Genomic DNA, 57,671 nt, shown 5'->3' with positions numbered 1-57,671 from the left:
TGGAAGTGGTTTTGACTCAGTTGTCCCGGATCGCGCCGGGAATTGTGATCGTACAGCATATGCCGGAGAAGTTTACCGGCGCCTTTGCCGCCCGACTTAACAGTATTTGCGAAATTGAAGTCAAAGAAGCCGTCAGCGGCGACCGGGTAATACCGGGGCGGGCCTTGATTGCACCGGGCGGTAAACATATGTCGATATTGCGTAGTGGTGCCCAATACGTGGTCGAAGTCCAGGACGGGCCGTTGGTCAATCGGCATCGGCCGTCGGTGGATGTGTTGTTTCGTTCGGTAGCGAAATGGGCCGGTAAAAATGCGTTTGGAATCATTATGACCGGTATGGGGGACGACGGCGCGCGGGGTTTGAAAGAAATGCACTCGGCCGGAGCCCGCACAGCAGGCCAGGATGAAAAAACCTGCGTGGTCTACGGCATGCCCAGAGAAGCGGTGAAGTTGGGCGCTGTGCAGCAAGAAGTGCCGTTGCAAGCGATTGCCGGCCTGATCGAGCAATACGGCAAGTAAATCCGTTCAAAAAATACAAATTTCGTTTCCGTCTCGGTCATAATTGCCGTTTTATTGCCGGGATCGTAAGCATGCGTTATTTACACACTATGGTGAGGGTGCGAGACCTTGCCGAATCGCTGGATTTTTATTGCAATAAGCTGGGTTTGACGGAAATTCGGCGGCTGGATAACGAGTCAGGCCGGTTTACTTTAGTGTATTTGGCTGCGCCGTTAGATCGGGAGAGCGGCGGCGCCAACGGTGCTCCACTGTTGGAATTGACCTATAACTGGGATGCTGAGGATTACACCGGTGGCCGCAATTTCGGCCATCTGGCATTCGAAGTCGACGACATCTACGCAAGCTGCCAAAAGCTGGCGGATCAAGGTGTCACCATCAACCGCCCACCGCGGGATGGCTTTATGGCCTTCATTCGTTCGCCGGACCAGATTTCCATCGAGTTGCTGCAAAAAGGCGCCGCGTTGCCCCCGCAAGAGCCCTGGGTCTCTATGGCGAATACCGGGGTTTGGTAGGGCATACACCTTTGCTACCCTTAGGTCTGTACATTCATTTTCCGTGGTGCATCCGCAAATGCCCTTATTGCGACTTCAATTCCCACGCCGTCAAGCAACCAATCCCTGAACAGCTTTACGTCGATGCCTTGCTGGCCGACTTACAAGCGGATTTGAATTTGCTGGCAACGCCGCGCGAAATCGCAAGTATTTTTATGGGCGGAGGTACACCCAGCTTGTTTTCGCCGGACGCGCTCAACCGCTTGTTCGCCGGGATAAGACAGCTGGCAGGGCTGACCGCCGATTGCGAGATCACGCTCGAAGCCAATCCGGGAACCTTCGAGAGCGCCAAATTTGCCGAATTCCGCGCTTTGGGCATCAACCGCTTATCTGTGGGCATCCAAACTTTTTCTGACCGTCACTTGCAAGTTCTGGGAAGGGTGCACTCCTCCGCGGAAGCCATGGCGGCATCGGAGATTGCGATTCAGGCAGGGTTCGACAATTTCAATCTGGATCTGATGTTCGGTTTGCCGGAACAAAGTTCCGACCAGATGCTGGCTGATGTGCAAACCGCGATCAATCTGGCGCCGACGCATATTTCATTTTATCAGTTGACGTTGGAGCCCAATACCTACTTCCACAAATTTCCGCCGCAATTGCCGGACGGCGACGAGATATTCGCCGCGCAGAAGCGTTGCCAGAGCTTATTAGCAGATCACGGTTTTCAACAGTACGAAGTTTCGGCTTACGCCCAGGTTGGACGGCAATCCCGCCACAATAAAAACTATTGGCAATTCGGCGATTACTTGGGGATTGGCGCCGGCGCCCACGGCAAAATCAGTCGCCGTTTGCCGGACGATATCGTACGTACCGTCAAACCAAGGAGTCCGGAGCAGTATTTGCGCCGCGATTGGACGGCAATCGCGGAGCCGATAGCGGTCGGCCAATTGCCACTGGAGTTCTTGATGAATCAATTGCGCTTGAAAGCCGGTTTCGATTTGGTGCACTTTCGCGCAGCCACCGGATTAACGGTAGTCAGCTTACAGCCTGGATTGTCGCTATGTCTGCAGCAAGGCCTTTTGAGTCGACAAGAAAACCAATACGCCTGTACCGAGCGAGGTTGGGATCTGTTGGATTTGGTCCTAGAAAAATTTATCGATTAGAGGGGCGCGGTTATAATTGGTAGCCCGGATCTTTTGTTACTAGTATCCCGTTCGGGCTGAGCAGTTCTAAGCCCAAGGCCGTTCTAACTTGACATGCTCAGCCCGAACGGAATTCAAGGCCCGGGCAACAATGCCACTAACTCGTAATATTCCTACCATGCTCGATTACCAGAAACAGTTTATTCAGTACGCTTTGGCGTGCGGTGTACTGAAATTCGGCGAATTTCAATTAAAGTCGGGGCGGATCAGTCCTTATTTTTTTAATACCGGTTTATTCAATACCGGCGCCCAACTCGATAAGTTGGGCCAATTTTACGCGCAAACCTTGATTAACGCCGGGGTCGAAGTCGATGTGCTGTACGGCCCGGCGTATAAGGGCATCCCATTGGTCAGCACGACGTCGATCGCTTATTCCCGGTTAAAAGCGGACATTCCGTTTGCCTTTAACCGCAAAGAAGCCAAAGACCATGGCGAGGGCGGCACCCTGGTCGGTGCACCACTGCAAGGCAAGGTCTGGATTCTGGACGACGTGATTACCGCCGGGACTTCGGTGCGGGAATCGGTAGATATTATTCGTGCGGCCGGCGCCACCGTGGCCGGCGTGGTTATCGCGTTGGACCGCCAGGAAAAAGGCCAGAACGAGTTGTCGGCAGTGCAGGAAGTCTCGGCTCAATTCGATATTCCGGTGCTGGCAATTATCGGTTTGGCGGACATCATCGAGTTTATTAATCAAGAGCCGGCATTTGCCGGGAAATTGCCGGTGATTCGCGCTTACCGCCAACAATACGGAATTTGAGCCGCGACGCGAGTTACCGGCGAAATGCTTGTGGATTATTGGTCTACACTTAGCCGTTATTATTAGCCCTTACATCGAGTACAGTCAGCACAAAGGCGAGCAATGAGAACTCTGGAATTTAAAGAACAGTTGCACGAATACACGCATTGGCGTGAACAACTGATTCAAGGCATCGAGATGTATCGCGACTGGCGCAATCGGTATCGGTTTAACGACCCGCAAAGCACCGATACGTTGCTGAATATTTTGCAGGGCTTGCATAACGACCGTGTGACGCTGGCGTTTGTCGCCGAGTTTTCCCGCGGTAAAACCGAATTGATCAACTCGCTGTTCTTCGCCGAAACCGGCGTACGCCTGCTGCCGTCCTCGCCGGGACGCACGACGATGTCGCCCACCGAATTGTTTTGGGATGAGAAAGGCGGCAGTTACATCCGGTTGTTGAATATTGAAAGCCGTTTGGAAGACATTTCGCTGATGGACTATAAGCGTAACCCGGATCGGTGGACCCAAATCGATTTGAATTGCGACTCGCCAACCCAGATGCAAGAAGCCTTCCGTGAGTTGATTGCGACCAAAAAAGTGTCCAAGGATATGGCCGATAAGCTCGGGCTCTGGAACGAACGCGAAGCCGCCGAACAGGGCATCATCAACCCGGAAGCCGTGGAAGTCCCGTGCTGGCGTCACGCGATGATCAGCTTTCCGCATCCGCTGCTGAAGGAGGGATTGTGTATTCTGGATACCCCGGGCCTTAACGCATTGGGTACCGAGCCGGAGTTGACCCTGAGCATGTTGCCCAGCGCCCAGGCTATCGTTTTCGTGTTGGCGGCCGATACCGGCGTGACCAAAAGCGATTTGGAAATGTGGAAGAGCCACGTTTGCAGTTCCCGCGGTAACCGTCGCCAGGGCTTAGCGGTGGTGATGAATAAAATCGATTCGATGTGGGACGACTTGGCCGGAGAAACCGGTTACGAAGCCGCGATCCAGAAGCAGATCGAAACCTCGGCGACGATTCTAAACCTGGAAAAAGACGTAATTTTCCCGGTGTCCGCCAAGCAGGCATTGCTGGCAAAAGTCAAAGGCGACGAAGCCTTGTTGGAAAAAAGCCGGCTGCGGCAATTGGAGAACTACCTTTCCGAAGACATTTTGAATCAGCGTCGCGATATCCTGAAAGGTGTTGTGGACAAAGAGATCGGTTTCTTGATCAGCGAATCGGTGAAGCTGATGGATGCCAAGATCAATCACGCCCAGAAGCAGTTGGAAGAATTCAAGCAGGTCGATTTCGAAAATCAGGAGTTGACCGGCAAGTTGATGGCGGAAACCCGCGATCGGCAAAACACTTATATGGCGAATATCGAGAACTTTCAGGCCAGTCGCAAAGTGTTTGCCGTGCAGGCGAAAATGCTGATCGATTCGTTCGCAAAAGAGAAAATCGACGATATCATTCGCCGTACCAAAGAGGATATGAGCAAAAGCCTGACTACCTACGGCATGAAACAGAACATGCGCAAGTTGTTCGACGAGTTGCGCGACTTATTGCAGGATTCGGTGGATTTAACCGAGGAGACCCGGCGCCTGATCAAGGCAATTCACAAGAAATTCCAGGACGAATACGGTTTCAAGGAAATCGAGCCGCAGCTGTTTTCGATCAAACAGCATCAATTTGAATTGGAGCAGATTTTCGAGGAAGGCGAGGCGTTTCGCAATAGCGCCCGAACGACGATGACTGAGCAGAGCGTCGTGGTAAACAAGCTTTACAGCACGCTGATCGCCAAAGCCCGCAACATATTGCAGCAGGCGCAACGCGACGCCGTAACCTGGAGCAACAGCGTATTGTCGCCGTTGATGCACCAGATCAAAGACCACAAAAAGCAGATCGAAAGTCGGTTGATCATGCTGCGCAAAATTAACGAATCCAAAGGCGGTTTGGCGGAAAGTATCGCCCAATTGGAAGCCGAGTTGGGGCCGTTACAAACCCAGTACCAGGAATTGCTGGACATCATGAAATCGGTGCATTTGGCACCGCCCTCCGACTAGCTGTTTCGGCAGCGACTCGGCTATTGCGTCAGTTCAGTAAATCGTAAAAACGTTGCCAGTCGAACAATGGGCCGGGGTCGGCCTTGCGTAGCGGGGCAATGTCGCTGTGGCCGGCAATTCTTTGCGCTGATAAGCCAGGGTAGGTTGCCAGTAAGGTTTTGACTGCTTTGGCTAATTGTATGTACTGCGCGTCGGTGTAAGGTTGGGTTACCGAGCCTTCCAGCTCGATACCGATAGAGAAATCGTTACACCGTTCGCGGCCTTGATAATTCGAAACTCCGGCATGCCAGGCGCGGCGGTTGAAGGGCACATATTGCCGGATGCTGCCGTCGCGACGGATCAGCAAGTGAGCGGACACCTGCAGTTGGTAAATTGCCTGGAAATAAGGATCGCTGTCGGGGTCCAGCTGGTTGCAGAACAATTGATCGATATAGGGGCCGCCGAATTGTTCCGGCGGCAAGCTGATGCAATGAATGACCAGTAGCGAGATGTCTTGCGCATCAGGCCTGTCGTCGCAGTTCGGCGATGGGACTTGGTGGGCTTGGTCCAGGTAATGGTCTTGAATTTTCATCGATCTCGCTCAGGCAATCGCGGCATTGTACAGCGCCAGGCCGAACCTCGGTCACGGCTTTGTTTATAATGTCCGTTTTGTTTCAGACAATTCGATACGGCATGCAACCTGATCCCGCAGAAATTGACCGCTTTTTAGCCGAAGATATCGGTGATGGCGATTTGACCGCCAATATCATTCCCGAAGCGATACAAGCCAGCGCGACAGTTGTCACTCGCGAGAACATGGTGTTATGCGGTAGCGCTTGGTTCGATGCCGTGTTCGAACGGCTTAGCCCGCAGTTGATGATCGAATGGGTGGTTAGCGACGGCGATTGGGTGGCCGCCGATACGGTACTGTGCCGCCTGAGCGGTCCGGCGAGAGCTCTGTTGACTGGAGAACGTACTGCGCTGAATTTACTGCAAACCCTGTCCGCCACAGCCAGCGTCGCCCGCGAATATGCCAATGCGGTGGCCGGCACCGGCTGTAAAGTGTTGGATACGCGCAAAACCTTGCCCGGCTTGCGGCTGGCGCAAAAATACGCGGTCCAGTGTGGTGGCTGTTTCAATCACCGGATCGGCTTGTTCGATGCCATTTTGATCAAGGAGAACCACATTTTGGCCGCCGGGTCCATAGCGGAAGCGGTGCGTGAAGCCAGGAGTCAGGCAAGCGTGCCGGTAGAGGTTGAGGTGGAAAATCTGGACGAGCTTGAGCAGGCTTTGGCGGCAAGGCCCGATAGGGTCATGCTGGACAACTTTAGCGTGGCGGAACTGGTGGCGGCGGTCAGTCGCAATCAAGGCCAAGTCGAATTGGAAGCTTCCGGCAATATCACGCTGCAAAATATCCGTAGTGTCGCTGAGACCGGAGTCGATTTTATTTCGATCGGCGCACTGACCAAAAATATCAAAGCGGTGGATTTATCGATGCGCATCGACATGCGCATCGGCTGATCCGATCTCGCAAGTTTGGTCAGTTGACCGCGTTCAGCATCTCGTTTTCGTAGAGCCGCAATTTTTTCCAGTTGGCGAATTTGCTGTCGTCGAATTGCGCATCGTGGTCGATGGCGTGTTCGTAGCAGCTACGGAACAGGCGAGCGGTTCTGAAGGCATGCAATTCGTCGTCTGCAGTGACCGTTTCGACATTGCCTACCTGGAAGGTTTTGTTGCGGGATTTGCTGTCTTTGACCCAGAACACCGTGTAACAAAGATAGCTTTTGTCCTTCCGATGGTCGAATTTGATTGTTCTGGAAACGCCGGTCACGCCGGTGGTTGTTTTATTTTTCGGCGGTTTCAAGAAACGGGTCTTACTGCCTTTCAGCACCACCAGCATCTGGTCGCGCCAAGTGATGGCGGCCTTCAGTGACTTGGTTTTGCTGCCCCACAATTTGTGAGAAAAATAACGGCTGCTCTCTTTGCCGCGGCGGACGATGCGGACTTGAAAGCCGAATGCGTCGGGTTCAGTGATGTGTTTTACTTTTGCCATACGTTGTAAACCAGGTGTTTGACAACAGCCCGCATAATGGTGAATAACAATGTACGCAGACCGTCTGTTATTTATGTAAGCCGTGGATTACACGTTAGCGCGAAATTTACTGTCTTGCAAGCGGAATTTGATGGGATTATTGGCCGATTACCAACTATTTTAGTGTAGAATAGGGTTCAGCCTTCTCGCAGAGGCGGAAAAAAGGTCTTAACCTTCTGTTTTATAAATAAATATGGAGAAATTCGATGAGCGTTTTAGTAGGTAAGCAAGCCCCTGATTTTACAGTTCCTGCGGTGTTGGGCGATGGCCAAATTGTTGATTCTTTCAGCTTTTCTGAAGCAACTCGTGGCAAGTATGCGGTACTTTTCTTCTATCCGCTGGACTTCACTTTCGTTTGCCCTAGCGAATTGATCGCTTTGGATCACCGTATCGACGAATTCAAAAGCCGCGGCGTCGAAGTCATCGGCGTTTCCATCGATTCGCATTTCACCCACAACGCCTGGCGTAACACTCCGGTCAACCAAGGCGGTATCGGCCCGGTCCGTTATACCCTGGCGGCCGACCTGAAACATACGATCGCACAAGACTACGATGTCGAATCCGCCATCGGCGTGGCTTATCGCGGTAGCTTCCTGATCGACAAGGCCGGCGTAGTACGTCACCAAGTGGTTAACGATCTGCCGCTGGGCCGTAATTTCGACGAGATGCTGCGCATGGTCGACGCGCTGCAATTCCACGAAGAGCACGGCGAAGTCTGCCCGGCCGGTTGGAACAAAGGCGACGCCGGTATGAATGCCAACCCAGCGGGTGTGGCTGAATATCTGAGCAAAAATGCTGACAAATTGTAAGCGTTAGCCGGCATCGAAAAGCAGGGCGTATCGTTTCGGTGATACGCCTTTTTTTTGCCCTGAAGAATTTGCAGAGGCGGTGAGCCAACTGCACTAGCCAGCCGAATTATTGCTTGCCTGTCTGACCAATGCTAAGGTGCCGCGAATGGCATGTGATTCGACTCGACCTTAAACGGCGGATGGCGCAAATTACCGGAATACTACTGGCGGCGGGAGCGAGCCGACGCTTCGGCGGCGATAAACTCAGTTATACCCTTCCCAACGGCTCAGCCGTTGCCGAGCAAGCGTGTCGTAATTTAGGTCAAGCCGTGGATCGGGTGTTAGCCGTGGTGCGTCCAGGGGCCGATGTTGTCGCCGAGGCGCTGAAAGCAGCTGGAGCTCGGGTTGTGGTCTGCGCAGAAGCCGATAGCGGCATGGGCGCCAGTTTGGCTTGCGGGGTTGCGGCCAGCGCCGATGCCGATGCCTGGCTGGTCGCTTTAGCGGACATGCCGTGGATTGCGCCGCAAACCGTTGCTTCGGTAGTGGACGCGTTGCGAAACGGCGCGGCAATCGCTGCTCCCTGCCGACAAGGCCGGCGCGGCCATCCGGTCGGATTTGCCCGGCATTTGGCCGCCGATTTGCTCGCTTTGCATGGCGATAACGGGGCGAAGAGCATAATCGAGCGCTACCGGGCGCAATTGCAATTGGTCGAAGTCGCCGATCCCGGTATTCTGCGCGATATCGATACGCCGACCGATCTTATCCAACTATAAAAAACCGCGTGATTCCCGACATACTCGACTTGCAACTTTCGTTGCGCAAACAACGCCAGCCTTACGTTTTGGCCACCGTTACCGAAATTCTGGGTTCGTCATCGGCAAAGCCGGCGGCGAAGGCGTTGTTGGATCACGACGGCAAGGTCTTGGCCGGTTGGGTTGGCGGCGGCTGCGCGCAGTCCATGGTGGCTCGCGCCGCGTTGGAGTGTCTGAAAACGGGAGAGCCGTGCGTGATCGATATTGATTTGAACGATGAAATATTCGGCGCCGGCATGCCTTGCGGCGGCGCGATGCGGGTGTACGTGGAGCCGGTGCTGCCCAAGCCGCAGCTTTGGTTACTGGGCCACGGCCGCATCGTCGAGGCGGTGTGCGAATTTGCCCATCGGCTTGGCTTCGACGTGATCGTCGACGACCCGCAAGCTTGCGCCGACCGCTTCCCGGCTGCGACCAGGCTGATCGATGATGATGTCCGCTACCGCCAACTTCAGCCCGGTTCTGGCGATTTCGTTGTGATCGCAACCCACCATAAAGGCGATTACGATGCGCTGAGCCAGGCTTTGCATTCCCAAGCCTGTTACATCGCGCTGGTTTCCAGCCGGAAAAGGGCGAAATTGGTGCTGGATCGACTGGCTGGCGAGGGCTTCTCTCAGACTACATTAGCCGCAGTCAGAGCGCCGGCCGGCCTGGATTTGGCGGCGAAATCGCCGGAAGAGATCGCCTTGTCCATCGTCAGCGAAATGGTCGCGCTTCGTCGCGGCGGTAGCGGCTTGCCGCTGAGTCGGGCCATAGCACCGGCCTGATCCGCCGACCTTTACCGGTCGCAAGCCGGCGTGTAACATCCTCGGCCAATTCCGGTGTAGCCACGTTCTTACCGCGTCCAACGAACCCAGGGGAGTGCCAGATGACCATACTCAACATCAACGGCAAAAGCCGAAAAACCCATTTGCCGCCCGACACGCCGCTATTGTGGCTGTTACGCGACGAATTGGGCTTGACCGGCACCAAGTTCGGTTGCGGTATCGCCATGTGCGGAGCTTGTACTGTACATATGGACGGCCAGCCGATCCGCGCTTGCGTGACGCCGATTTCGGCCGCAGAGGGCAAAGCCATCGTTACCATAGAGGCCATAGCTCAGGACGCCGTCGGTAAGAAGGTGCAGGATGCCTGGCTGGATTTATGCGTGCCGCAATGCGGTTATTGCCAATCGGGCCAGATCATGGCCGCGACTGCGTTGCTGAAGCAAAAGCCGCAGCCCGACGATGCCGACATCGACAAAGCCATGAGCGGCAATATCTGCCGTTGCGGTACCTACCCTAGAATCAGGGCCGCGATCAAACAGGTCGCTGCTAAAGCGGAGGTGCAGCCATGAACCGTTTGGCTCAGGATCTTGAGACTTCCGGCGTCAGCCCGGCCGACATCGATGGCTTTGAAATTGCCAACATCAGCCGCCGCGAGTTTTTGAAGGATTTAGCCTTGACCGGCTTGGTGTTGGCGGCCGGGGTGCCGCAGCTTTTGCAAGCCGACGAAACCGCCGCACCGGCGCAAGCCGAAAAGTTCGGCGCCGAGGCGATGCCGCATGGCTGGGTCGATAATCCTTTGGTATTCGTCGCGATTGCCGCCGACGGCGCCGTGACCATCGTCTGCCACCGCTCGGAAATGGGTCAGGGGGTGCGCACCAGTCTGCCGATGGTGGTCGCCGACGAAATGGAAGCCGATTGGGAGCGGGTCAAGGTGGTGCAAGCGCCCGGCGACGAGGTGCGCTTCGGCAACCAGGATACCGACGGCTCGCGCAGCACCCGCCACTTTTTTCAGCCGATGCGCCGGGTTGGCGCCGCCGCTCGGCAGATGCTGGAAACCGCAGCGGCCCGACATTGGCGGGTGGCGATCAGCGAAGTGCGGGCCGAGCGCCACGCCGTTTTGCATATACCGACCGGCCGCACCCTGGATTACGGCGCATTGGCCAAAGCTGCCGCGAAATTGCCGGTACCGGCGCGCGATAGCCTGCGCTTGAAAACTGCCGACCAGTTTCGTTACATCGGCAAGGGCAAGCAAGGTTTGTACGACGGTCGGGACATCGTGTCCGGCGCGGCGCAATACGGTATCGATATTCATTTGAAAGATATGCTGTATGCCGTTGCCGCGCGGCCGCCGGTGCTGGGCGGTAAAGTGGTGAGCTACGACGCCAGCGCGGCCATGAAAGTCCCCGGTGTGGTTAAAGTCGTGGAATTGCCGAGCAGTCCGTTGCCGGCCGATTTCAATCCGCTGGGCGGCGTTGCGGTGATTGCGCGCAATACCTGGGCGGCGATCCAGGGCCGTAAGGCCTTGAAGATCGAATGGGACCACGGGCCGCACGCCGGCTACGATTCCGCCGCTTACAAGGCCGAATTGGAGGCAGCGGTGCGGGCGCCGGGCAAAGTGGTGCGGAACGAGGGCGACGTCGATATAGCGTTGCAAAATGCGGCCAAACGCCTGGAAGCCGAATATTACGCGCCGCATCTGGCGCAGGCGCCGATGGAGCCGCCGGCCGCGACGGTGCGTATCGCCAACGGCGCCTGCGAAGTCTGGACCTGCACCCAAGCGCCGCAACTGACTCGCGAGCGCGTCGCCAAATGGTTGAAGTTGCCGGTGGCGAAAGTCACGGTGCACGTCACGCTGCTCGGCGGCGGATTCGGCCGCAAGTCCAAACCGGACTACGTGATCGAAGCGGCTTTGTTGTCCAAGGCAATGCGCGGCAAGCCGGTGAAGATGACTTGGACTCGCGAAGACGATCTGCGCCATTCCTATTTCCATACCGTGTCGCTGGAGCGGCTGGAGGCCGGCCTGGATGCCGCCGGCAAGCCGGTGGCTTGGCTGCACCGCACCGCGGCGCCGTCGATCTCGTCGACCTTCGGTCCCGACAGCAAACAGCAGATGCCGGTGGAACTGGGCATGGGCGTTATCAATAACCCGTTCGCGATTCCGAACTTGCGGATCGAAAATCCGCCGGCCGCCGCGCATACCCGGATCGGCTGGTTTCGTTCGGTGTCGAATATTCCGCGCGCGTTCGCGATTCAATCCTTCGTCGCCGAACTGGCCGCCGCGGCCGGACGCGACCACCGCGATTTTCTGCTGGAACTGCTCGGTCCGGATCGCCGGATCGATCCGCGCGACCTGAAAGACATGTGGAACCAGGGCGAATCACCGGTTTTGTATCCGCTGGATACCGGGCGTTTGCGGCGGGTGATCGAAACCGCAAGCCGCGAGTCCGGCTGGGGCCGGCCGGCTCAAGCCGGCCGCGGTTTGGGGCTGGCGGCGCATTACAGCTTCGTTACCTACGTGGCGGTGGTGGTTGACGTTGCCGTCGATGTCGGCGGCAAACTCAGCATTCCGCGGGTCGATATCGCCGTGGATTGCGGGCCGCAAGTCAATCCGGAACGGATTCGCTCGCAATTGGAGGGGGCCTGCATCATGGGCGTCAGCTTGGCGACGCTGGGCGAGATCAGCTTCAAGGACGGTGCGGTAGTGCAGGATAATTTTCATACCTACCAATTGACCCGGATCGACGATGCCCCGCGCGAAATTCGGGTGCATTTGCTGCCGTCGGCGGAATACGACGCGCCGCTCGGTGGCGTCGGCGAACCCGGCGTGCCGCCGATCGCGCCGGCCTTGTGCAATGCGATTTTCGCCGCCACCGGCCAGCGCATCCGCGAGTTACCGATTCGCGACCAATTGTTGAAGGATTGAAGCGCTAGCGGTTGCGGTCCAGTTTACGGTAGCCGATCGCTTCGCTGAGGTGGGGGATTTCGATTGTCTTTGCGTCGGCCATGTCGGCGATAGTGCGGGCCAGTTTCAGGATGCGATGGTAGGCGCGATGCGACAAGCCGAATTTCTCCATGGCCTGCTCCAGCAATTGGTGGCCGGCGTCCGTCAGTTTGCATACGACTTTGACTTCGGCAGCGGTCAGTGCCGCGTTGGGTTTACCGCTGCGGGCATCAGCGATTTGCCGGGCCGCGACTACCCGGCGGCGGATGGTTTCGCTGCGTTCCTCGCCTTCCGCCGCGCCTTTGCGCAACATTTCCAGCGAGACTCGCGGCACTTCCAGGTGCATGTCGATCCGGTCCAGCAACGGCCCGGAGACTCGCGCCCGGTAGCGGGCGACTTGCTCCGAGGTGCAGCGGCAGCGGCCGGAAGCGTCCCCCAGATAGCCGCACGGGCACGGGTTCATCGCCGCAATCAGTTGGAATCGGGCCGGAAAATCGGCTTGGCGATTGGCGCGGGATATCGTGATATGGCCGGTTTCCAGCGGTTCGCGCAACACTTCCAGCACTTTGCGGTCGAATTCGGGCAGTTCGTCCAAAAACAGCGCGCCGTTATGCGATAGCGAAATTTCGCCGGGTTTGGGGTTGCTGCCGCCGCCGACCAGGGCTGCGGCCGACGCGGTATGATGCGGTGCCCGAAACGGCGGTTGCCGCCAGCGGCCGATGTCCAGACCATGGTCGCTGATCGAGGCGAGCGCGGCGGTTTCCTGGGCTTGTTGTTCGGTCAGTTCCGGCAGAATGGTCGGCAGCCGCGCTGCCAGCATCGATTTGCCGGTGCCTGGCGGGCCGAGCATCAGCAGATTATGTTGACCGCTGGCCGCGATTTCCAACGCCCGTTTGACGTGGTACTGGCCGTGAACGTCGGCGAAGTCGACTACAAAGGCCGCGGCGGTGCTGATTGTGCTCGGGGCGGGCGGTTCGATTGGTTTGTGTCCGCTCAAATGCGCGCAAACTTCCAGCAAATGTGCGGCCGGCAATAAGCCGGCGTCTTTGATTAAACTCGCCTCGGCAACGCAGCCAACTGGCAGAATCAGTTGCCTGTGCGCGTCGCGGCAATGAATCGCCACTGGCAAGGCGCCGGGTATCGGCCGTAGCTCGCCACCCAGCGACAATTCGCCGATGCACTCGTATTCGGCCAACGAATTCTTCGGGATCTGGCCGGACGCGGCCAAAATCCCCAAGGCGATAGCCAAATCGAAGCGGCCGCCCTCTTTGGGCAGGTCGGCCGGCGCCAGATTGACGGTGATGCGTTGGATCGGAAATTCGAAATGCGAGTTGACGATCGCGCCGCGTACCCGATCCTTGCTTTCCTTCACCGCGGTTTCCGGCAAGCCGACGATGTTCAGCGCCGGCAAACCGTTGCTGACGTGGACCTCCACCGTTACCAACGGCGCGTCGATGCCGGACCGGCCCCGGCTGTAAACCACGGCCAGCGACATCGCTTATTCTGGCGACAGGCGCTGTTCCAGTTCGGCGATGCGTTGTTCCAGCTCTTCCAGGCGGGCGCGGGTTTTCGCCAACACGGCCTTTTGTACTTCGAATTCTTCGCGGCTGACCAGATCCAGTTTTGCCAAGCCGCTTTGCAGCAAGGCGTGGACGTTTTTTTCGACATCGTCCTTCAGGTTGGTCAGGCCGGGCGGAATTGCGCCGGCGATGCGCTCGGCTAAATTATCAATGGCTTTGGGATCGAACATGGTCATCACTCGTGGTCAATAAAGGGGTTGGGTGTCGGTAAATGGTCTCGGCAAATCTTGTCGGTATCATCCCGGTCTAGCGGTTGTTCGGTCAAGCCGCACTGGTAATGGTGCTGTTCCACTCGGAAATAATGGCAGGAACGGCATAAACCGAAACTTTTGGATTGGTTGACTTTTTGCAATAAGCCTAGCGCATTTTGCAAGGCCTCGCCCACACTGTCCACTTCCTGGCGGCTGATACGCGATTCGGCTTGCTTGAAGATGTCCAGCGGCTTCAATTCGTCGACCAAGCGTTTGCCGCTGGCAGTCAGGCTTAAATGGAAGATACGGCCGTCCAGCGTGTCGACCGACTTTTCCAAATACTGTTTGCGTTCCAGAATTTGGATGCTCTGCGACACGGTGCCCTTGGTCAGGCCCAGATATTCGGCAACCGCCGTATGCGTATTGCTGTAGCGGTTGCAGCGTGCCAAATATTCCAGAACCTGGCCGTGGACCGGTTGTAAGCCGATGGTTGCGTATTTTCGGCGTTCTTCCGAACGCAGTATGGCGCTGATCCGTTCGATCAGCTTGAAGGTTTCTAATTCATGCATCGGCCCGATTCTAACACAGGCCGGCCGGGCAGCCTTGAACTGCGGCCGGTCTGTGTCGGATAAACAGGCTTACATTAGTCGAGTTTGTCCATTTGGTCGCTCCAGTTGAGGTTATCGCGGACAAAATAACGGTATTCCGCCTGTTTTTGCAGATTCAACACGTAAAGCGAACGGCCGATGCCGCGCCGGCGGTAACCACCGTTTTCCTTGTCGACGATTTGGTCGCGCCAGGCGCCGAAATTGACGTAGGTGAAGTTCTTGCGGGTCGGGCTGTCGATGTCGGCCTCGGCTTGCAGCGGGATATGGGTATGCCCCTCGCCGTGGATTTGGAAGCCCTGTTGCAATAGTGCTTCTTGAAAGGTCGGAAAGGCCAGCAAGTTTTTCAAACTGGCGCCGTCCTCGCTGTACACCGAGCTAGGCCGGATTCGTTCCAGCCAGTCCAGCACTTTCAGGACGCCACGCACGAACTGCAATTGAATGCGGTACATCAGGAAGGATTCGGTGAATTTCAACCAGTATCTGGCCAGCGTCAAACCCAGGCGTTGCGAGCTCGGAGCGCTGGCCAGGGTATAGTCCCAATTCAGCCAGTCCTTCAAGGCGCGGAACAGCTGGTTTTCGATGATGTCGCGAATCCTGGCGTCGGTCGACGAACGGCTGGTTTCGTGCAGTATCCGGCTTACTGCGGCCGAACTGGGTCGGTACAGGTCCAACTCGTCCAAAATCCGGATGATGCGGGCCAGATCGGGCGGGGCTGCCGCGGGCGTTTTGAATGCTTTCTCCAGCTCATCCTTGCTGCGCCAGATAAAGGTGGATAATACGCCGGCCGCCACGGTATCGCCGAAACAGGCTTCGGTGAACGGCCGGTAATTCAGCTTTTGCCAGGTTTTTGCTGCCCATCCGTCCTGGGTGTTCCAACCCGGCAGGCTGTCGGTGGCGGCGATGGCTAGACAATTGGCCCGGTCGCGCCACTGGCCGTGAGTGACGAACAGTCGCAAATCGGTGTCACCCCAGTAAAACGGCAGCCACGGCACGCTGTCGGCTGCGGTAAAGCGCTCGGGGTCGCCGAAGTACATGTTGCCGATCCAGGCCCGGTATGCCGGTGTGAGTTCGCCAAGCGGCTGCCCCAGACAGTCTTCGTAAAACCGCTTCAGAATATCGGGATCGGCGAATATTTCCTTGTCGTGGTTGCCGAGCAATACCAGCACTTCCACCGTCGTAGGCGTGGTATCGGCACTGGTATTGAGCTTGCGTTTGGTTTTTTGGGCCTCGAGCAATTGCTTGGGAAGAGCTTTCAGGTGGTAGAAAAAACCGCCTGAATGCTCGCCTTTTGCCGGTGGCCGGTCGTGCAGAAGCAGAATCCCGTCCATGATCTTATGCAGGCATTCCTTGAATTCCGGCTTGCTGCGTTGCCACGGGTAAACTCCGGCTTTGGCCCAAACCGAGGTGCGGATCATATCCACGACATCGCCGTCCAATATCAGCGTCAATTGGTCGATGTGCTGGTTTTCGCAGGTGTCGGCCAGGTCGGAGAAAAAATCGGCCCAGACTGTTTCTTCGGCGCTTTGGGTGCCGACCGTGCCGTCGGTGAAATGGACGTCGCTAATTACGACGCAGAGCCGGTTCGAGGCCGTGCCGGAACCGGACGTTGCCGGTTGCAGCGTATCCAGCGTCAGCTGCAGATCTTCTTGGGTGATTGCCATGGTCGTATGCCTCAATTCCGGTGTTTGTTCAAAAATTCCACGAAGCGCGGAAACACGTCTTGCGCGGCGTTCTTACCCATGATGACGTCGGCATGGCCGTAGTCCGGGATCACGGCCAGCTCGTGGCGGCCCGGTACGATTTTTTCCAGGCGCTGGTGGCAGACGATGTTGGAGTCGCGGAACAGAGCGTTGTCCTGGCCGGCGACCAGCAGGCACGGGGTCTGGATGTCGGCGGCGTCGGCCAGATAGTTGTCCGGCAGGCTGCGGTAGCGCGGTTCGTTGGGCAGATACTTGACGGCGGTGTTGCCGGCGTTGACCATCTTCAACACGTGGCGGTAGTAATTGACTGAGCTGCCGCCGAACAGGTCGCCGCAGCGGCGGTGGGTGACGTCGTGCAGATTCTCGTGTTTGTACAGTACCGGAAAACCCCAGCCCCACATGAAACTCAGCATGTGGCATTCCGGCGAATCGCATTCGTGGTGGAAGGCCGAGATCGCCATCGCCAGCAATTTGCCGGCGCCGAAGCCGGGGTCGCGCCGCCAATGCGGATTCAGATAATCCACGCCCAAAATGTAATCGGCGGCCAACGGCCCCAAGTACAGTTTGATCTTGGCCGGTAGCGGCACGCACGGCGTCAGCGATACGCCGTTGGCGATCAGGCTGCGAATGCCGGTGACGGCTTTGCCGAACAGGCTCATACTGAACGCCAACGCACCGAAGCAATGGCTGATCACATGGATCCGCGCATCCGGACCGACGGCTTGGCGCACGGTCGAGATCGCCGCCGGCATGTCGTACAAGGCCAGATCGTCGACGTTGTAGCGGTGGCGTTGCAGGTTGTACGAGTAGCGGTTGCTGATTCGGCCGTCCAGGGTCCAGACGTCGGTAAAGCCCTGATCCAGCAGATAGCTGGTCAGGTTGTAATGTTCCGGCATGATGAACATGTCGCTGGCGGCAGTCAGGCCCGGAACCAGAACCACCACGTCTTTGCTCGGCGCCCGCTTGAAGCGCAACAGGCTCAAGCCCAGTCGGTCGGCGGTGGTGAACGGGTGGGTCGAGACTTCGGCATCCTTGACGCCTTCCAGCGTATACAACGGAATTTCGCGGACGAAGGCGCCCATTTTCGGCGTCAGCGCCGGTTTATAGACTTCCCACAAGGCGCCGAGGAAAAAGCCGCCGAAGCGTTCCACGGCGTGCAGCCGGTCGGCTAAGGTATCGCCGCTGGCGCGGATCGTGGTCAATTGTTTGGCGAAGTCCATGATCTCGATGTGCAGGATACCGGTGGCGTAGACCTTGGCTTTGGCTTTCTGGTCGGCTTCGACGTGGCCTTTGAACAGGTTGGTGAACAAGGTCGTGGTGTCGGCCCACAGATCCGGCCCGACATTGTCCTGGATTTGTTTGGCGCCGCTCAGCGTCAGCTTTTGGCCGTTGCTGTCGGTGAAAAACAGCCGGTACAGCATTTGTTTGCGGTTGGCGTCGGCACTGTCGACGAACAGGTTGAACACGCCCTGGTCGACAGTGCGACGGCCGCCGACCAGATCGCCTTCCACCCAGCCGATAGCGGCGGCCTGGTGGCGATCGTTATCCAAAAACGTATCCAGATCATCGCTCTGGATGGTCAGATGAAACATGAAGTAATGGCCGTCGGTCTTGCCTTGGTCGTAACCGTCTTGAAATGCAGTTTGGCCGGGGCTGAGGTAGCCTTTCATTTCTTCGGTGAATTCGAACGAAGTTTTTGCGGTGGAGTCAGTCATGTCTGTGTCCTCTGGCGATGGGGCTACACGCCCAGGCTGGCGTCGGGTGAGATGCCGGTGATGCCTTCGGCAATCCACTCGGCAGTAGCGGAAATGGTGGCGATCGGATTGGCGCCGACTGCGCTTGGCAGGATGGAGCCGTCGGCTACGTATAGGCCTTGGTAACCGAAGGCCTGGCCCCGGCTGAGCGGGGCGGCGGAGACTACGCCTTTCTCCGCCGAGTCGGCCAGGATACAGCCGCCCAACGGATGCACCGTTACGTTGTGTTTGACCGGCAACTCCCAAGTCGGCAATGGCAAAAACAGCTTGCCTTTGATAAAGGCGTTAAAGCGTTTGCCGGTGTCGAGAATGGCCTGATACAGGCCCATGCTGGTGTCTTGCGGCCAGTCCAGGTCGATGCGGCCTTCTTGGTTCAGGGTCAGGGTGCCGTCGCCGTTATCCAATCCCATGCAGAGCAGCACGCCGCTTTTCGAAGACAAGTCGTCTTTCAGGATTTCGTGCAGCGAAAAGCCCAGTGAGCCGTTCCAGATACCGTTGACCAGATATTTTTTCAGCCAGGCAATGAATGCCTTCGCCGCACGGACCAGTTTACGCAACAGACTGGTCGGGAAGGCGCCTTCGATATACCAAGCCAATGTGGCCGGGTAAGAGGCGTCTTCCATTATGAAGGCCCGGTTGCGCTGGAAACGGTCGAACAGGTGGTAGTCGGTGTATTGGGTTATCACCGGGCCATAGTTCGGATCGGCGTCCTTTTTGCCTTCGATTGCGAACGACAGAAAATCGCCGTTGCCGGAAAACCAGCGGCCCAGTTGCGCGCTTAATTTCGGCAACGTGCCGAATACGTCGCGGCAGCGCAGCAATAGCTCGTTGGTGCCGAAGGTGCCGGCCGATACGACCACGCGCCGCGCGGTAACGCTTTGCAATGTGTCTGCTTCCAGATCGCGGAACTCAACCCGATAGCCGTGTTCGCCGCCCGCTTGCGGGTCGTCGCGGCCGTCGGCACCGAGCGGGACGATTTTCTCGGCTTGGCGGTCGGTCTGGATCTGGCCGCCGTGGTGGTGTTCGCCGGCGTAGAGGTAGTTCAGGTCCAGTGTGTTCTTGGAATGGGTGTTGCAGCCGATATCGCACTCGCCGCAGTAGGTGCAGGAGGTTTGAGTGGCGCCGTAGCGGTTTTTCTCCTGGAGGCCGATGGCCAGTGGTTGCTCCCGGCCGTTGTAGCTGTAATCGTTGCCGAAAAATACGCAAATGTCGGCCAGCTTACTGGTGCGGTTGTCGTGGGCGGCGAATTCCTGAAACAGTTCGGTGCGGACGATTTGGCGGCGCGGATCGGATTGCCAGGACGGTACCGGCCGCGCGCCAAGCACTTGCTTGGCCACCTGATAGTAGGGCTTTAGCGTGTCTTGGTTTATCGCCGCGGGCCAGCCTTGTTCGAAGACTTGGGCCGGTGGCTCCAAAAACACGTTGGCATAAATCAGCGAGCCGCCGCCCAGGCCGGCCGAAATCACCGCATCCATTTTTTTGTAGTTGCGGATGTCGAACAGCCCCCGCAACTTCTTATCCTGAATGTGCTTGGGCCGCTTCACCGCGTTGCCGTCGATGCTCCAGAAGCTGTCGGCAATTTGTTTCGGCGAGCGGGCGAAAGACGCCATCGGGTAGCGCCGTCCGCGTTCTAACAGCAAGACCTTGCTGCCCCATTTCTGCGCCAAGCGGCAAAAACTGATGGAGCCGCCGAAGCCGCTGCCTATGATGATGGCTTCGTAATCTAAATCCGGACCGGCCATTGATACCTCCTCGAGAAAGATTTTTTTATTATTATCGGGATTAGCCGAGTCCGCTTGTTAACTAGTTAACTTGCAAAAAGCCCAATATTACAAAGCCTTGCACAATGGTCAGCCGACGCGGCCGAGCCAGTATAGACCAATTGACAATTGACTTCGACGATTAACTGTGGACTTGTCAGGCGCCGATTCGGAGAGACGGCGTTATACTGCAAGCTCGATTAGTAATGCGTCAGGAGCAGGGTATGCAGAAAATAAAGGTGAATAATCCGGTAGTGGAAATCGACGGCGACGAGATGACCAGGATTATCTGGCGTTTCATCAAGGACAAACTGATCCTGCCTTATCTGGAATTGCCGATCGAATATTACGATTTGGGTATCGAGCACCGTGACGCCACCGACGACCAGGTGACAATCGATGCCGCCAACGCGATTAAAAAACACGGCGTCGGCATCAAATGCGCGACGATTACGCCGGACGAAGCCCGTGTCGAAGAGTTTGGTTTGAAAAAAATGTACAAATCGCCGAACGGCACGATTCGCAACATCCTGGACGGTACCGTATTTCGCGAACCTATCATCTGCAAAAACGTGCCGCGGCTGGTGCCGAACTGGACCCAGCCGATTTGTATCGGCCGGCATGCCTTCGGCGACCAATACCGCGCCACCGATTTTGTCACCAAGGGCAAAGGCAAATTGACGATCAGTTTTAAACCGGACGACGGCGGCCCTGAACAAAGCTACGAGGTCTACCATTTCGCCGGCGACGGTGTGGCGCTGGCGATGTACAACACCGACGAATCGATCGCCGGCTTCGCCCGTAGCTGTTTCAACGTCGCGCTGGACCGGGGCTGGCCGTTATACCTGTCCACCAAAAACACCATCCTGAAAAAATACGACGGCCGCTTCAAGGACATCTTCGAAGACATTTACCAAACCGAATACAAAGCCCAATTCGCCGCCAAAGGTATTGTTTACGAGCACAAATTGATCGACGACATGGTCGCGTCGGCCTTGAAATGGAACGGCGCTTTCGTCTGGGCCTGTAAAAATTACGACGGCGACGTGCAATCGGATACCGTCGCCCAAGGTTTCGGTTCGCTGGGGTTGATGACTTCGACGCTGGTAACGCCGGACGGTATGATCATGGAGGCCGAAGCCGCACACGGCACCGTTACTCGCCATTACCGGATGCACCAGCAGGGCAAGCAGACTTCGACCAATCCGATCGCGTCGATCTTCGCCTGGACCCGCGGCCTGGCCTTTCGCGGCAAACTGGACGGCAACGCTCAACTGATCGATTTTTGCCACACGCTGGAAAAGGTCTGCGTCGATACCGTCGAGTCCGGGCTGATGACCAAAGATTTGGCGGTATGCATACATGGCGACGCGGTCGACGATTCGCAATATTTAACCACCGAGGCTTTTTTGGCGGCATTGCAAACCAATCTGGAGCGCAGTTTGGAGTTGTAACCGATTTCCGATTTGGCCTATCCGGCTTTCCGGCCGGCCGAAACGAAAAAAATCTTGTCGGTCACGGATTTCGCCGGCTTGCGTTACCGTTTGATTTGCTTGATAAATAGCGAATCGAAATCTGTTTGGCTTGTTTCGGAACGTGATTCAGCGCAATTAATCACGCAAATTTCACAGAGTTTATCCGGAAAACGGTGCTATGATCGCGCAACCTGATTGGGAATGCCGCCTTTTCGCCGTTCTGGCGATGCCGTTGCCCAACCGGGTACTGTAGCAATCCGATAACCGTTCTCCAAGGGAGTGGTTTGGCGGCAAAGAGGTTTGAGGCAGCGGTTTAGCCTACTCTTCAAAACTTGGCCGCCGGATAGAGGGGCTGACCGGAAACTTACAGTTGGAATGACCAACAATTTCCAGGAACCATGCCGCCCACAGCCGCCTCGCTAGCAGGCTAAGGACGAATCCGAGCCTGGCTTAGCGAGACGAGATTTCATGACATCTGCCAATCCCCACCTGCTACACATCAAGTACCGCCCCGATATCGACGGCTTGCGCGCCGTTGCCGTGCTTTCGGTCGTGGTGTTCCACGCCTTTCCCAACGGTTTGAAAGGCGGGTTTATCGGCGTCGACATTTTCTTCGTCATTTCCGGCTATTTGATTTCCAGCATCATTTTTCAGAATCTGGAGAAAGGTACCTTCAGTTTCGGCGAATTCTACGCCCGTCGGGTCAAGCGCATCTTTCCGTCGCTGATTCTGGTGTTGGCCGCCAGTTATGCGTTCGGCTGGTTTGCGCTGTTTGCTGACGAATACAAAGAGTTGGGCAAGCATATCGCCGCCGGAGCCGGCTTTGTCTCCAACTTTGTGTTGTGGGGCGAAGACGGTTATTTCGATTATTCGGCGGAAGCCAAACCGTTGCTGCATTTGTGGAGCTTGGGGATAGAGGAGCAGTTTTATATCGTTTGGCCCTTCCTGATTTGGCTGGCTTGGCGGCGGAATTTCAATATTTTGACCGTCACTGTACTGGTCGCGCTGGCGTCCTTTTATCTGAATATGCGGGGAATACGCTTCGACAGCGTAGCCACTTTCTATTCGCCGCAAACCCGTTTTTGGGAGTTGTTGTGCGGCAGTATGTTGGCCTGGCTCGCGCTGTACCGGAAAGGCGCTTATGCCCCTTTCCGGGCCAAACTCGATGGCTGGTTGGCGAGCGTGGTGTATCGCGAGACGCACGAAGCGGACGGCAAGACCCTGGCCAACGTTCTCTCGTTTATCGGTTTGTTTTTGCTGATTTACGGATTTTCCATCATCAACCGCAACTTTTACTTTCCCGGCAAATGGGCGGTGATTCCGATGCTGGGTGCGGTTTTGATCATCTCGGCCGGGCCGCAAGCCTGGTTTAACCGGATTGTTTTGTCCAACCGTCTGGCGGTTTGGGTCGGCGTGATCAGTTTTCCGCTTTATTTGTGGCATTGGCCTTTGCTGTCGTTTGCGCGAGTTTTGGAAACGGAAGTACCCAGTGTCAATATCCGTTTGGTCGCGGTGGCGCTGTCCGTGCTGTTGGCATGGTTGACATACCGCTTGGTCGAGCAGCCGATTCGTTTCGGCAAGGGTAATAAATCCAAAACGGTCGTTCTAATAGCGATGATGTTGATCATCGGCAATATCGGTTACTTCTCTTACTTGAAAGACGGTTTCGAGTTTCGCCAAGCCGACGCCCCCAGTAAGACCACGTTATTTGCAGACGTCAAAGGCACGGTGTTGTTTAACACGCCGGATGATTGGGTCGACGACATCTGCAAAGCGGAATTGGGCGCCAGTTACGAGTATCTGATTTGTCGTTTTACGACTTCGACCCCAAAAACCTTGGTCGTCGGCGACAGCCACGCGGCGCAATTCGTTTACGACTCGATATCGAAGGGGGCCAACGATTTGGCGTTGGTGGCGGTAAACGGCTGTTTGCCCTTTGCCGATTTAGTTGCTATCAATCCGTACGAAGAGTTCTCGGATAAGGCCTCGCGCTGCAGAGTCGTGATGCCGATTGTGATGAAAGTGCTCAGAGATTTTCCGTCGATCCAGCAAGTGGTGTTTGCCACCAGAGGGGCAATGTATGTCGATGGCTCCGGTTACGGCGATATCGAGAAGAAAAATACCTACCGCATCATCAAAGACCCGAACGACTTGCTGCCGGAAAATTACAACCGTTTTATTTCCGGTTATGTGGCGTCGATTAACGAGATTCTGAAATTCGGCAAACAGGTAATTTTCGTCGAGGACGTTCCGGAAATAGGCGTCGAAGCCAGAAGTTGCGTTGAAGACCGGCCGATAAAAATTACCGACAAAGAGCGGCCGGATTGCAACGTACCACGTAAATCTTTCGACCAGAGAAACACTAACTACCGGCATGCGGTCGGCTCGATTAATGCCGCGACCGAAAACAGGATCAAGATTTTCCCGGCCTACGAATATTTGTGCGACGAATCGTCGTGCGGAGCGGGCTTGGAAGACGGCGTGTCTTACTTTTACGATGACGATCATCTTTCCCTGCGCGGCAGTCATTATATTTTCGGTAAGTTCTCCGAGTGGTTGACTAAGGCGTCGCAAAAGAAATAATGCCAATTTCGCTCCGAATTACGACTAAATCTAAATAAGGCTTGACCGGGCGGGCCGCGCGTTGGTCTTCCCGGTTGCCGATATCCGCAAAATTTCATTGTTTCCCAGTTACCTGCCGGCTTGGCGCGAAGACGCACTCGCCAATCGCTAAGGCAGAGTCTGATCGGGCCGATAGATATCGGCGTCCCGCCCGTCACGCGGTTTGGTTTGTCAAATAGCGCGTTTCGTTTTAGAGTTGGCGCTCAGTTGCTCTGCAGGCCATTTGTCTTGCTGGGTTTGATTTGCCAACGGTCGAACAGACACTATTGATTTCGGAACCGACATGGACGAACACTTTCGCGGCAAGCACCAATACGGTTTATATGCGCAAAGCTTACTCTACCTGGCGTTGACGGCTTGGGCCTCTATAGGAGTCAGCCTGTCGCCCGGCGGCGGGGATCTTCTGCAATACATCACTCCGGCCGGATTTGGCCTTATCGCTTGGTATTGCGGATATGCCGGGGTAAAACACTATCGGGGCGGATTCTGGTTTTTGGGCGGTAACCTGTTTTTGGCTGTGGCGGTGTTCATGTGCTGGGTGGCGTACGATGGCTACCGCAAGGCCGACGCCAACGTCATGTTCGGGAGCTGCGCAGTCATTGGGCTTGCAGTGCTGGTGGCTTTGCCGTTGTTTTGGCAGGGCCATCAACGTCATCGCCGTTGGTGGCGGGCCGCCCACGGTTTTCCCGAATTCGAAGCCGTCGCCGAAGCAAATCCGGCACCGGTGCTGCCCCCAGACAATACTCTGCCGTTACTCTACCCTCCGCAACCCAACTGGCGCATTTTATTATTGATGGTGTTTAGCGCGATGCTATATGCGCCGTTTTTGATGTACCGCATTGCCAGCGACATGTGCGCTTTGGGCGGCTCCCGCCTCAATCCGCGCCGCTGTGCTTGGCAGATGCTGGTTCCTCTTTACAACTTCAATGTGTTTTACCAAATGGCCGCGCAAGTTAAACGCTTGGCGCAAAAGCGCGGAATGGTTTTCAAGTTTTCGCCGGCCGTTCTGGCATTGATGTTAGTTGCGGCGACACTCGGCAATTTCGCCATGCCGCAGTTTTTATTCTTACTCGGTTGCATCCTGGCGGCATTGCCGTGGTTGATCTTGAATGCTTGGATGAACCGCTTGCGCGTCGCGCAGCCGGCGAAATGGCGCGCTCCGCTCGATCGATACACCTGGCGGCAGCGTAGTTTGCTTTTGGCCGGTATTCCGCTTATCGCGCTGGGTCTGCTGGGCAGCAAAGCCGAGTTCGCTTATTTCAAGGCGCCGGCCTTGGCCGCCGAGCAGCTGGTGTCCGGACCGGCCGCAGACTATGTCTTGACGATACCGGATCGGCAGTGGCGCGTGGTCGAACGAGGGACTTTGTATCCCGACACCGATCTCGAATTGGTCAATCGAGTGACCGGCGAATGGGTTGTGGTGCGCATCAGCCCCAGCCAGCAGCAAACCCTGGACGGCTTCGTCGACCAGCGCCAGGCGTTGGTGGCGGCCACTTGGAACGATTACGAGGTGCAGGAGACGCGGCGCTTTGCGGATGACGGCCAAAGTTTTCCGATGTCGTTGGCCCGATACAGCTACAAGGGGCCGGTGCCGTCGCGGGATTCGCCATTGCTGGTAGCGACGGTGCTGACCCCCGAAAAAGTGTTCGAAGTGGTCGGCCACGGCGGGCAACAGCCGAATGCGAGTGCGATGCAATTGGTCGAGAGTTTTCGGTTGGCCGTGGGTGGGAAGAAGTCATGAAAATAGTATGGATGCTGATTGGATGCCTGTTGCACAGCGCAGGCTACGCGGCGGACACGGGCCGCGATTTGATATTGGCCGGCTACGCGCCGAATTTAGTGCGCTGGGCGCCGGCAGGCCAGCGTTTGGAGTATGCCAGTCTGGCGCCGCAGCCGGAGCGGATCGAAGCATTAAAACAGCTCGGTTACGGCAGTGTGGCCGTCGATGAAACTCACCGGCTTTATCTCAGCCGCGACCGTCGGGTAGAGGAAACCGTCAGCGTCGCCCAATTGTATCTGACGGCAAAAGGTATAGAGAGCGACGGCAACAACGGTTTCTGGCTGGATGCCAATCACCAACGGGCCGAAATCGAAGCAGCCTACGTGGTGCAACCGGATGGTGCGATTACCGAAATCGACCCGAGCACGCTGCAAGTCAATAACCAGAATGTCTACAATATTTTCACCGATACCGTATATGTGACGGTGCCGTTTGCCCAGCTCAGGCCGGGCAGCATTGCGGTACTGCGCTACAAGATCGTATCGGATCGCAACAAGTTGGCGATGGCTTGGGCGCGCAACTTGTTTCCGGCCAATTTTTATCCGTTGGAACGTTTCCGCGCTGAAGTCCGCTGGGACGGCCCGGCGCAGAAGCCGGCCTGGCAAACCGATTACCCCAAACTGACTTGTCGCGAAGGGCCGCAGGAAATGGTCTGTACCAGTACGGAAGCGGCCGCGCCGGTTCCGGTCGACAACCAGATGCCGTCGGCTTTCGACGTCTTGCCGGTTTTAGTGTTGGCTGAGCCCGCCAGTTGGGCGGCGGTTGCCGCGAGTATGGACAAGCTTGCCGCACCGGCGTTGAGCCAGGGCGCCAAAATCGAAGAGTTGGCGATGCAGCTCCGCGGCGACGCCAGCGATGTAAGGCAAATCGTGAGCCGATTGAGTGGATTCGTCTCGCGCGAAATCCGTTACGTCGGCTTGGAGCGCGGCAACGGCAGTGTCATTCCCAGGCCGACTTCAGCGACGCTGGAGCGCCGCTTCGGCGATTGCAAGGATAAGACCATGCTGTTCGTTGACTTGGCGCGTCATGCCGGGCTGGATGCCTATCCGGTGTTGGCCTCTACCGGGCGCATGTCGCTAACCAAACTGCTGTTGCCGAGCGGCGTGTATTTCAACCACATGTTGGCCTGCGTGAAATCGGTGCAGGCCGGCGAGATTTGCGTGGACCTGACCGATCCCGATACCGGCGGCGGTCATCTGCCCTACGCCTTGCAGGGGAGCGTCGCGTTGGCAGTCGGCCGCGACGCGGTCGCTCCGCATAAACTCGGCAGCGAACCGTTTACCTGGGTGGAGCAAACCAAGGCCGATAACCGGTTGATCGGTGACGGCAGTGTGCAGGAAAGCCTGGCCCGGACCTACGACACGCACTGGGCTGCGGAATTACGGCGTTCGTTGTCGGCGAAACCGCGGGAAGAGCGCGAGCGCTGGCTGCATGAAGATTACCGGTCGGTGATGGGCGACAAGGCCAAGCCCGAGTTCAGTGCGCAAGGATTGGAGGCGGTCGATTCCGGCGTCACGCTGGCGTCGAGCGCCGAATATCGGAATGTATTCGATCCAGCCTTGCTCAAAATCTACCGTGACGTTGAACCCTGGTTGAATTCGTTGGTGAAAGACGTCAAGTCCCGAAATAAGTATTATCCGTACGCCTTTAACGGCATTCATTACCGGAGCGAAATCCGTTACCAGTTGCCGGCCGGGAGAAGCGTCGGCAATGTCGGGCCGAAAGCCGATTATCTGTCGCCCTGGGGCGCGCTGCATCGCTATTACCGCCAGGAGGGCAATAGCGTAACCGCGTATACCGATCTGCAAATGCCGAGGGCGGACGTGCCGGTCGAGAAATTGGCCGAATTCAACCGCTTTCTGGAATTGGCCGGTCAGGAAACCCGAATCTCGTTCACGCTGCGGGCAGCGGATTCGGCGCCGCGCTAGGCTCGGTTCCGCGAATTCGTCGGCTGTTGTCGGCGCCTTTTGAAAATCCCGCCGCGACAAGGTAGGCTAGCTGCCAAAGCCGATTGGATCACGCCGAGTATGACTAAAAGAAACCTGATAATTCTCGCCGCCCTGTTGTCGGCCGGTATCGCGTTTATCTACGCCCGCCGCCCGCCGCTACTGGAAGTCGAGACCTATACGCTGGCGGAAGGCGAAGTCAGGGCTAGCGTCTCGAATACCCGGGTCGGCACCGTCAAAGCCTGTCGTCGCGCCTATTTGGCGCCTGCCACCGGTGGTCAAGTCGCCGCATTGCATGTCAAGGAGGGCGCCAAGGTTGGCCAGGGTCAGGTTTTGCTGGAAGTCTGGAATCGGGATTTGAAAGCCCAGGTCGCATTGCAAAAGGCGCAAATCGCGGCCAGCCGGGCCAGTGCCGAACAGACTTGTCAGTTAGCCGGAGGTGCCGAGCGCGAGGCGGCGCGGATGACTAAGTTGCGACAGCGCAATAACGTCGTGTCGGAAGAGCAGGTCGATAAGTCGCAGACCGGCGGCAAATCGCAGCGCGCGGCATGCGGGGCTGCGTTGCGGAATATCGAAGTCGCCGAAGCGCAATTGGGCGTTGCCGAAGCCGCGGTGCAACGTACCTTGGTCAAGGCGCCTTTCGACGGCACGGTTGCGGAAGTCAATGCCGAGTTGGGCGAATTCGTGACACCTTCGCCGCCCGGCATTCCGACGCTGCCGCCGATCGATTTGCTCGATGTCAGTTGCCTGACCGTATCGGCGCCGATCGACGAAGTCGACGTGGCCCGGATCAAAACCGGTATGCCGGCTTGCGTTTCGCTCGATGCGTTTCCGGATAAACGTTGCTCCGGCATCGTCACGCGAGTTGCACCGTACGTGTTGGAAAAAGAAAAGCAGGCGCGGACCGTGGAAGTGGAAGTGACCTTGCGCGACCCGAAAGACTTGGCCGAATTGTTGCCCGGCTACAGTGCCGATATCGAAGTGTTGCTGGCCGGTAAGGAAAAGGCGCTCCGGTTGCCGGCCGAAGCCATTCTGGAAGGCAATCGCGTGTTGCTGGTCGGTGCCGACAACGTATTGCGCGAACAGCGCTTCGAGCCAGGGTTGATCAATTGGAATTACACTGAGGTGCTGAGCGGACTGCGGGCCGGCGACCGGGTGGTATTGTCGGTGGGCAAGGAAGACGTAACGGCAGGCGTGACGGTGCGGGCCAAACCATGATCCGGCTCAGCGGCATCGAACGCCGGTTCCAGGTCGGCGAGCAGACCGTGCATGCGCTGAATGGTATCGATCTGGCTGTTAAGGCCGGCGAATACATTTCGGTGATGGGGCCGTCCGGTTCCGGTAAATCGACGCTGCTGAACATCATCGCCTTGCTGGACCAACCCTCTGCCGGCCGATATTGGCTTAACGGCCGCGACGTCACCTGCCAGAGCGACACCGAGTTGGCTCACACTCGGCGCGATAATATCGGTTTCGTATTCCAGTTCTTTCATTTGATTCCGCGCCTGACTGCGGCCGAGAACATCGAAATGCCGCTGATTCTGGCCGGAATAGACCCCAAGCGCCGCCGCGAGCAGGTGCAGCAGGCGCTCGCCGAGGTTAACCTGAGCGATCGAGCCGAGCATCGTCCCAATCAGTTGTCCGGCGGTCAATTGCAGCGTATTGCGATCGCCCGGGCCATGATCATGCGGCCGCCGATTTTGTTGGCGGACGAGCCGACCGGCAATCTGGATAGCAAGGCCGGCCAGGACATCATCAATTTGTTGGAAGAGTTGAATCGGCAGGGAGTGACGCTGATGGTGATTACCCACGATCAGCAAATCGGCGGGCGTGCCGGACGCCGGTTGAAAATTGTCGACGGCCGCTTGGCCGATTAGCCCGGAATCAACGCAGAAAAGGCAGCAATACGCCGAATACGGCGATTAGCGCTGCGCCGAGCAAAGCGCTTTGGGCCGGAATTTGGCCGAACAGGGTCACGGCCCAGGCCAGACTCAAAACCGGTGCCAAATAACCGACCGAACTGACCAGGGCGGCGGGCGCCCGCTGATAGGCGCGGGTCATGAAATGTTGGGCGCCGCTGCCGAATACGCCGACCAATCCCAATAAGCCCCAAGACTGGTAGTCCCGCGGCAGCTCGGCGCCGAACGTCGCAAAGTAGACTGCGTGCAGCGGCAGTGCGACCAGGCAAAAATAGAAAATCACCGTCTGCGGCGCGTTGCTGCGACCGGCCCTGGCCACCATCAGAAACGCCAGGGCAGAGAGGAGGCCGGATAACAAGGCCATGGATTGGCCGAGTAGATTGTGGCTGTCGTGCATATCGAACAGCAAAGACACTCCGGTAAATGCGCCGATAATCGCCAGCCAGACTCGTAAGGAGTTGCGCTGGCCGAGCACCAGCGGCCCGAGCAATGCGACAAATACACCGCTACTGGCGGTTAAAAATGCGCTTTCGCCGGGGCCGATGCGCACGATTGCGGCGAACGACAACATTAATGCCGCAGCGCCGAATAAGCCGCGTAACCACAGCGAGGGCCGGCCGTCGCCGAGTAGCGCCCTGGTTCGACCCCGGATCAAAGCCGGAAGCAGCAGGATCAGCAAATTGGCCAGAATCCGGAAAAAGCTGATCACGCCGGCCGGCAGCGTGGCGTCGAAGACGCGGATGGCATAAACGCTGGCGTTCATCAGAGAAAACAACAGGCAAGCCAATACCATGTCCAACAAGCCCCGGCGAATTCCGGACTTGCTGTTCGGCGACGGTAAAGGATTCTTCACGCCGTCGCGTCCGGCTTAAACGGGACGGGCTCAACCGGATGCGGCGGTCTGGCGTTTGGCAATATGGCGGGGCGAGATTCCAAAATATTTGCTGAAGGCGGCGCTGAAGTTACTGGCGTGATTATATCCGACCAACTCCGCGGCCACATCGATTTGGCAGGTGCCGGCTTCCAAGATGCGGTAGGCGCTATGCATCCTAGTGTTCAGAACTATTCCGTAAGGTGTGTTCTCGAAATAATGGTGGAATAGTTTCTTTAATTTAAATGGATTGGTACCGACGCGTTTGGCTAATTGCGCGACCGAAGGCGGCGAGCGAAATTCCTGAATTAAAATTGTGCGGGCCGCATAAGCCATGGCCCGGTCTTTTTCGGTAAAGCCCGACCGATGATGAATGCTGTTTTGCCAGAGAGGATTTAATTCGGAGGCTAATATCGACATCGCTTGACCGTGCATGAACATGCGTTTTAACGGGGCCGAAACGTTGCAGGAAACTAATTGTTCGGCTGCGATTAGCGCCGTGCTGGAAATAGGCTTCTGGCTTAATAAATTAATACTGCCGTTTTTAAATAAAGCTGCTGAAGCGTTTTCTCCGAGATATTGGTCCAGCCAGGTTTTGCTCAGCGAAAAACGCAATTGCCACATTTCGCATTCGGCCTGGTATTGGCGTTCCCCGTCACTGGCATTAAAAGCGGTAATCGAGGTATAGCCCTCGTTGAAAACGATCGCGGTGCCGTCGCGCTCGACGAAACGCGAGCAGCCCCGCATGCCTAGTGTTACCACCAGACGCGGCTCCTGCCGCTCGATCCGGGTCGAGACGGCCAAGTCCCGGTTTGGCCGGTAGCGGGTTTCGATAAAGCTCAAATCCGTGTCGAGTGGGAACACTACCGAATGGCCACTACCGAGTGCGTCAGGTAAAGATTGTCGTAATTGGTCCGACAACTGTTGCGCCGGTAAATCTTGTTGATCGATTTTATATTGTCCGGTAGTTTTTATGGCAGCTTCCAGCATAATATCGGCCCTTATTAAACTGTGTTATTTGGCGTGGTTTTCGGTAATTTTATTGCGAATTGTGACAGCAAATTTTTATACCATAAAAAATTACTCGGCTTGCCGGTTTATCTGTCGCCGATCAAATTATTTTTGCAGGGAGATTTAATAATCTCCAGCAGGGTTTTTTCGAACAGATGTTGAAGGTTGCAACCAAAGGTTGGCTGCGATTGCGGATCAGACCAGTCTGCCATTCCGGCCCCAGCGGGCGTCTTTGCCAGGCCAAGTCGTCAGCCGTTCTCCGCGGCAATCTGCTGGCGTTTTGCGACATGCGGCAAATCCGGCTTGAGGTACACTGTCGCCAACACCGTATCGGCAAAAGCCATGCTGCAACGAGATTTACTGATTCAGGCTGTCAAAGCCATCCGCACCCAACCGATGCGCGCCGTACTGATTATTCTGGCGATGAGTATCGGCGTAGCGTCGGTCAACGTACTGACCGCGTTGGGTGACAGCGCCCGGCGTTATGTGGTGCATGAGTTCGAATCGTTGGGTACGCATCTGGTGATCGTACTGCCCGGCCGCAACGAGACCACCGGCGGCCACCCGCCGCTGTTCGGCGAAACGCCGCGCGATTTGACGCTGGACGACGCCGCGGCCTTGTTCCGCAGCCGGCAAGTTGCCGCGATCGCGCCGGTCAGCATCGGTGCGGCGCCGGTGTCGGTGGCGGGATTGGAACGGGAATCCAATATCATGGGTTCGACCCATTCTTTGTTGCGGGTAAGGCATTTGACGATGGCCCAAGGCGTATTTTTGCCGGAGGCCGAAGCGGATAAGGAAATGCCGGTTTGCGTGATCGGCAAAAAAATCGCCGACGAGTTATTTGCCCGGCGTAAGGCCGTGGGGGAATGGCTGCGCATCAACGACCGTCGCTTCCGGGTCGTCGGCGTGTTGGCCAAGGAAGGCCAGTCGATAGGCACCGGATTCGACGAATTGGTGATTGTGCCGGTGGCATCGGCGCAGGCCTTATTCGACAGTCATTCACTGTTTCGGATATTGATCGAAGCGCACACCGAAGCGGCAATGCATAAAGCGGTCGACGAGGTGCGAGCGATCATCAAATTGCGCCACGAAGGAGAAGACGACGTGACCATCATCACCCAGGACAGCGTGGTCAATACCTTCGACAAAATCCTGACGGCGTTGACCTTGACCGTGGCCGGGATTGCCGCAGTCAGCTTGGCGGTGGCCGGCGTGTTGGTCATGAACGTGATGCTGGTCAGCGTCAGTCAGCGCACCGCCGAAATCGGCTTGCTGAAGGCCTTGGGCGCGACCCGCGGTCAACTATTGCGCTGGTTCCTGTGCGAGGCCGCATTACTGTCGTTGGCTGGGGCGTTGTGCGGCGTTTTGCTGGGAAGGGTCGGCCTCGCGGCACTGCAATGGTGGTTTCCGAACTTTCCGGTGGCCTTGCCGGCGTGGGCCATGTTGGCGGCACTGGCGGTAGCGCTGGTAACGGGGCTGGTGTTCGGCGTTATGCCGGCCCGCAAAGCGGCGGCCCTGGAGCCGGTTGCGGCATTGAGTAGGCGCTGAGCGATGGCCTGGCAGGATTTGTTCAAACTCGCGCTCGGCAGCATCAGCAGCCACAGGCAGCGCTCGTTGTTGACGGCATTGGGGCTGATCATCGGTATTGCCGCGGTGGTGATCTTGACCTCGATCGGCCGCGGCGTCCACGGCTTCGTCTTAGGCGAGTTCACCCAGTTCGGCACCCATTTATTGGCGGTTTATCCCGGCAAGACCACCACCTTCGGTTTATCCGGCGCCACCATCAGTACGGTGAGACCCCTGACGGCGGCCGATGCCGAAAGTTTGAGCGAGGTCGAATCCGTGTTGGCGGCGATGCCGCTGGTACAGGGCAATGCCAGGATCGAAGCCGGCGATAAACAACGGCGCAGCAATGTGTTCGGCGTCGGTGCGGCATTGCCGCAGGTGTGGCGAATTGGCGTCGATATCGGCCGTTTTTTACCCGATGAAGGTGCCGACAACGCCAGACCGTTCGCCGTTCTCGGCAGCAAGGTGCGGCAGGAGTTGTTCGGCGGCACCAGCCCGTTGGGGCAGCGCATCCGTATCGGCAGCGATCGATTTCGGGTGATTGGCGTGATGCGCAGCAAGGGCCAGATGCTCGGCTTCGATCTGGACGATACGGTGTTCATTCCGAGCGCCAGAGCGATGGAGATGTTCGATCGCCAGGGGCTGATGGAAATCGACGTGCTGTATCGCGCGGACGCCAGCGTCGAGCGAGTCGAGCAGGCTGTCAGGCAACGGATGTTGGCTCGGCACGGTGCGGAGGATTTTACGATCGTGACCCAGAACCAGATGCTGGAAAAAATGGATTCGGTGTTGAGCGTGCTGACTCTGGCGGTGGCGGCCTTGGGCGGAATCTCGTTGTTGGTCGGCTCGGTCGGGATCTTGACGATCATGACCATTGCCGTTTCGGAGCGAGTATCGGAGATCGGCTTGTTGCGGGCGATAGGTGCCGAACGCGCTGCAGTGTTCCGCTTGTTCCTTTCGGAAGCGGTGCTGCTGAGTCTGGCCGGCGGTGCGGGCGGCGTGGCCTTGGGCATAGGTGCCGTCAAACTCGTGGCCTTGCTGGTGCCGGCTTTGCCGGTGCAACTGGCCTGGAACTACATCGCGCTGGCGTTTGTAGTGTCGTTGGCGATCGGCGCCGCAGCCGGAGTGGCGCCGGCGATAAAAGCGGCGCGATTGAATCCGTTGGATGCCTTGCGCGCCGAATGAGGCCAAGGCCGCTAAATTCTGTTGTTACAGTTGATCCCGAAATTCCCGCACTCTGCCATCGAATTATGGCGGCTTAGCACGCAGGCTAGTATTTCTCCATTGGCGCCATGACAATTGCGCGCGGTCTAAGTGCTCCGGTTTTTAAGGTCTTTTCAAGCTTGGATCGCCGTTATGGCAACTGAGTCTACGAGAAAATCGTGGCTCGCTTGCTTTCAAAATACTTACATGGAACAGGATTAGTCATTTATGAGAACCATAACAAAAACTTCTTTGGCAATTTTCGGCGGTTTGGCAATGGCGATGAATGCCGGTGCGGCCTGGAGTTCGCCGACCCACGCTACCGCATTGATCGACTGGAGTTCGCTTACGATCAAGGCCGTGGGTTTGGGCGACGTCGCGCCGACTTACACGCTGAGCGGACTGGGCGGTAATTCCAATTCCAACACCAGCGATTGGCTGCGTTGGAGCAGCGATACCTCCACTTCGGGGAATGTGTTCGGTGCCGGTGTAGGCGGCAGTAGCCAAGGTAGCGGCTCGGCTTCGGCGCAACGCAGCGCCAATTTCACGATATCCGGCAGCGGTTTTCTGATGCTGTCGGCGAATTATTCGCTCAGCGCCGAGATCAACGGCAACAATTGCTACGATTACTACTGTTACGGTACGAACGCGGCCAGTGCCAGCGTCAGTTTCGATCTGACCAACGTGTCCGGCTCCCAAAACCACCAGTCCCGCGCCGCGCAGTCGCTAAACTTGGGCAATTATTGGCAACCGGGTTTGACTTCCGACAGCAAACAGGGTGTGTTATCGGTCGGAGTGATCGTCAATAACGGCGATGTATTGAATTTCTCCGCCGCGGTTGCCGCCTCGGCTTCGGATACCATCAGCGGGCAGACCGAATTGCCGGGGGCTGGTAGTGTGTTATTGAGCAGTGGTTCCGGCTCGGCAACGACTACGTTGGTCACGTTCCCCGTGAATTTTCAATTGACTGCGGTACCTTTGCCGGCTAGCGTCTGGTTGATGGGAACCGCTCTGGCCGGGCTGCTGGGACTTGGCCGGAAACGGCCGGCCTTGCTAGCGTAACCTGGCGGCGCCGGCCCAGCCGCGTCGACGGTTGCGGCCCGGCCGGCTTCGTGGCGGCGGATTCTCGGCTATGCTTATCCCGCTACCGATCATCCGACCACGAGGCCATTATGCTGAACATCAATAATTACTATGAGCGGTTGGTCATCGACCGCTTGTGGAAACTCGCCGAGCAATCTAACGAGCCTTTCCGGCAGGCGTTTCAAGAGGATGTCGCTTGTCTGGCACTGAATAAATTGCCGCCGTGTTATGTGCGCAATACCATCGATAAAGGCATTAATGTCAGCGAAGAGCACTATTTGCAGATGGTCGCTGCAGTGGAAACCGCGGTCGAGCAAGCGATGCAACAGGTGTTGAGCCGGCCGCGCCTCGATCGGGAATCGGCCGAATGAAGTCCAGGTTGCCGGTGTTGTATTTGGGCGCTTGTCTGGCGGCTTGCAGTGGTCCGCAGTCGGAATCGACCTCGGACACCATATCGGCCAATGGCAGGTCGCAACAAAACGCCGCCGAAGCTTTGCAGCAGGCCAAACAGGCGGAAAGGCAGGTGTTCGACAGTGCCGAGCGACAGAAAAAACAGGCTGATGAGTTTTGACGAGATTCAGCCCCGCCGTGCCACACGGCGGGGCCGGGTTGGCTGGTTATTTCAGTTTAGGGCAGTCGATATAATCAGGATGCGCGGAAATAACCACGGCGACGCGGTGCTTTTGGTCCGCCGTGTTATCGGGGCCGCCCGCTTCGCCGATCGCTTTGACGATCAATTGCGTGGCTCTGGCGCCATTGCTAATCAACATTTCGCTAACGGTTTTGGCCCTTCTTTCCGATAACGCTTGGTTAGCGGCCGGTTTACCCACGGTGTCGGTAGATGCGGTGACAGTCGCTGTGGCATCGGGGTGGTCGTGTAAAAAGTGGCCGATATGGCTGATGGTGTCTTCCTTGGTTTTGAACGGCACGTGGCTACCGGTTTTGAAATAGGCCACGGTTTCATGAATGGTTTCCACGTGATGGTGGTTATGTGAATGCACCTCTGTCAGCCACGCACACATTTCTTTTTCGGACTCCAACCGATGCTGGGCTGCGGCATGAGCGGCTTCCAACGCGGCTTGTTTCTCGTCGATATTCCAGTAGTAGCCCTTTTCCCAGTGCTCCAGAATCTCGTTGGCGGTTTCCAGGTTTTCTTCCGCCAATTCCTCGTGCAATATGGATTGGCCGTAGTGACCGGCCATGGCCGCATCGATTTCGGCTTTCAGGGCGGAAGTGTCTTGCTTGGGCGTGCTGCAAGCGCTCAGCGTTAAGGCGATGGCCGCGGCAGGCAGATATATGTATTGTTTTTTCATGGTTGTATTCTCCTTAAACTCTTAGCGCTTAGCTTATTCGCCGTCGTCCAGAGGACCGTAATGGGTCCAGTAGCCGGGCAAATGCAGACCGAAGTAGCGGGTATCCTCGCTAAACCGCTCCCAAGGGTAAGCCGGGGAAATAAACTCGTCGCTAGGGATAGGGGCGCTGATAAATTCCACCGCACCGATCAAGGTACGGTCAACCGTATGGGCTACGCCGCGCAGTAAACCCCAACTCATCCCCAGCAGGATGTTTTGTTCGCTGCTGATGTTGACGATATTTTTGGGTAATTCGAGGATGCCGCCGGCCATATTAAAAAAGCCCTGGCTGACTTTGCTGGTGAAACCGGACAAGTAGCTTTGATGGCCGTCGGCATTGACCGCCGGCGCCAGCAACATGCCGGTCAGGAGGCAGGTGATGACAAATTTGTTTTTTTTCATTGTAGTATCTCCCATGGTGTTGCAATGATGATTCCGGTTAGCATCTATAAGCATAGCAGTAGAATGCCGAACACATTGGCGTTCAGACACTAACCCATGCCGGGCACAATTGCAAACCTCAAGAGCGGCGGTTTGGCCGGGTTGCGGCGGCTGATCGAAGCCGTTTTTTGAAGGAGTGAGCGGTGCCGGCTCAGGCAGGGGCGGACTGGTTGCGGGTCACGGGCCGATTTCCACCCGGTTACGGCCGTTTTTTTTGGCGAGATACAAGGCGTCGTCGGCGGTGCGGATGATGTCGTCCAGCGCCATAGTGCCATCGATCCGGCGGGTACACAGGCCAATAGACAGCGTCGATGGGATCGTGAAATTCTGGTAGCGGAAGCAGTGTTGCAGCACGGTTACTCGAATGCGTTCCGCCAGCGCAACCGCGGCTTCGGCGGAAATTTCCCGCAGGAGCATAATGAATTCCTCGCCGCCGTAACGTGCTAGCAGATCTTCGCGGCGCATTTCCGCTTGCAGGATCTTCGCCAGATCGCGTAGAACCTGATCCCCGGCCAGATGGCCGTAGTTGTCGTTGGTCAGTTTGAAGTGGTCGGCGTCGCACATCATCACCGTCAACCGGCTCCGGTTGCGTTTGCAGTACGAAAACTCCTGCTGGGCCCGGGAAATAAAAGCGTTTCGGTTCAAGACCTGGGTCATCGAATCGATGTTGGCCGCTTCGTAAAGCGCCTGTTCCGACAGCGCTTCGTTCGGTAACTTGTAATCGATTTTCAGGTAAGTGTCGCCGATGCGGATTCGATCCAGTAGTTGCACGAGATGGCGGGTAATGCGTCGGTTGTTGACGAAGGTGCCGTTGGTGGAGTTAAGGTCTTCCAGATGCACCTGTCTGCCGTCTAGCGAAAGCAGGCAATGGCGGCGCGATATTTTCGGGTCGGCGATCGCGATATCTGCGCTAAGCTCGCGGCCCAGAACGTGCCGGGTGGCAGCCAGCGGGAATTGTTTGCCTTGGTCTCTGCCGGACAGCACCACCAAGTAAGGCTGCAAATCGGCGCCGTCGCGGCCGGTTTGGGTGGGGTTGCCGGTCAGCGTATTCGAAAATGCGTTTAGTGTGGGATCGGGAGGGGCGGTCATTGCCTGATTCGGCGGGGTGGCGCCGCGGCCGGTAACGTTGATTGGCGAAAATTCCATGCTTGGCCCAATCGGTTGCAGCGGGTAGCGGAGGCCGGCCAAAAACGGTTTTGCATGGTCAATATTCGTGATCTGCTGATACGGCGACCAGTGTCGCAGATAGGCCGATTGCTCGCAAGCCGCGAGCTTTTAAATCGGCTGTTGCCGCAGGGCTGTTCCGCGGCCACAACCCAAGGCCTTATGCAAAAGCCTTTTTGAAAAAACTCCGGCATCGCCAGACTGGCTTTGTGGATATCGCTGTTGTAGTACACAGTGTCGAAACCTTTGTTGATTGCATCCTGTTCGCGGAACGCGGCGAAGGCGTTCTTGCCGGCCATGGTTGCGCTCCACCAGCCGGATGGATAGATGCATTGCGGGAAAAACACGGTCTGGTAATGGTTAAAACCGCCCGCCCGCATCTCGTCGCGCATTTCCCGCAGGATGTGCATGTGCAGCAAAGCCGATTCGCTTTGTTGGACGACGATGCCGTTTTCGGTCAAGGCTCTGAAGCAGTCCTTGTAAAAGTCGGCGCAGAACAAGCCCGCCGCCGGTCCTACCGGATCGGTACTGTCGACGATAATGATGTCCACGCTGTTAGGCGCTGCATCCTTCACCCATTTGATGCCGTCGATGAATTTGAGCTCGGCCCGTGGATCGTGGTTGGATTCGCACAATTCCGGGAAATAAATTTCGGACAAGCGGGTGACGCGTTCGTCGATGTCGATCTGCACGGCTTTTTCGACGCCTGGATGTTTCAGCACTTCGCGGAGCGTACCGCAGTCGCCGCCGCCGATGATCAGTACGTTTTTGGGGGCAGGGTGGGTAAACAATACCGGGTGACTCATCATCTCGTGGTAGAAGAAATTGTCCCGGGTCGAAACCATGGTGCAACCGTCAATCACCATCAAATTGCCGAATTGTTCGGTCTCGTAGATTTCCAGAAACTGAAACTCCGACTGCTCTTCGTGCAATTTGCGTTTGATTTTTAATGAAAAGGCGGAGCCTGACGGCTCTTGCGCTTCGCTGAACCAGGTGGCGTCGAGCATGAGTTGTCCTCAAAAAGTCATAAAAGTCGAGGCATTATACTTTAGAATCCCTGCATCTATATGACAGTACGGGGAACCTGAGTGCCGGCACAAGCATGGTCGATTGAACAGGCAAAACAGCTTTACGCGATTCAACAATGGGGCGACGGTTATTTTTCGATTAACCAACACGGCCATGTCTGCGTCAAACCAAGCAGCGACAATCCGTTGGAAATCGATCTGTTCGAAGTGGCCGAGGCCTTGCGCGGTAAAGGCTTGAATCTGCCGGTGCTGGTACGCTTCACCGATATTCTGCCCGACCGCATTCGCCGGTTGCAGCAGGCTTTCGACCAGGCCAGAACTGCGCATGGTTACGCTGGACATTACACGCCGGTATATCCGATCAAGGTCAACCAACAGGGCAACGTGGTGGAAGCCATCCTGTCTGCCGACAATATCGGTCTGGAAGCCGGTAGCAAGCCGGAGTTGCTGGCGATTTTGGGTTTAGCCAAAACCAACGGCACCATCGTCTGCAACGGTTACAAGGACAGGCTTTACATCCGGATGGCGCTAATGGGCCAGCTGATGGGTTTGTCGGTGTTCATCGTCATCGAAAAGCCGTCCGAGCTGGAATTGATCCTGGAAGAAGCGGCCAAACTGCAGGTCAAACCGTTGATAGGTCTGCGGGTGCGGCTGTCGACCATCAGCGCCGGCAAATGGCAAAACAGCGGCGGCGAAAAGTCCAAATTCGGTTTGCATGCCAGTGAAGTGCTGCAGTTGGTTGAGTACTTGCGCCAGGCGCAGATGCTGGATTGCCTGCAACTGATGCATTTTCATATGGGCTCGCAGATCGCCAACATTCACGACATTAAATTGGCCTTGAAGGAAGCTGGCCAGTTTTATTTGCAATTGCGTCGGCTCGGTGCCGAAATCAGCACAGTGGACGCCGGCGGCGGCTTGGGCGTGGATTACGACGGCAGCGGCTCGCGGCGGGAATGTTCGATCAACTACAGCATGTCCGAGTACGCCGATAACATCGTCCGCGCCTTCGCCGAGGTCAGCCGACAGCACAATTTGCCGCAACCCAACATCATCACCGAGTCGGGCCGGGCCATTACCGCCCACCATGCAGTACTGATCACCAACGTGACCGAAGTCGAGCGTTTGCAGGGAGCCGGCTTGGTTGCCAAGCATTTCGATAACGTCAGCGAGGCGTATCATAATGCTCAATTCGACATGGCCGAAGCCCGCGCCCGTTTCGTGCAAGGGGATATCGATTTAGCCGATTTGGCTGCGGCTGAGCGGCGCTACGTTGGTTTATGTCAGCAGATTCAGGAGCAATTGAATCTGGATAACCACCATCATCGGGAAATTTTGCAGGAGCTCGACGAAAAACTGGCGGACAAGGTGTTTTGCAATTTCTCGCTGTTTCAGTCGATGCCGGATATTTGGGGCATCGATCAGATCTTCCCGATCATGCCGATTCACCGCTTACACGAGCAACCAATCCGGCGTGCGGTATTGCAGGATTTGACCTGCGATTCCGACGGCAGGATCGACCAGTATGTCGATCGGCAAAATATCAGCAACACCTTGGCGCTGCACGCAATCGGCGATGACGAAGATTACTTGATCGGTTTTTTCATGGTCGGCGCCTATCAGGAAATCCTGGGCGACATGCATAATCTGTTCGGCGATACCCACTCGGTCAACGTCGAACTGGCGGCCGGTGGTTACCGCTTCAGCGATTTTATGGAAGGCGAAGATGTCAGCGAGTTGCTTGATTACGTGCACATCGATGCCGAGGCGCTGAAAGCGGCTTATCGGCGTAAACTGGACGGCGCAGCGTTGACGGCAGAACAGAAAGCCGGCTTCGAACAGGAGTTGTCGGCCGGATTGAACGCTTATACCTACTTGGAAAAATAGCTTCCTTAGAGTGACACAGGACGGGCGCAGACGATGAAAACGGGATTTATCGGTTTGGGGGCAATGGGGCTGGGCATGGCCCGCAATCTGGCCAAGGCCGGTCATTTGGCTGCGGTGTATAACCGAACTGTGGAGAAAGCTGCGGCCTTGGCGGCGGAAACGGGTGCGGAGGCTTGCGGTAGCATAGAACAGCTCGCTGGCAATGCCGAAGTCATAATGATTTGCGTGTCGGCCGACCAAGACGTACTCGATGTGGTGGATGCCGTTTGCATCGGCGTCAAGCCGGGGACTGTGATCGTCGATATGTCTACGGTCAGTGGCGAGACCGCGAGAATAGCGGCGGCAAAGCTTGGCGAAAAACAAGCGGAATTTCTGGACGCGCCGGTATCCGGCGGCGTAGAAGGCGCCAGAAACGGCACTTTGGCAATGATGGTCGGCGGCGACGCGGGAGTACTGGAGCGGGTGCGGCCGGTATTGACCGCGATGACCGCGCGGATCGAACACATGGGCGGCGTTAGTGCCGGCCAGGCTTGCAAGGCGGTTAACCAAATCATGTGCGCCGGCATCAATCAGGCCGTGACCGAAGCCTTGGCGTTCGCCGCCGCGCAGCAATTGCCGCTAGACAAGGTTGTAGACGTGATAGCGGGCGGGGCCGCCGGCAATTGGTTTTTGCAACATCGCGGCAAGACCATGACCAACAACCAATACGCGCCGGGTTTCAAGTTGGCGCTGCATCACAAGGATTTGCTCATCGCTGAACGGATGGCGGCGCAGGTTGGGCTGACATGTCCGTTAACGGCAGCAACGCTGGCGGATTATGCCAAACTAATGGCAGAGGGTTACGGCGACGAGGATATCTCGGCGCTGTACCGGTTAAAACAGCAATGATCTTTCAATTAGCTTACAAGGTGTAACAATGAAAATTACGGTATTTGGCAGTGGATACGTCGGTTTGGTCACGGGAGCCTGCTTGGCCGAAGTGGGTAATCAAGTGCTGTGCATGGACGTCGATCAACGGAAAATCGACCAGCTGAAACAGGGCGTTATCCCGATCTACGAGCCCGGTTTGGACGAAATGGTCAAGGATAATGTTGCCGCCGGCCGGCTAAGCTTTACCACCGACGTCAAAGAAGCCGTCGATTTCGGTTTGTTCCAATTCATCGCCGTCGGTACTCCACCGGACGAGGATGGGTCGGCCGATTTGAAATACGTGTTGGCGGTGGCGAAAAGCATTGCCGAACACATGAACGATTACAAAATCGTCGTCGACAAATCCACTGTGCCGGTCGGTACTGCCGATAAAGTGAAGCAGACCGTGGCCGACGCGCTGGCCCAGCGCGGCCAAAGCTTGGAATTCGATGTCGTGTCCAATCCGGAGTTTTTGAAGGAAGGCTCGGCACTGGACGACTTCATGAAGCCCGACCGCATCATCATCGGCACCGACAACCCGCGGACCGCCGAGCTGCTAAAAGCGCTATACGCGCCGTTCAACCGCAGCCGCGAGCGGGTCATTACCATGGACATCCGCTCTGCGGAACTGACCAAGTACGCCGCCAACGCGATGCTGGCGACCAAGATCAGCTTCATGAACGAACTGGCCAATCTAGCCGAGCGGCTGGGTGCCGACATCGAACAGGTGCGCCACGGCATCGGTTCCGACAGCCGGATCGGTTATAGCTTTATCTATCCGGGTTGCGGCTACGGCGGTTCCTGCTTTCCGAAAGACGTCAAAGCCCTGGAGCGCACCGCCCGCGACAACGGCTATCACGCCGAGTTACTGAGTGCGGTCGAAAACGTCAACGACCGGCAGAAACACCGCTTGTTTGAAAAAATCAGCGCGCATTACCCGGATGGCGTCAAAGGCAAAACCTTTGCCTTGTGGGGCCTGGCCTTCAAACCCAATACCGACGACATGCGCGAAGCACCTAGCCGGGTACTGCTGGAGGCATTGATCGATGCCGGCGCCGTGGTCCGGGCCTACGATCCGGAAGCACTGCAAGAAGCGCAGCGGATCTATGGCGACAAGGCTGGTTTGGTTTATTGCGCGAAACAGAATGAAACCTTAAACGATGCCGACGCGCTGGTCATCGTTACCGAATGGAAACAATTTCGCAGCCCGGATTTTGATGACTTGGGGCATTTGTTAAAGGACAAGGTGATATTCGACGGGCGGAATATGTATGAACCAAGGTTGGTTAAGCAGTTTGGGTTGCAGTATTACGCGATTGGGCGTTGATTAGTTTTTTCTTGGATTCCGTTCGCCCTGAGCTTGTCGAAGGGCTATCGAAGTTGAGGTGTGTCGCTGGCGCGACGGCTTGATTTAATGTTGGTTCTCGCACTGACGGGCGAGATACTTTTCTTTGCTTGTCCAAAGAAAAGTATCCAAAAGAAAAGACACCCGGATTCCGCTTATTCCCTGCGCGCCGAAGCTTTTGAACGGGGTTGCCGAAAGGGGCTCCTGCCCCTTCGTCAACGTGCGGCATCCATGCCGCACCCCTTCGGGCTATTCCGTTCAAAAGCTTCGGTGCTCGGCGCGGCATACGGGGAAATACCATCGCGGACTTGAAAGGCTTTGGTGATTCTTTTCCTCGTTCCCACGCGCCGCGTGGGAATGCAGACAATCCGCGCCAGCGGTAAAAATGACCAAGCTATTAAACGAGGTCAAATTCATGGGCCGCAGCCGTTACCGCATTCTCCAGTCAGACCATCCCCATTTCATAACCTGCACCGTACTGAACTGGATACCATTATTCACGCGTCCGACTACTGTGCAAATCGTGCTGGACGCTTTGCTCTACCGCCAACAAATGCACAATTGGCGAATCTACGGCTATGTCATTCTGGAAAATCATCTGCACTTGCTGGTACAAGCTGACGATTTACCCAATCAAATAGCCCACTTCAAGTCTTATACCGCGCGGCAGTTGATCGATTATTTGCAAGCTATGAATGCCGAGCGCTTATTGAAGCAATTGAGCTGGTTTCGCAAGGCGCATAAAACTGATCGGGATTATCAATTGTGGGAAGAAGGTAGTCACCCGCAGCTGATCGACAGCCCCGATGTTTTGCAGCAGAAATTGGATTACATCCACCTGAATCCGGTTAAACGTGGTTATGTCGATTTGCCGGAGCATTGGCGCTATTCGAGTGCCCGGAATTATGCGGGGCAAGAAGGATTGTTGCCGATCTATCGGGATTGGTTTTAGCTGATGACCGCAGCGCGGTTGGTTTGCATTCCCACGCGGCGCGTGGGAACGAGGTTAGCCGTCAGTCTACGTCATTATTTAGGTATTCAATCTCGTCCGCTTCAAATTCAGAAACTATTTTGGTTTCTACTCCAAACTGATAACGTGGCCGGCCTTTGAACAAAAATAGCGGATTACTTTCTTTGTGGTATCTAATGCGATCAAAGTCAGAATCTGAAAGAAATATGCTCACGGTACGGCCTCCACTCCGCCGTATAGCTACAATCTTACTCGCTGGGTAAAGCTTATAGACTCGACCTTTTATCTCCTGATAATTTCCAAGGAATGTTTCATTTTTTAATTTGCTCAGGTAGGTTTTACTATCGGAGGTGAACGCAGCGATTGTTTCGTGATTTAATGCTGGTGCACCTAGTGAAATGGCTTCTACTCCGCCCGAGGCATCAATTCGATTCACAATATTGGCAACTTCCGTGTAAATTGAGCCAATAAAAATTTGTTTATCTTGATTGTTTTCTTTCCTAACTCGATCAAGAACATCCCCGACGTAATAACCAGCAATTCCAGAGAATACATAGTCTGCCAACTTTTTTAGGTATTCCTGAACGGTAGGATCAGCCAATATTGGGACCAAAGCGAAAGCATCTGAAGTGCGCCTACGTTCACCAATTTGTAAAGCAAGGCGCTGTCGTGCTTCTTTGTTTGGAAATGCTCCTTTAACCAAATTACCTTCGATAGATAAATGAGCCTTGTGAACTATTCTCTGAATAGCTAGCAGAGAATGCGAAAGGTCGTAGATATTGACACCATGTAATTTGAGTTCATCCCCGATAAAGCGAACTGTAAAAAGTCCGTTTTCGTATTTTTCTCGTTGATCCAAAGTGTTCTCCATCATGTGGTTACGTCTATTAAAGCTTTATATCTTCAAATTTCGGGCTGGTTTTTTCCCGTATGTCGCACGTTGCCGAAGGGGCAGGAAGCCCCTTTCGGCAACCCCGTTCAAAAGCGAGGAGCACAGGGAATAAGCGGCATCCGGGTGGCCTTTTCTTTGGATACTTTCTTTTGGCCACGCAAAAGAAAGTATCGCGGTTGTCGGTCCGCGAACCGACATTAGATCAAGCCGTCGCGCTAGCGACACATTAATTTGGAGATTCAAGTCTGCCATCCATGGCTCTGGATGCCCGTATCCCGGCAGGCATACGCCATCCAGACATCAAGAAGACCGCAGCTGACTATGCTTCACCCCATATCCAAAATAAATCAAAAACCCTAGCAGAAGCCAAACGAACAACCGAATCCAAGTATCAATCGGCAAACCCACCATCAAGCTCAAACACACTAAAATCCCGCCAATCGGTACATAAGGCACGGCCGGGCATTTGAAATGGCGTTCCATTTCCGGGTGGCTGTTACGCAAGATCCAGACACCGCCGCAGACCAGGACGAAGGCGAACAAGGTGCCGATGCTGACCAGTTCGCCAAGTTTCTCGATCGGCATGAAGCCGGCCAGCAAGGATACGGCGACGCCGACCAGGATGGTTGATAAATGCGGGGTTTGAAACTTCGGGTGGACTTGGGCGAACAACGGCGGCAGCAGTTGGTCTTTGGCCATCGAAAAGAAAATCCGGCTTTGGCCCATCAACAATACCAGCATCACCGAGGTCAGGCCGGCGATGGCGGCGATTTTGATGATCGGCGACAGCCAGCCCATGCCGACGTGGTCGACCGCCAGTGCGATCGGTGCCGGGACATTGAGTTCGGTATAGGAAATGATGCCGGTCAATACGCCGGCGACCAGAATGTACAACAAGGTGCAGACCGCCAGCGAGCCGATGATGCCGATCGGTACGTCGCGTTGCGGGTTGATGGCTTCCTGGGCGGCGGTGGATACCGCATCGAAACCAATGTAAGCGAAAAAAATCACGCCGGCTCCGGTCAACACGCCGCCGAAGCCGAACGGTGTGAAATTCGACCAATTCGCGGTATCGACGTGGCCGGCGCCGGCGACGATGAAGATCACGATCACCGCCGATTTGATCAATACCATGACGAAATTGAAGATTGCGGATTGGCGGATGCCGAGCACCAATAACCCGGTCAGCAGCAGGATGATTGCGGCGGCGGGCAGGTTAACGAAGCCGGCTTCGGGATTGGCCAGATAAGCCGTGGTGAGATAGGTGGGTAGATGCACGCCTAACGCGTCGAAGAAGCTGGTCAAGTAGCCGGCCCAGCCGATCGCTACGGTGCTGCTGGCCAGCGCGTATTCCAAGATCAAGTCCCAGCCGATAATCCAGGCCATCAGTTCGCCCATCGTGGCGTAGGCGTAGCTGTACGCGCTGCCGGACACCGGGATCATCGCCGCCAATTCGCTGTAACACATCGCTGCCAGACCGCAGGCGATACCGGCCAAAATAAACGAGACGACGATGGCCGGGCCGGCATATTTGGCGGCGGCAATGCCGGTCAGCACGAAGATCCCGGCTCCGATGACGGCGCCGATGCCGAGGATGGTCAAGTCTTTGGCGGTCAGGGTTTGTTTCAGGCCGTGCTCGACATCGGTCAATGCGTCGACCGATTTGCGTTGCAGCAGTTGCTTGGGAATTTGCATGAGCGGTCTCGGTTATTTAGTTTGGGCGGATGTGACGGAGTCGGGCAGATTCTTGGCGCCGTCGAAGCGGGTGCCTTGCAAATTCGCGCCGGTAAAAATTGCATCGTGCAATTTCGCTTCCGAGAAGTTGGCGTTGCTGAGGTCGGCTCCGCTCATATCGGCACCGTCCATTTCGGCGGAATACAGGTCGGCATTTTGCAAATTGGCTTTCACCAATTTGGCGTGTTTCAGCATGGCTCGGCCGAGTTGAGCGTTGCGTAAATTGGCTCCGCTTAGGTTGGCACCCTTCAAACTGGCGCGCATCAGACCCATCGATTGGTTTTTCATGTCGGCAGCCCACTGTACGTTGCTGAGATTGGCATTGCTCAGGTTGGCGCCGTCCATGATCGCCACCACCCGGCTGCCGCTCATGTCGGCCTTGCTGAGGTCGGCGTGCATCAGACTGACCCCGAAAATGCTGGTATTGGCCAGATTGGCGCCGCTTAGCTGGATGCGGGTCATCACCGTCAGGTCCAGCGTCAGGCCTTGCAGGTTACATTTGTTCAAATTCGAGCGCCTAAGATCCGCTCCCCACAAGTCGGCGTTGCGAAAATCCAGGTTGGATAAGTCCAGATCGGTCAGATCCTTTCGTCGCAGGTCGGCTGGGTGCTGCTTGTCGGCTTTTGCGAGCAGTTGTTCGACTTGGGCTCGATTAAGTTCGGCGGCTAGGGTTGGTATCGGGCCCATTGCAATTGGGATTGCAAAAAGCACCGCTTTGATTGGGAAGTTCATAAAGTCTCCTGGCCATTTGCAAGGGAGTTAGGCTGCTTGGGTTTGGAAAATACGATGATATTGGCGTGCTGCTCCGCAATTGAAAAACCGTGCGGAACAAGTATTTCCGCCATTTTCTGCTGCCAATCGATACTAACAGGCGCTCTGGCGATATCGTTGCTAGGTAGCGCTATAAAATAAAATGGTCTAACCGTTGTAACCGAGTTAGACATTTCTATTACATCCATTAAGCTCTTATCCAAATTTCTGGCGTTAAAGTCCAGGGTTCTGACCGGGCGGCCGGTCACTCGGCGTAAAGCACCGCCGACATTCGATATTAATAAGGCATCTCCCGGAAGAGCGGATACGGTGTTCTGGATAATTGGATCGCGGCTAATTTTAAAGATAATTTCGTTCGATAGTATTTTATATTTTCCGGTAACTGGCTGCGCCGCGGCAACAATGTCTGTAGACTGGTTGAGGCTGCTCAGAATGTCTTCGGTTTTTTCGATGTCGGATTTAATAAAATACAAGTGGCCGGCAATAATGATGGTGCCAATAGCGACACCGACGGCTTTGTAATATGGGCCTTGATTTTTGACCCGAAACGCAACTAAAAACAGGGGGAAAAATATCCAGCTAAAAGGATATACGTGGCGGATCAGATCTCCCGGATCCAGGCCGTGGTAAGTGTGGGCAATGACTAGCATTCCGCTCGAAGATGTGAGCAATAGCAGCGCGAATAAAATAAAGAACTTTTCGGTTAAATTGTAGCTATGCCGGTGTTTCCAGCAAAAGTAAACGAATAGAGTTGCCAGCGGAAGCCCGATTGAAATTAAGCGCAAAAAATCCCACGACAACATCGATATGTCCCGCGAGCCACTCAGGTCAAGTAGGATGGCTTCAATTAAAACGCGTAACGAAATCAGCGGCGTTGAAAAGTAACCTTGATTGACTTTGTAAGGTAGTGCTTCGCCAAATAGACTAATATTCCTCCAGAGTAAGGCTATTACGATAGGGGTCAAGCCCAATAGAAAAAATCCAAAAATTTTGGCAATCTTTTTCGGGCTTTCCTGTCTTAATGCTCCTAGTACCAGTAGTGCCGAAAAAAAAGATAAAAAATACGCCAAGCCAACGTTTCTGATGGCATAGGCAATGCCGGCGATAAATCCGGACAAAACAAAAAGTTTTAAATTTTTATGCTTATCCTCATACTGTAGGCTTCTGGTTGTTACGCCCAGGGAAATTAATATCAGCAAGCTATAAACGGGCTCAGTAAATGGGCCTGGGCTGAATAAATAAAAGCTGGGTGCGCTTGCGATTATTGCTGCGGATAGAATCGAAAACGTCAGACCGATTAGCGGCCGTAGAAGAAAGACAAGGGCAGAGGGCGTTAATATCCAGCAAATCCGAGAAATCCACAGGTCGGCCGCGGTGGGTGGCAGACCGAATTGTGTAACCAAATAAATTAGTATTCCGTAGCCTGGCGGTTGATATATGGTTGGTTCGTAATCCACAGTGTAGTTGTTCACCGCCCAAGGCGTTCTGGTTAAGCCGTGTCCCTTGATGAAATTTTGAGCTTCTTCGTAGTAGCTGTCGTTACTCGGGTAGAATCTTATCGAATCGATAAATGCTGTCAGATTCAATACGATAATTGTGCTTAATAGCAGCAACGGCAGGTATATGTAGAAAAAGTCCCGTAGATTGGGGCGAATATGCAAACTAGCCGTCAGACCGTTTTTCATGGTTTTTCCTGTGACTCTCAAGGTAATCGTATTGTATATCAATAATTTTAGGCTGGTAAGGCGGCGCCAGGAGGTGCTGCCGGAAACTGGCGATGTTAGTGAAATTGCCTATACTTGACCACTGATCGGTGTGTTGTTTCGGCTCTGGCGGGAATACGAAGCGGCAGTTTTTATTTTATAAGGGTCGAAAATACATTTGCGGCTATGCTGTTAAAATAGTCGCTATAAAATATAACAAATATTGAATGGTGGCATCATGTTATCGATAATTGTTCCGGCATATAACGAGCAGGAAGTGCTAGATCAGTTTTATGCTCGTGTGACGGTTGTGTTACAAACCGCCGCTCCGGACTACGAGTTGATTTTTGTCAATGACGGTAGCCGAGATGGCACTCTGCAGTTATTAGAGAGATTGTCGGAATCGGATCCGCGGGTTGTTGTTATCGATTTGAGCCGAAACTTCGGCAAAGAAATTGCTGTTTCGGCCGGGATTGATTTCTCGCGGGGTGATGCAGTGATTATTATCGATGCAGATTTACAGGATCCGCCTGAGTTAATCCCGGAATTGTTGAAGCAATGGAATAGTGGCTTCGATAATGTTTATGCACGGAGAATTAGCCGAGACGGCGAGTCGGTAATCAAGAAAACGACTTCGTATCTGTTTTACCGGTTTATTCGAAGAATGACTAATATCGATATTCCTGCCGATACCGGAGATTTTCGGTTATTGAGCCGGCGCGCGGTGGATTCGTTGAAACAATTGCCTGAGCGGAATCGTTTCATGAAAGGCTTGTACGCTTGGATCGGTTATCCCTCTGTTGCGGTAGAGTATCGGCGTGATCCGCGCTATGCCGGCGAAACAAAATGGAATTATTGGAAGCTATGGAATTTCGCGTTGGAAGGGATTACTTCGTTTACAGAGGTTCCGCTTAAGGTAGCTAGTTATGTTGGCGTAGCTGTAGCATTTGCGGCATTTTGTTACGGAGTTTATATTATTATAAATACTATTTTGTATGGTAATCCGGTTGCAGGCTATCCGTCATTAATTGTGACGATTTTATTTCTCGGCGGAGTGCAATTAATATTTATCGGGGTATTGGGGGAGTATCTGGCGAGAGCCTTTTCTGAGTCCAAGCGCAGGCCCTTATATTTTGTTAACAAAGTTATCAGGAAATGAGGCTGTGGACGTTAAAGAAGAGTCAATATTAGGCGATGCTGTTTATACGCATTGGTATTACTTGTCCAAACTGAAGGCCATTCAAGGGTTATTGGCGGATATTGTTTTTAAAAGAATTCTTGATGTTGGTGCAGGATCCGGAATTTTTTCGAAATTGTTGTTGATCGACGCTGGGTCGGCTGCGCGTTGCGTCGATACTGCATATGCCGATGATGAAAGGCGCGAGCTTTATCAGGGTAAGGATATCGTTTTTGTTAAGACAATCAATTCTGTCGATGAGGATGTCGTATTAATGATTGACGTTATTGAACACGTTGAGAACGATCGAGAGTTTTTAAAATATTATGTTGATAGAATGCCTGTGGGTGGGCATGTTTTAATTTCTGTGCCGGCGTTTAATTTGCTATGGTCGGGCCATGACGTTTTCTTGGAGCATAAACGACGCTATTCTTTAGGGGAATTAGAATCGCTTGTAAAGAACGCAGGGCTGCATGTAGTAAAAGGTCGGTATTTTTTTGGGTTGCTATTTCCTATTGTAGCCGCGATTCGAATATTTAGTAGATGGCGAGGCAGTACGAATAAAAATCAGGCGAAAAGCGATTTGACTAAGGCAAGTAATATTGTCAATAGTTTATTGATAACGATTCATCAGGTGGAAGCCAAGACTTTATTTTTGATCAATAGAGGTGCAGGGTTGTCTGCTTTTTGTTTGGCAAAGAAAGTGAGTTAGGAAAAAGCCCATTTTTTGTTGATAATGAAAGTCGTCACCGGAACTACTGTTACCATAAATAATATGGCGTAGTGATAAGGTAATAACAACCGCTCGACGATAACCAGCACTCCCGCAGTATTTAGGCCCAATCCAATCAATGCGACGATCAAAAACTTGGTCATCTTTTTGGACCAATGCGTATCGCTGCTATTTCGAAAGGTCCAGTGGTACTGGCCTAAAAAGGATATTAAAAAGGCGACGGCAAAGGCGATAAAGTTAGCTTCTAGGGCTTGGGCTAACTGCGTTTCAATAACAAAGGCAAATATACCCGCATGCGTTGCTGTTGCTAAACCGCCGACGATGGCAAATTTTAAAATTTGCCATTTGGTTTGGCTTGATGGATTTCCGGATTTGGTTGGGACCGCAATATAACGAGCTTTCCCTTTGACTCGGTGATGTTTTTTTTGCTTTTTGGTTTTACGCATAGCTAACAGTTAACCGGGGTCTTTTTTCTATGCCTGATCGACAGGTGGCTGATTGATATGTCGAAAATGTTTGCACCTATCTCAACAGGCAGAAAGGTAAAATATTGTAACTGCGGTGTTGGTGCAAACTGATTGCCGTATTGTCGCAGATAAGTTTGAGCCAATTATGAATAAACCCAAAATATTCGGTTTTAAACCTGCAGCGGATTTTAATAAAAATCAGATTAGTTTATGCCTAAGCAACATTGCCAAGCAACGGGAATTGTTGGCAATCGTTCGAGCCGGATTACCGGATGAACTGGCGAAACACGTTCTGCATTGCGTTGCCTCGGATTCGGCGATTCTGCTCTACAGCGACTCCGCTAATTGGGCATCGCAAATTCGTTTTTTTGCGCGGAACATTCTGGAAAAGTTGCATGACGCCGGCGAGATGGGCTTGGTCAAACTGCAGGTTCGAATCGTGACCGCGGCTGTCGGCGCATCTGCGGCGCCCCGCAAGCCAAGGTTGCCTTCGGCGGAGACCATCGAAGTACTTTGCCGGAGTGTTGACAGCGCTACCGGCGATGACGCGTTGGCTGTAGCGTTGAAGCGTTTGGGCGATACTTTGCGGCGGAGGACGCAGGAAGGCTAGTTGATGGAGGCGCTGCCCGGATGAACTAGAACCAGGCAGCGTCAAGATTGAGTCGGCGCGTTATCAGCCCGTGGCTCGTGCGGAAGACTGTGCCGAATGCAAGAAGGAAATCGGCGCGTCCTCGGCGTTTTCGAAGGTGACCTTTTCCCAGGCGTCGGTTTCGTTCAGTAGCGTCAATAACAATTTATTATTTAGCGCGTGGCCGGATTTGAAGCCCTGATATTCGCCGATCAGGCTGTGGCCCAGCAGATACAGGTCGCCGATCGCATCGAGAATCTTGTGTTTGACGAATTCGTCGGCGTAACGCAGACCGTCTTCGTTCAGCACCTTGTCGTCGTCGACCACGATGGCGTTATCCAGGCTGCCGCCCAGCGCCAGATTATTTTCCCGCAAAAACTCGATGTCTTTCATAAAGCCGAAGGTGCGGGCTCGGGCCACTTCCTTGACGAAAGTCGTCGTCGAGAAATCCATCACCGCGGTTTTCAAATGCTCGGAAAAAGCCGGATGTTCGAAATCGATCGTGAAAGTGACTTTAAAGCCTTCGAACGGCAGAAAAGCCGCCCATTTGTCGCCATCTTCAACCCTGACTTCGCGTTTGATCCGGATATATTGCTTGGGCGCGTCTTGTTCGACGACGCCGGCCGACTGCAGTAAAAATACAAAAGGCCCGGCGCTGCCGTCCATGATCGGTACTTCGGCGGCGCTGACATCGACGATCGCGTTATCGATGCCCAGTCCGGCCAGAGCCGACAGTAAATGCTCTACCGTAGAAACCTTGACGCCGTCGCGTACCAACGTGGTGGATAGTTTGGTCTCGCCGACATTTTCGGGACGAGCGGAAATCATGACCGGCGCTTCCAAATCGACGCGGCGGAAGCGGATGCCGGTGTCCGGCTCGGACGGGTGCAGAGTCAGATAGACTTTGTCGCCGGTATGCAAGCCGACGCCGGTGGCTCTGATCGTGTTCTTCAAAGTACGCTGTTTAATCATGAAATGCCGACAATATGTAAAACAAGGCGGGGGAGTCTATCACAGATTGGGCGATAGCTCCCCCCGAACTTGGTGGGCTGCCTGAAGCGCTAAGCGGCGGACTTGCTTAGTCCGCTTGGCGACGCAAGAAGGCCGGTACGTCCAAGTAGTCCAGATCGACATCGTTTCTCGGTTGGGCGCCGAAACGCGACTCCCGGGTCGATTCCTGCTTTTGCTGGCGGATTACGGTCGGTTTTTCCAGTTGGCCGTAATCGACTTCGCCGGCCGCGACCTTTTTCACCAGACTGATCGGAGCGGCGTGTTTGGCTTTATCGCCCATGCCGGTCGCAACCACGGTGACTTTGATTTCGTTACCCAAGGTCGGATTAACCGCCATGCCGATTTTCATGTCGGCGTCTTCGGAAGCGAACGCGTGCATGATGCTGCCGATTTCGTCGAACTCGTTCAGGCCCAGGTCGCCGTTGGAGGTGACGTTGACCAGGATGCCGCGCGCGCCTTGCAGATTGTTGTCGTCCAGCAGCGGGCAGGCAATGGCTTTTTCCGCCGCCAAGCGGGCCCGGTTTTCGCCGCTGGCGACGCCGGTACCCATGATCGCGCTACCCATGTTGGACATCACGGTACGGACGTCGGCAAAGTCGACGTTCATCAGGCCCGGATGGGTAATCAGCTCGGTGATGCCCTGAACCGCATCGCGCAATACGTCGTTGGCGGCGCGGAAGGCTTCGACCAGCGATTTGTTGTTGCCCAGAGTCGGCAGCAGTTTTTGGTTAGGAATGATGATCAAGGAATCGACCAGTTTTTCCAGTTCGCGCAAGCCGGCGTCGGCCACGCCTTTTTTCTTGGAACCTTCGAAGTCGAAAGGTTTGGATACCACGGCAACGGTCAGTACGCCCAACTCTTTGGCGACTTCGGCGAACACCGCAATCGCCCCGGTACCGGTACCGCCACCCATGCCGGCGGTCAGGAATACCATGTCGGCGCCAGAGATGACTTCGCGGATGCGGTCGCGGTTTTCTTCGGCCGCGGCTCTACCGATTTCCGGCCGGGTGCCGGCGCCCAAGCCTTTGGTCAGCTCTACACCCAGTTGGACGATGGATTCGACGTTCATTTCCCGCAGGGCCTGGGCATCGGTGTTGGCGCAGATAAACTGGACGCCGTCGATACCGTCGGCTGCCATGTGGTTGACCGCATTGCCGCCGCCGCCGCCGACGCCGATCACTTTAATCACAGCACTGCCGCTGCTATCCAATAATTCATATTTCATATTCACGCCCTCCAGACAAAAGATTAAAAATTACCTTGAAACCAGCTTTTTATTTTCGATAACAGATCGGCGCCGTCATCGTTTATGCCTAACGCCCGGCCGTGATGATCCTTGCCGTACAGCAACAGACCGACCGCGGTCGAATAAATCGGGTTTTCCGCTACATCGGTCAATCCCGACACGTGCAGCGGTACGCCCATCCGAACCGGCATGTGGAAAATTTCCTCCGCCAATTCGACCAATCCCTTCACTTGGGAGCTGCCGCCGGTGATTACCATGCCGGCGGCGATCAGATCTTCATATCCACTTCTTCTCAATTCTGCTTGCACCAACAGCATCAACTCCTCGTAACGCGGCTCGACGATCTCGGCCAGGTTTTGCGCCGAGATTTTGCGCGGCTCGCGGTCGCCGATGCTCGGCACGTTGATGGTCTGTTGCGGATCGGCCAATTGGGTCAAGGCGCAGGCATATTGGCGCTTGATGTCCTCGGCGTTTTTGGTCGGCGTCCGTAACGCGACCGCGATATCGTTGGTGACCTGGTCACCGGCAATCGGAATCACCGCTGTGTGCTTGATCGCGCCTTCCGAAAAGATCGCCAGATCGGTGGTGCCGCCACCGATGTCGATCAGGCACACGCCCAGATCCTTCTCGTCGTCGGTCAATACCGCCGAACACGAAGCCAGTTGCTCCAGCACGATGTCGTCGACGTCCAGACCGCATTTGCGGATGCATTTGACGATGTTTTGTTCGGCGCTGACGCTGCTGGTGACCATGTGTACCTTGGCTTCCAGGCGAATGCCGGACATGCCGATCGGTTCCTTGATGCCTTCCTGCTGGTCGATCACAAACTCCTGCGGCAGGATGTGCAGGATTTTCTGATCGGCCGGAATTGCCACCGCCCGCGCCGAATCGATCACCCGGTCGATGTCGTGCTGGGTGACTTCCTTTTCCTTGATCGCGACGATGCCGTGCGAATTCAGGCTTTTGATATGGCTGCCGGCGATGCCCGCGAAAACCGATTTGATCTGGCAACCGGCCATCAATTCGGCTTCCTCGACCGCGCGCTGGATCGAATGCACGGTCGATTCCAGATTGACCACGATGCCTTTTTTCAAGCCCTTGGACGGCGCGGTGCCGATACCGATCACTTCGATTTCGTCGCCGCCGCGGTATTCGCCGACGATGGCCGCGACCTTCGACGTGCCTATGTCCAATCCCACTAAAATATTTCGATCTGTCTTTTTGGCCATTGTTGTGTGCTCAGTAAGCGTTTAAATCAGGTTCTTATTCTTTTCTGCGATTGCTTTCCAATCGATAGCGGCGGCTTCCGGTTTCCAGGTCACGGCAAAGCCGTTCGGATAACGGGTGTCCACGCTCGCTATCATGGCGATTTGCTCCTCGCCCAATAAATCCATGGTTTTCAAAAAGCGCTGCATATTCTCCAGCGGCGCCTTGCGGCCCAATTGCATCTCCATGCCGTTGGCCAGTTTAATCCGCCAAGCCCGGCGTTCGTTGACGTGGAACTCGGCCAATTGCATCGATTTATCCTTCAACACGATGTAAACGCCCTTCATGATTTCCAGCAGCTTTTTCTCCTGGCCTTCCGGGCCGGTAATCAACGGCAGATTCTTGAATTCCTCGATGTTGTCCGGAACCAGCAAATCGCCTTGTTTGTTCAATAGTGCCGAGTTGCCCCAGCGCACCACCGGTTTTTGTTCGGTGATTTTGATGTGCACCGCGTCCGGCCACACCCGTTTTACGTCCACCTTGTCCACCAACGGCAAGGCTTTGATCGCCTGATGGATGGCCTGCATATCGGCGTGGTAGTAACCCTGTTTCATCTGCGGCGCCAAAACCTGCTTCAATCTGTCCTTGCTGGTGTATTGGAACGCACCTTCGATCCGTACGTAACGGATCGGTTGGCCGCGCAGAGCTCTCTCGCCGAAGTGTTGCCAACTCCACCAGCCGGCCCCGGCCAATACCAGGACCACAATCAAAAATCTAAGCCGCACCGGCCGATCCCGCCACGCTGGTCTCCAGGATTCGCCAAACCAATTCCTCGAAGCTGACGCCGACCGCCTTGGCCGCCATCGGCACCAGGCTGTGGTCGGTCATGCCCGGCACAGTATTGACCTCGATCAATTGCAGCCGGCCGCTGTCGTCGATGAAGGCATCGACCCGGCCCCAACCGGTGACGCCGACGGTCTGACAGGCTCTCAGCGCCAGAGCCTGCAATTCCCGCTCGCGCTCCGGGCTCAAGCCGCACGGACAATGGTATTGCGTGGTATTGGCGCGGTATTTGGCGTCGAAATCGTAAAACGTGTGCGGCGTTTCCAGCCGGATCGCCGGCAGCGCCTCGCCGTCCAGCATGCCGATGGTAAATTCCTGGCCCTGGATCCATTGCTCGGCATAGACTTCGCAGCGGTACTGGCTGGCGATTTTCAACGCCGCCAGCAATTCCTCGCGATTATGGGCCTTGCTCATGCCGATGCTGGAGCCTTCCTGGGCCGGCTTGACGATCACCGGAAAACCCAGCGCGTTGATGCAGGTATCGATGTCGTGCTCGCCGCTCAACAAAAACCAGCGCGGCGTCGGCAGACCGGCGCCTTGCCAGCATAATTTGGTGCGCAGCTTGTCCATCGCCAAGGCCGAGGCCAGTACGCCGGAGCCGGTGTAAGGCAAGTTCAGCGTCGCCAATACCGCCTGCAACACGCCGTCTTCGCCGCCGCGGCCGTGGATGATGTTGAACACCCGGTCGAATTTGCGCCCGGCCAGCGCGTCGATCGGGCT

Annotated in this window: 52 protein-coding genes and 1 pseudogene (2 of these 53 running past the window's edge); 29 read left to right on the top strand and 24 right to left on the bottom strand. The window is 55.4% G+C overall.

From position 1 onward, the window contains the following. From PL263_RS13440 to PL263_RS13420, 5 genes are all read left to right on the top strand, one after another. A protein-coding gene (locus PL263_RS13440; RefSeq protein WP_278209831.1) for a chemotaxis response regulator protein-glutamate methylesterase crosses the window boundary here: on the top strand, positions 1-518 show its final stretch. The gene continues 571 nt to the left of window position 1, outside the view; the window shows 518 of its 1,089 coding nt (coding positions 572-1,089); the start codon falls outside the window, past its left edge; its stop codon occupies positions 516-518. A gap of 71 nt (positions 519-589) precedes the next feature. Next, entirely contained in the window at positions 590-1,030 is a 441-nt protein-coding gene (locus PL263_RS13435; RefSeq protein WP_278209830.1) for a VOC family protein, read from the top strand. An 11-nt stretch (positions 1,031-1,041) separates the two neighbouring features. Next, positions 1,042-2,172, top strand: coding sequence for a radical SAM family heme chaperone HemW (gene hemW / locus PL263_RS13430; RefSeq protein WP_278209829.1), 1,131 nt, complete (start codon positions 1,042-1,044; stop codon positions 2,170-2,172). A 157-nt stretch (positions 2,173-2,329) separates the two neighbouring features. Continuing rightward, entirely contained in the window at positions 2,330-2,968 is a 639-nt protein-coding gene (gene pyrE, locus PL263_RS13425; protein WP_140914139.1) for an orotate phosphoribosyltransferase, read from the top strand. A gap of 102 nt (positions 2,969-3,070) precedes the next feature. Further along, positions 3,071-5,002, top strand: a complete 1,932-nt coding sequence (locus tag PL263_RS13420) for a dynamin family protein (protein ID WP_278209828.1) — start codon at positions 3,071-3,073, stop codon at positions 5,000-5,002. 28 nt (positions 5,003-5,030) lie between these two features. On the opposite strand, the gene ampD is transcribed toward PL263_RS13420, so the two are convergent. Continuing rightward, positions 5,031-5,573, bottom strand: coding sequence for a 1,6-anhydro-N-acetylmuramyl-L-alanine amidase AmpD (ampD, locus tag PL263_RS13415; RefSeq protein WP_140914126.1), 543 nt, complete (start codon positions 5,571-5,573; stop codon positions 5,031-5,033). A 101-nt stretch (positions 5,574-5,674) separates the two neighbouring features. Between ampD and nadC the strand changes: the two genes are divergently transcribed. Then, positions 5,675-6,502 (top strand): carboxylating nicotinate-nucleotide diphosphorylase, encoded by an 828-nt coding sequence (gene nadC, locus PL263_RS13410; protein WP_278209827.1) that lies wholly within the window; start codon positions 5,675-5,677, stop codon positions 6,500-6,502. A 19-nt stretch (positions 6,503-6,521) separates the two neighbouring features. Here the strand turns inward: nadC and PL263_RS13405 are convergent, their stop codons facing one another. After that, positions 6,522-7,034, bottom strand: coding sequence for a hypothetical protein (locus PL263_RS13405; protein WP_140914124.1), 513 nt, complete (start codon positions 7,032-7,034; stop codon positions 6,522-6,524). Between the two features lie 245 nt (positions 7,035-7,279). On the opposite strand from PL263_RS13405, the gene PL263_RS13400 reads away from it, so the two are divergent. The 5 genes from PL263_RS13400 to PL263_RS13380 all read left to right on the top strand — a co-directional run bounded on the left by PL263_RS13400 (position 7,280) and on the right by PL263_RS13380 (position 12,360). Continuing rightward, positions 7,280-7,882: a peroxiredoxin C gene (locus tag PL263_RS13400; RefSeq protein WP_278209826.1), complete on the top strand. Its 603-nt coding sequence runs from the start codon at positions 7,280-7,282 to the stop codon at positions 7,880-7,882. A gap of 179 nt (positions 7,883-8,061) precedes the next feature. Then, complete coding sequence (locus PL263_RS13395) at positions 8,062-8,634, top strand: nucleotidyltransferase family protein (protein WP_278209825.1); 573 nt, start codon at positions 8,062-8,064, stop codon at positions 8,632-8,634. An 8-nt stretch (positions 8,635-8,642) separates the two neighbouring features. After that, a complete protein-coding gene (locus tag PL263_RS13390) occupies positions 8,643-9,437 on the top strand; it encodes an XdhC family protein (RefSeq protein WP_278209824.1) in 795 nt (264 codons plus the stop codon). 101 nt (positions 9,438-9,538) lie between these two features. Beyond that, on the top strand, positions 9,539-10,006 hold the full coding sequence (locus PL263_RS13385) for a (2Fe-2S)-binding protein (RefSeq protein ID WP_278209823.1): 468 nt from the start codon (positions 9,539-9,541) through the stop codon (positions 10,004-10,006). Continuing rightward, a complete protein-coding gene (locus PL263_RS13380) occupies positions 10,003-12,360 on the top strand; it encodes a xanthine dehydrogenase family protein molybdopterin-binding subunit (RefSeq protein WP_278209822.1) in 2,358 nt (785 codons plus the stop codon). The genes PL263_RS13385 and PL263_RS13380 overlap by 4 nt, the downstream gene beginning before the upstream one ends. A gap of 4 nt (positions 12,361-12,364) precedes the next feature. Here PL263_RS13380 and PL263_RS13375 read toward each other — a convergent pair whose 3' ends face one another. The 6 genes from PL263_RS13375 to PL263_RS13350 all read right to left on the bottom strand — a co-directional run bounded on the left by PL263_RS13375 (position 12,365) and on the right by PL263_RS13350 (position 19,953). Further along, positions 12,365-13,873, bottom strand: a complete 1,509-nt coding sequence (locus tag PL263_RS13375) for a YifB family Mg chelatase-like AAA ATPase (protein WP_278209821.1) — start codon at positions 13,871-13,873, stop codon at positions 12,365-12,367. Between the two features lie 3 nt (positions 13,874-13,876). Continuing rightward, positions 13,877-14,128 carry an accessory factor UbiK family protein gene (locus PL263_RS13370; RefSeq protein ID WP_140914118.1) on the bottom strand — a complete coding sequence of 84 codons (252 nt, stop codon included), beginning with the start codon at positions 14,126-14,128 and terminating at the stop codon, positions 13,877-13,879. Between the two features lie 5 nt (positions 14,129-14,133). After that, the gene (locus tag PL263_RS13365) at positions 14,134-14,718 is read right to left on the bottom strand and encodes a MarR family winged helix-turn-helix transcriptional regulator (protein ID WP_140914117.1); all 585 of its coding nucleotides are present in this window, start codon (positions 14,716-14,718) and stop codon (positions 14,134-14,136) included. A 74-nt stretch (positions 14,719-14,792) separates the two neighbouring features. Then, entirely contained in the window at positions 14,793-16,418 is a 1,626-nt protein-coding gene (locus PL263_RS13360) for a hypothetical protein (RefSeq protein ID WP_278209820.1), read from the bottom strand. 11 nt (positions 16,419-16,429) lie between these two features. Further along, entirely contained in the window at positions 16,430-18,172 is a 1,743-nt protein-coding gene (locus PL263_RS13355) for an alpha/beta fold hydrolase (protein WP_278209819.1), read from the bottom strand. A 23-nt stretch (positions 18,173-18,195) separates the two neighbouring features. Continuing rightward, positions 18,196-19,953: a GMC oxidoreductase gene (locus PL263_RS13350; RefSeq protein WP_278209818.1), complete on the bottom strand. Its 1,758-nt coding sequence runs from the start codon at positions 19,951-19,953 to the stop codon at positions 18,196-18,198. A gap of 242 nt (positions 19,954-20,195) precedes the next feature. Between PL263_RS13350 and PL263_RS13345 the strand changes: the two genes are divergently transcribed. The 6 genes from PL263_RS13345 (at position 20,196) to PL263_RS13320 (ending at position 29,671) form a co-directional block, all read left to right on the top strand. Continuing rightward, positions 20,196-21,425: an NADP-dependent isocitrate dehydrogenase gene (locus PL263_RS13345; RefSeq protein WP_278209817.1), complete on the top strand. Its 1,230-nt coding sequence runs from the start codon at positions 20,196-20,198 to the stop codon at positions 21,423-21,425. Positions 21,426-21,914: 489 nt separating this feature from the next. After that, complete coding sequence (locus tag PL263_RS13340; protein ID WP_278209816.1) at positions 21,915-24,029, top strand: acyltransferase family protein; 2,115 nt, start codon at positions 21,915-21,917, stop codon at positions 24,027-24,029. Between the two features lie 322 nt (positions 24,030-24,351). Then, the gene (locus PL263_RS13335; protein ID WP_278209815.1) at positions 24,352-25,809 is read left to right on the top strand and encodes a hypothetical protein; all 1,458 of its coding nucleotides are present in this window, start codon (positions 24,352-24,354) and stop codon (positions 25,807-25,809) included. Further along, on the top strand, positions 25,806-27,776 hold the full coding sequence (locus PL263_RS13330) for a DUF3857 domain-containing protein (RefSeq protein ID WP_278209814.1): 1,971 nt from the start codon (positions 25,806-25,808) through the stop codon (positions 27,774-27,776). Before PL263_RS13335 ends, PL263_RS13330 begins: the two co-directional genes overlap by 4 nt. A 99-nt stretch (positions 27,777-27,875) precedes the next feature. Next, on the top strand, positions 27,876-29,012 hold the full coding sequence (locus tag PL263_RS13325; RefSeq protein ID WP_278209813.1) for an efflux RND transporter periplasmic adaptor subunit: 1,137 nt from the start codon (positions 27,876-27,878) through the stop codon (positions 29,010-29,012). Further along, positions 29,009-29,671 carry an ABC transporter ATP-binding protein gene (locus PL263_RS13320; RefSeq protein WP_278209812.1) on the top strand — a complete coding sequence of 221 codons (663 nt, stop codon included), beginning with the start codon at positions 29,009-29,011 and terminating at the stop codon, positions 29,669-29,671. The genes PL263_RS13325 and PL263_RS13320 overlap by 4 nt, the downstream gene beginning before the upstream one ends. Positions 29,672-29,678: 7 nt before the next feature. On the opposite strand, the gene PL263_RS13315 is transcribed toward PL263_RS13320, so the two are convergent. Then, positions 29,679-30,566, bottom strand: a complete 888-nt coding sequence (locus PL263_RS13315) for a DMT family transporter (RefSeq protein WP_278209811.1) — start codon at positions 30,564-30,566, stop codon at positions 29,679-29,681. 30 nt (positions 30,567-30,596) lie between these two features. Continuing rightward, the gene (locus PL263_RS13310) at positions 30,597-31,574 is read right to left on the bottom strand and encodes an AraC family transcriptional regulator (RefSeq protein WP_278209810.1); all 978 of its coding nucleotides are present in this window, start codon (positions 31,572-31,574) and stop codon (positions 30,597-30,599) included. A gap of 363 nt (positions 31,575-31,937) precedes the next feature. Here PL263_RS13310 and PL263_RS13305 point away from each other — a divergent pair, with 363 nt between their 5' ends. The 5 genes from PL263_RS13305 (at position 31,938) to PL263_RS13285 (ending at position 36,018) form a co-directional block, all read left to right on the top strand. Continuing rightward, positions 31,938-33,143 carry an ABC transporter permease gene (locus PL263_RS13305; RefSeq protein ID WP_278209809.1) on the top strand — a complete coding sequence of 402 codons (1,206 nt, stop codon included), beginning with the start codon at positions 31,938-31,940 and terminating at the stop codon, positions 33,141-33,143. Positions 33,144-33,146: 3 nt separating this feature from the next. After that, positions 33,147-34,346 (top strand): ABC transporter permease, encoded by a 1,200-nt coding sequence (locus PL263_RS13300; protein ID WP_278209808.1) that lies wholly within the window; start codon positions 33,147-33,149, stop codon positions 34,344-34,346. A gap of 246 nt (positions 34,347-34,592) precedes the next feature. Continuing rightward, positions 34,593-35,426, top strand: coding sequence for a VPLPA-CTERM sorting domain-containing protein (locus PL263_RS13295; protein WP_278209807.1), 834 nt, complete (start codon positions 34,593-34,595; stop codon positions 35,424-35,426). Between the two features lie 110 nt (positions 35,427-35,536). Continuing rightward, positions 35,537-35,818, top strand: a complete 282-nt coding sequence (locus PL263_RS13290) for a late competence development ComFB family protein (protein WP_278209806.1) — start codon at positions 35,537-35,539, stop codon at positions 35,816-35,818. Beyond that, a complete protein-coding gene (locus PL263_RS13285; protein ID WP_278209805.1) occupies positions 35,815-36,018 on the top strand; it encodes a hypothetical protein in 204 nt (67 codons plus the stop codon). Before PL263_RS13290 ends, PL263_RS13285 begins: the two co-directional genes overlap by 4 nt. Positions 36,019-36,064: 46 nt before the next feature. Here PL263_RS13285 and PL263_RS13280 read toward each other — a convergent pair whose 3' ends face one another. The 4 genes and pseudogenes from PL263_RS13280 to speE all read right to left on the bottom strand — a co-directional run. Continuing rightward, on the bottom strand, positions 36,065-36,760 hold the full coding sequence (locus PL263_RS13280; protein ID WP_140914100.1) for an OmpA family protein: 696 nt from the start codon (positions 36,758-36,760) through the stop codon (positions 36,065-36,067). A gap of 33 nt (positions 36,761-36,793) precedes the next feature. After that, positions 36,794-37,201, bottom strand: a complete 408-nt coding sequence (locus tag PL263_RS13275) for an exosortase system-associated protein, TIGR04073 family (protein ID WP_140914099.1) — start codon at positions 37,199-37,201, stop codon at positions 36,794-36,796. 216 nt (positions 37,202-37,417) lie between these two features. Beyond that, entirely contained in the window at positions 37,418-38,329 is a 912-nt protein-coding gene (locus PL263_RS13270; protein WP_278209804.1) for a GGDEF domain-containing protein, read from the bottom strand. 254 nt (positions 38,330-38,583) lie between these two features. After that, positions 38,584-39,411: pseudogene (speE, locus tag PL263_RS13265) on the bottom strand (polyamine aminopropyltransferase); the annotation flags it as partial. An 81-nt stretch (positions 39,412-39,492) separates the two neighbouring features. On the opposite strand from speE, the gene speA reads away from it, so the two are divergent. The 4 genes from speA to PL263_RS13245 all read left to right on the top strand — a co-directional run bounded on the left by speA (position 39,493) and on the right by PL263_RS13245 (position 44,522). After that, positions 39,493-41,316 (top strand): biosynthetic arginine decarboxylase, encoded by a 1,824-nt coding sequence (gene speA, locus PL263_RS13260; RefSeq protein ID WP_278209803.1) that lies wholly within the window; start codon positions 39,493-39,495, stop codon positions 41,314-41,316. Between the two features lie 33 nt (positions 41,317-41,349). After that, a complete protein-coding gene (locus PL263_RS13255) occupies positions 41,350-42,204 on the top strand; it encodes an NAD(P)-dependent oxidoreductase (RefSeq protein WP_278209802.1) in 855 nt (284 codons plus the stop codon). A 28-nt stretch (positions 42,205-42,232) separates the two neighbouring features. Continuing rightward, a complete protein-coding gene (locus PL263_RS13250) occupies positions 42,233-43,552 on the top strand; it encodes a UDP-glucose/GDP-mannose dehydrogenase family protein (protein WP_140914095.1) in 1,320 nt (439 codons plus the stop codon). 433 nt (positions 43,553-43,985) lie between these two features. Next, the gene (locus tag PL263_RS13245) at positions 43,986-44,522 is read left to right on the top strand and encodes a transposase (protein WP_278212879.1); all 537 of its coding nucleotides are present in this window, start codon (positions 43,986-43,988) and stop codon (positions 44,520-44,522) included. 61 nt (positions 44,523-44,583) lie between these two features. Here PL263_RS13245 and PL263_RS13240 read toward each other — a convergent pair whose 3' ends face one another. The 4 genes from PL263_RS13240 to PL263_RS13225 form a co-directional block, all read right to left on the bottom strand. Further along, positions 44,584-45,414 carry a hypothetical protein gene (locus tag PL263_RS13240; protein WP_278209801.1) on the bottom strand — a complete coding sequence of 277 codons (831 nt, stop codon included), beginning with the start codon at positions 45,412-45,414 and terminating at the stop codon, positions 44,584-44,586. A 318-nt stretch (positions 45,415-45,732) separates the two neighbouring features. Continuing rightward, positions 45,733-47,127, bottom strand: coding sequence for an amino acid permease (locus PL263_RS13235; protein WP_278209800.1), 1,395 nt, complete (start codon positions 47,125-47,127; stop codon positions 45,733-45,735). A gap of 12 nt (positions 47,128-47,139) precedes the next feature. Further along, complete coding sequence (locus PL263_RS13230) at positions 47,140-47,898, bottom strand: pentapeptide repeat-containing protein (protein ID WP_347568916.1); 759 nt, start codon at positions 47,896-47,898, stop codon at positions 47,140-47,142. Continuing rightward, positions 47,895-49,622, bottom strand: coding sequence for a hypothetical protein (locus PL263_RS13225; RefSeq protein ID WP_278209799.1), 1,728 nt, complete (start codon positions 49,620-49,622; stop codon positions 47,895-47,897). The genes PL263_RS13230 and PL263_RS13225 overlap by 4 nt, the downstream gene beginning before the upstream one ends. Before the next feature lie 256 nt (positions 49,623-49,878). Here PL263_RS13225 and PL263_RS13220 point away from each other — a divergent pair, with 256 nt between their 5' ends. Continuing rightward, positions 49,879-50,799 (top strand): glycosyltransferase family 2 protein, encoded by a 921-nt coding sequence (locus PL263_RS13220; protein WP_140914090.1) that lies wholly within the window; start codon positions 49,879-49,881, stop codon positions 50,797-50,799. A gap of 4 nt (positions 50,800-50,803) precedes the next feature. After that, positions 50,804-51,529, top strand: coding sequence for a class I SAM-dependent methyltransferase (locus PL263_RS13215; protein ID WP_278209798.1), 726 nt, complete (start codon positions 50,804-50,806; stop codon positions 51,527-51,529). Here the strand turns inward: PL263_RS13215 and PL263_RS13210 are convergent. Continuing rightward, positions 51,526-51,996 carry a GtrA family protein gene (locus PL263_RS13210; protein ID WP_278209797.1) on the bottom strand — a complete coding sequence of 157 codons (471 nt, stop codon included), beginning with the start codon at positions 51,994-51,996 and terminating at the stop codon, positions 51,526-51,528. The two genes, PL263_RS13215 and PL263_RS13210, sit on opposite strands and share 4 nt — an antisense overlap. A 166-nt stretch (positions 51,997-52,162) precedes the next feature. On the opposite strand from PL263_RS13210, the gene PL263_RS13205 reads away from it, so the two are divergent. Then, positions 52,163-52,627 (top strand): DciA family protein, encoded by a 465-nt coding sequence (locus PL263_RS13205; protein WP_278209796.1) that lies wholly within the window; start codon positions 52,163-52,165, stop codon positions 52,625-52,627. 63 nt (positions 52,628-52,690) lie between these two features. Here the strand turns inward: PL263_RS13205 and lpxC are convergent, their stop codons facing one another. From lpxC to PL263_RS13180, 5 genes are all read right to left on the bottom strand, one after another. After that, positions 52,691-53,617, bottom strand: coding sequence for a UDP-3-O-acyl-N-acetylglucosamine deacetylase (gene lpxC, locus PL263_RS13200; RefSeq protein ID WP_140914086.1), 927 nt, complete (start codon positions 53,615-53,617; stop codon positions 52,691-52,693). A 106-nt stretch (positions 53,618-53,723) separates the two neighbouring features. Continuing rightward, positions 53,724-54,881 (bottom strand): cell division protein FtsZ, encoded by a 1,158-nt coding sequence (gene ftsZ, locus PL263_RS13195; RefSeq protein WP_140914085.1) that lies wholly within the window; start codon positions 54,879-54,881, stop codon positions 53,724-53,726. A 23-nt stretch (positions 54,882-54,904) separates the two neighbouring features. Further along, positions 54,905-56,131 (bottom strand): cell division protein FtsA, encoded by a 1,227-nt coding sequence (gene ftsA / locus PL263_RS13190; protein WP_054758926.1) that lies wholly within the window; start codon positions 56,129-56,131, stop codon positions 54,905-54,907. A 21-nt stretch (positions 56,132-56,152) separates the two neighbouring features. After that, positions 56,153-56,893, bottom strand: coding sequence for a cell division protein FtsQ/DivIB (locus tag PL263_RS13185; protein WP_278209795.1), 741 nt, complete (start codon positions 56,891-56,893; stop codon positions 56,153-56,155). Beyond that, positions 56,883-57,671, bottom strand: the 3' portion of a protein-coding gene (locus PL263_RS13180) for a D-alanine--D-alanine ligase (RefSeq protein ID WP_278209794.1). It continues 162 nt past the right edge of the window; only the last 789 of its 951 coding nucleotides appear in the window; its start codon lies beyond the right edge, outside the window; the stop codon is at positions 56,883-56,885. Before PL263_RS13180 ends, PL263_RS13185 begins: the two co-directional genes overlap by 11 nt.

This window comes from Methylomonas sp. EFPC3 (assembly GCF_029643245.1).
GTDB classification, from domain to species: Bacteria; Pseudomonadota; Gammaproteobacteria; order Methylococcales; family Methylomonadaceae; genus Methylomonas; species Methylomonas koyamae_B.
The sequence above is the reverse complement of the archived record's forward strand: the minus strand, read 5'-3'. Positions and strand labels throughout refer to the sequence as shown.

Excerpts from the sequence above, each read along its gene's own strand:
- PL263_RS13275 (WP_140914099.1), bottom strand. The coding sequence starts at position 37,201 with ATGAAAAAAAACAAATTTGTCATCACCTGCCTCCTGACCGGCATGTTG.
- PL263_RS13320 (WP_278209812.1), top strand. The coding sequence starts at position 29,009 with ATGATCCGGCTCAGCGGCATCGAACGCCGGTTCCAGGTCGGCGAGCAG.
- PL263_RS13310 (WP_278209810.1), bottom strand. The coding sequence starts at position 31,574 with ATGCTGGAAGCTGCCATAAAAACTACCGGACAATATAAAATCGATCAA.
- PL263_RS13340 (WP_278209816.1), top strand. The coding sequence starts at position 21,915 with ATGACATCTGCCAATCCCCACCTGCTACACATCAAGTACCGCCCCGAT.
- PL263_RS13435 (WP_278209830.1), top strand. The coding sequence starts at position 590 with ATGCGTTATTTACACACTATGGTGAGGGTGCGAGACCTTGCCGAATCG.
- PL263_RS13375 (WP_278209821.1), bottom strand. The coding sequence starts at position 13,873 with ATGTCGCTGGCCGTGGTTTACAGCCGGGGCCGGTCCGGCATCGACGCG.
- PL263_RS13210 (WP_278209797.1), bottom strand. The coding sequence starts at position 51,996 with ATGCGTAAAACCAAAAAGCAAAAAAAACATCACCGAGTCAAAGGGAAA.
- PL263_RS13330 (WP_278209814.1), top strand. The coding sequence starts at position 25,806 with ATGAAAATAGTATGGATGCTGATTGGATGCCTGTTGCACAGCGCAGGC.
- PL263_RS13385 (WP_278209823.1), top strand. The coding sequence starts at position 9,539 with ATGACCATACTCAACATCAACGGCAAAAGCCGAAAAACCCATTTGCCG.
- PL263_RS13295 (WP_278209807.1), top strand. The coding sequence starts at position 34,593 with ATGAGAACCATAACAAAAACTTCTTTGGCAATTTTCGGCGGTTTGGCA.
- PL263_RS13380 (WP_278209822.1), top strand. The coding sequence starts at position 10,003 with ATGAACCGTTTGGCTCAGGATCTTGAGACTTCCGGCGTCAGCCCGGCC.
- PL263_RS13345 (WP_278209817.1), top strand. The coding sequence starts at position 20,196 with ATGCAGAAAATAAAGGTGAATAATCCGGTAGTGGAAATCGACGGCGAC.
- PL263_RS13325 (WP_278209813.1), top strand. The coding sequence starts at position 27,876 with ATGACTAAAAGAAACCTGATAATTCTCGCCGCCCTGTTGTCGGCCGGT.
- ampD (WP_140914126.1), bottom strand. The coding sequence starts at position 5,573 with ATGAAAATTCAAGACCATTACCTGGACCAAGCCCACCAAGTCCCATCG.
- PL263_RS13300 (WP_278209808.1), top strand. The coding sequence starts at position 33,147 with ATGGCCTGGCAGGATTTGTTCAAACTCGCGCTCGGCAGCATCAGCAGC.
- PL263_RS13240 (WP_278209801.1), bottom strand. The coding sequence starts at position 45,414 with ATGATGGAGAACACTTTGGATCAACGAGAAAAATACGAAAACGGACTT.
- pyrE (WP_140914139.1), top strand. The coding sequence starts at position 2,330 with ATGCTCGATTACCAGAAACAGTTTATTCAGTACGCTTTGGCGTGCGGT.
- PL263_RS13405 (WP_140914124.1), bottom strand. The coding sequence starts at position 7,034 with ATGGCAAAAGTAAAACACATCACTGAACCCGACGCATTCGGCTTTCAA.
- PL263_RS13420 (WP_278209828.1), top strand. The coding sequence starts at position 3,071 with ATGAGAACTCTGGAATTTAAAGAACAGTTGCACGAATACACGCATTGG.
- lpxC (WP_140914086.1), bottom strand. The coding sequence starts at position 53,617 with ATGATTAAACAGCGTACTTTGAAGAACACGATCAGAGCCACCGGCGTC.
- PL263_RS13400 (WP_278209826.1), top strand. The coding sequence starts at position 7,280 with ATGAGCGTTTTAGTAGGTAAGCAAGCCCCTGATTTTACAGTTCCTGCG.
- ftsA (WP_054758926.1), bottom strand. The coding sequence starts at position 56,131 with ATGGCCAAAAAGACAGATCGAAATATTTTAGTGGGATTGGACATAGGC.
- PL263_RS13360 (WP_278209820.1), bottom strand. The coding sequence starts at position 16,418 with ATGGCAATCACCCAAGAAGATCTGCAGCTGACGCTGGATACGCTGCAA.
- PL263_RS13220 (WP_140914090.1), top strand. The coding sequence starts at position 49,879 with ATGTTATCGATAATTGTTCCGGCATATAACGAGCAGGAAGTGCTAGAT.
- ftsZ (WP_140914085.1), bottom strand. The coding sequence starts at position 54,881 with ATGAAATATGAATTATTGGATAGCAGCGGCAGTGCTGTGATTAAAGTG.
- PL263_RS13250 (WP_140914095.1), top strand. The coding sequence starts at position 42,233 with ATGAAAATTACGGTATTTGGCAGTGGATACGTCGGTTTGGTCACGGGA.
- PL263_RS13280 (WP_140914100.1), bottom strand. The coding sequence starts at position 36,760 with ATGAAAAAACAATACATATATCTGCCTGCCGCGGCCATCGCCTTAACG.
- PL263_RS13255 (WP_278209802.1), top strand. The coding sequence starts at position 41,350 with ATGAAAACGGGATTTATCGGTTTGGGGGCAATGGGGCTGGGCATGGCC.
- PL263_RS13230 (WP_347568916.1), bottom strand. The coding sequence starts at position 47,898 with ATGAACTTCCCAATCAAAGCGGTGCTTTTTGCAATCCCAATTGCAATG.
- PL263_RS13370 (WP_140914118.1), bottom strand. The coding sequence starts at position 14,128 with ATGTTCGATCCCAAAGCCATTGATAATTTAGCCGAGCGCATCGCCGGC.
- PL263_RS13270 (WP_278209804.1), bottom strand. The coding sequence starts at position 38,329 with ATGACCGCCCCTCCCGATCCCACACTAAACGCATTTTCGAATACGCTG.
- PL263_RS13350 (WP_278209818.1), bottom strand. The coding sequence starts at position 19,953 with ATGGCCGGTCCGGATTTAGATTACGAAGCCATCATCATAGGCAGCGGC.
- PL263_RS13225 (WP_278209799.1), bottom strand. The coding sequence starts at position 49,622 with ATGAAAAACGGTCTGACGGCTAGTTTGCATATTCGCCCCAATCTACGG.
- PL263_RS13335 (WP_278209815.1), top strand. The coding sequence starts at position 24,352 with ATGGACGAACACTTTCGCGGCAAGCACCAATACGGTTTATATGCGCAA.
- PL263_RS13235 (WP_278209800.1), bottom strand. The coding sequence starts at position 47,127 with ATGCAAATTCCCAAGCAACTGCTGCAACGCAAATCGGTCGACGCATTG.
- PL263_RS13395 (WP_278209825.1), top strand. The coding sequence starts at position 8,062 with ATGGCGCAAATTACCGGAATACTACTGGCGGCGGGAGCGAGCCGACGC.
- PL263_RS13285 (WP_278209805.1), top strand. The coding sequence starts at position 35,815 with ATGAAGTCCAGGTTGCCGGTGTTGTATTTGGGCGCTTGTCTGGCGGCT.
- PL263_RS13355 (WP_278209819.1), bottom strand. The coding sequence starts at position 18,172 with ATGACTGACTCCACCGCAAAAACTTCGTTCGAATTCACCGAAGAAATG.
- nadC (WP_278209827.1), top strand. The coding sequence starts at position 5,675 with ATGCAACCTGATCCCGCAGAAATTGACCGCTTTTTAGCCGAAGATATC.
- PL263_RS13245 (WP_278212879.1), top strand. The coding sequence starts at position 43,986 with ATGGGCCGCAGCCGTTACCGCATTCTCCAGTCAGACCATCCCCATTTC.
- PL263_RS13365 (WP_140914117.1), bottom strand. The coding sequence starts at position 14,718 with ATGCATGAATTAGAAACCTTCAAGCTGATCGAACGGATCAGCGCCATA.
- PL263_RS13290 (WP_278209806.1), top strand. The coding sequence starts at position 35,537 with ATGCTGAACATCAATAATTACTATGAGCGGTTGGTCATCGACCGCTTG.
- PL263_RS13305 (WP_278209809.1), top strand. The coding sequence starts at position 31,938 with ATGCTGCAACGAGATTTACTGATTCAGGCTGTCAAAGCCATCCGCACC.
- PL263_RS13205 (WP_278209796.1), top strand. The coding sequence starts at position 52,163 with ATGAATAAACCCAAAATATTCGGTTTTAAACCTGCAGCGGATTTTAAT.